Annotated in this window: 56 protein-coding genes (2 of these 56 cut by a window edge); 34 read left to right on the forward strand and 22 right to left on the reverse strand. The window is 64.7% G+C overall.

The genetic code is table 11. From position 1 onward, the window contains the following. The 4 genes in view from XI03_RS14110 to XI03_RS14125 are tightly spaced (at most 58 nt apart) and all read left to right on the forward strand, a layout consistent with a single transcriptional unit that may run on beyond the window. Window positions 1-1399 carry the 3' portion of an ABC transporter ATP-binding protein gene (locus XI03_RS14110; protein ID WP_028143096.1) on the forward strand. Its footprint begins 365 nt before the window's first position, so 1399 of the gene's 1764 nt are visible here — the last part of the coding sequence; its start codon lies beyond the left edge, outside the window; it ends in the stop codon at window positions 1397-1399. A gap of 58 nt (window positions 1400-1457) precedes the next feature. Further along, window positions 1458-3662 (forward strand): amylo-alpha-1,6-glucosidase, encoded by a 2205-nt coding sequence (locus XI03_RS14115; protein ID WP_271592464.1) that lies wholly within the window; start codon window positions 1458-1460, stop codon window positions 3660-3662. 20 nt (window positions 3663-3682) lie between these two features. Beyond that, window positions 3683-4201 carry a PRC-barrel domain-containing protein gene (locus XI03_RS14120; protein ID WP_165637756.1) on the forward strand — a complete coding sequence of 173 codons (519 nt, stop codon included), beginning with the start codon at window positions 3683-3685 and terminating at the stop codon, window positions 4199-4201. Between the two features lie 23 nt (window positions 4202-4224). Next, entirely contained in the window at window positions 4225-5511 is a 1287-nt protein-coding gene (locus XI03_RS14125; protein ID WP_028143093.1) for an MFS transporter, read from the forward strand. Window positions 5512-5590: 79 nt separating this feature from the next. Here XI03_RS14125 and XI03_RS14130 read toward each other — a convergent pair whose 3' ends face one another. The 4 genes from XI03_RS14130 to fixL form a co-directional block, all read right to left on the reverse strand. Then, on the reverse strand, window positions 5591-6289 hold the full coding sequence (locus tag XI03_RS14130) for a helix-turn-helix domain-containing protein (protein WP_026202804.1): 699 nt from the start codon (window positions 6287-6289) through the stop codon (window positions 5591-5593). Window positions 6290-6392: 103 nt separating this feature from the next. Continuing rightward, the gene (locus tag XI03_RS14135) at window positions 6393-6809 is read right to left on the reverse strand and encodes a response regulator transcription factor (protein WP_028143091.1); all 417 of its coding nucleotides are present in this window, start codon (window positions 6807-6809) and stop codon (window positions 6393-6395) included. 73 nt (window positions 6810-6882) lie between these two features. Beyond that, window positions 6883-7500 carry a response regulator FixJ gene (gene fixJ / locus XI03_RS14140; RefSeq protein ID WP_271592465.1) on the reverse strand — a complete coding sequence of 206 codons (618 nt, stop codon included), beginning with the start codon at window positions 7498-7500 and terminating at the stop codon, window positions 6883-6885. 17 nt (window positions 7501-7517) lie between these two features. Further along, window positions 7518-9035, reverse strand: coding sequence for a sensor protein FixL (gene fixL, locus XI03_RS14145; protein WP_271592466.1), 1518 nt, complete (start codon window positions 9033-9035; stop codon window positions 7518-7520). Between the two features lie 200 nt (window positions 9036-9235). On the opposite strand from fixL, the gene XI03_RS14150 reads away from it, so the two are divergent. The 10 genes from XI03_RS14150 to ccoS all read left to right on the forward strand — a co-directional run bounded on the left by XI03_RS14150 (window position 9236) and on the right by ccoS (window position 18655). Then, window positions 9236-10069 (forward strand): universal stress protein, encoded by an 834-nt coding sequence (locus XI03_RS14150; RefSeq protein WP_028143088.1) that lies wholly within the window; start codon window positions 9236-9238, stop codon window positions 10067-10069. 34 nt (window positions 10070-10103) lie between these two features. Next, window positions 10104-10529 (forward strand): CBS domain-containing protein, encoded by a 426-nt coding sequence (locus XI03_RS14155; protein ID WP_028143087.1) that lies wholly within the window; start codon window positions 10104-10106, stop codon window positions 10527-10529. Window positions 10530-10751: 222 nt separating this feature from the next. Then, window positions 10752-12401 carry a cytochrome-c oxidase, cbb3-type subunit I gene (ccoN, locus tag XI03_RS14160; RefSeq protein WP_038946982.1) on the forward strand — a complete coding sequence of 550 codons (1650 nt, stop codon included), beginning with the start codon at window positions 10752-10754 and terminating at the stop codon, window positions 12399-12401. Between the two features lie 11 nt (window positions 12402-12412). Then, window positions 12413-13147, forward strand: coding sequence for a cytochrome-c oxidase, cbb3-type subunit II (gene ccoO / locus XI03_RS14165; protein ID WP_018322741.1), 735 nt, complete (start codon window positions 12413-12415; stop codon window positions 13145-13147). Between the two features lie 13 nt (window positions 13148-13160). Then, window positions 13161-13325, forward strand: coding sequence for a cbb3-type cytochrome oxidase subunit 3 (locus tag XI03_RS14170; RefSeq protein ID WP_018322742.1), 165 nt, complete (start codon window positions 13161-13163; stop codon window positions 13323-13325). A gap of 6 nt (window positions 13326-13331) precedes the next feature. Next, a complete protein-coding gene (ccoP, locus tag XI03_RS14175) occupies window positions 13332-14207 on the forward strand; it encodes a cytochrome-c oxidase, cbb3-type subunit III (protein ID WP_028143085.1) in 876 nt (291 codons plus the stop codon). Window positions 14208-14319: 112 nt separating this feature from the next. Then, window positions 14320-15786 carry a cytochrome c oxidase accessory protein CcoG gene (ccoG, locus tag XI03_RS14180; protein WP_028143084.1) on the forward strand — a complete coding sequence of 489 codons (1467 nt, stop codon included), beginning with the start codon at window positions 14320-14322 and terminating at the stop codon, window positions 15784-15786. A gap of 15 nt (window positions 15787-15801) precedes the next feature. Beyond that, a complete protein-coding gene (locus XI03_RS14185) occupies window positions 15802-16287 on the forward strand; it encodes a FixH family protein (protein ID WP_095426396.1) in 486 nt (161 codons plus the stop codon). Between the two features lie 11 nt (window positions 16288-16298). Next, the gene (locus tag XI03_RS14190) at window positions 16299-18488 is read left to right on the forward strand and encodes a cation-translocating P-type ATPase (protein WP_271592467.1); all 2190 of its coding nucleotides are present in this window, start codon (window positions 16299-16301) and stop codon (window positions 18486-18488) included. Further along, the gene (ccoS, locus tag XI03_RS14195; RefSeq protein WP_271592468.1) at window positions 18488-18655 is read left to right on the forward strand and encodes a cbb3-type cytochrome oxidase assembly protein CcoS; all 168 of its coding nucleotides are present in this window, start codon (window positions 18488-18490) and stop codon (window positions 18653-18655) included. Before XI03_RS14190 ends, ccoS begins: the two co-directional genes overlap by 1 nt. On the opposite strand, the gene XI03_RS14200 is transcribed toward ccoS, so the two are convergent. Both XI03_RS14200 and XI03_RS14205 read right to left on the reverse strand, forming a co-directional pair. After that, window positions 18652-19854 carry an MFS transporter gene (locus XI03_RS14200; protein WP_271592469.1) on the reverse strand — a complete coding sequence of 401 codons (1203 nt, stop codon included), beginning with the start codon at window positions 19852-19854 and terminating at the stop codon, window positions 18652-18654. The genes ccoS and XI03_RS14200 overlap by 4 nt on opposite strands. 89 nt (window positions 19855-19943) lie before the next feature. Beyond that, window positions 19944-20426 (reverse strand): cupin domain-containing protein, encoded by a 483-nt coding sequence (locus tag XI03_RS14205; protein WP_271592470.1) that lies wholly within the window; start codon window positions 20424-20426, stop codon window positions 19944-19946. A 237-nt stretch (window positions 20427-20663) separates the two neighbouring features. Between XI03_RS14205 and XI03_RS14210 the strand changes: the two genes are divergently transcribed. Continuing rightward, complete coding sequence (locus XI03_RS14210; protein WP_038946988.1) at window positions 20664-20948, forward strand: hypothetical protein; 285 nt, start codon at window positions 20664-20666, stop codon at window positions 20946-20948. Between the two features lie 82 nt (window positions 20949-21030). After that, the gene (locus XI03_RS14215; protein ID WP_152103318.1) at window positions 21031-21747 is read left to right on the forward strand and encodes a peroxiredoxin-like family protein; all 717 of its coding nucleotides are present in this window, start codon (window positions 21031-21033) and stop codon (window positions 21745-21747) included. Window positions 21748-21775: 28 nt separating this feature from the next. Here the strand turns inward: XI03_RS14215 and XI03_RS14220 are convergent, their stop codons facing one another. Next, a complete protein-coding gene (locus XI03_RS14220) occupies window positions 21776-22657 on the reverse strand; it encodes a LysR family transcriptional regulator (RefSeq protein WP_028143078.1) in 882 nt (293 codons plus the stop codon). Between the two features lie 201 nt (window positions 22658-22858). Here XI03_RS14220 and XI03_RS14225 point away from each other — a divergent pair, with 201 nt between their 5' ends. Both XI03_RS14225 and XI03_RS14230 read left to right on the forward strand, forming a co-directional pair. Next, window positions 22859-23995 carry a patatin-like phospholipase family protein gene (locus XI03_RS14225; protein ID WP_271592471.1) on the forward strand — a complete coding sequence of 379 codons (1137 nt, stop codon included), beginning with the start codon at window positions 22859-22861 and terminating at the stop codon, window positions 23993-23995. A 91-nt stretch (window positions 23996-24086) separates the two neighbouring features. Further along, entirely contained in the window at window positions 24087-25031 is a 945-nt protein-coding gene (locus tag XI03_RS14230) for an oxygenase MpaB family protein (protein ID WP_271592472.1), read from the forward strand. Window positions 25032-25266: 235 nt separating this feature from the next. On the opposite strand, the gene glgA is transcribed toward XI03_RS14230, so the two are convergent. Continuing rightward, window positions 25267-26682 (reverse strand): glycogen synthase GlgA, encoded by a 1416-nt coding sequence (glgA, locus tag XI03_RS14235; protein WP_038946992.1) that lies wholly within the window; start codon window positions 26680-26682, stop codon window positions 25267-25269. A 192-nt stretch (window positions 26683-26874) separates the two neighbouring features. Between glgA and XI03_RS14240 the strand changes: the two genes are divergently transcribed. The 8 genes from XI03_RS14240 (at window position 26875) to XI03_RS14275 (ending at window position 35880) form a co-directional block, all read left to right on the forward strand. Then, entirely contained in the window at window positions 26875-28071 is a 1197-nt protein-coding gene (locus XI03_RS14240) for a CaiB/BaiF CoA transferase family protein (RefSeq protein WP_271592473.1), read from the forward strand. 131 nt (window positions 28072-28202) lie between these two features. Beyond that, window positions 28203-29747, forward strand: a complete 1545-nt coding sequence (locus tag XI03_RS14245; RefSeq protein WP_271592474.1) for an ABC transporter substrate-binding protein — start codon at window positions 28203-28205, stop codon at window positions 29745-29747. Between the two features lie 7 nt (window positions 29748-29754). Further along, window positions 29755-30705, forward strand: coding sequence for an ABC transporter permease (locus tag XI03_RS14250; RefSeq protein ID WP_271592475.1), 951 nt, complete (start codon window positions 29755-29757; stop codon window positions 30703-30705). After that, complete coding sequence (locus XI03_RS14255) at window positions 30692-31564, forward strand: ABC transporter permease (RefSeq protein ID WP_271592476.1); 873 nt, start codon at window positions 30692-30694, stop codon at window positions 31562-31564. The genes XI03_RS14250 and XI03_RS14255 overlap by 14 nt, the downstream gene beginning before the upstream one ends. After that, window positions 31561-32553 (forward strand): ABC transporter ATP-binding protein, encoded by a 993-nt coding sequence (locus XI03_RS14260; protein WP_028143070.1) that lies wholly within the window; start codon window positions 31561-31563, stop codon window positions 32551-32553. The genes XI03_RS14255 and XI03_RS14260 overlap by 4 nt, the downstream gene beginning before the upstream one ends. After that, on the forward strand, window positions 32550-33521 hold the full coding sequence (locus XI03_RS14265; protein WP_271592477.1) for an ABC transporter ATP-binding protein: 972 nt from the start codon (window positions 32550-32552) through the stop codon (window positions 33519-33521). The genes XI03_RS14260 and XI03_RS14265 overlap by 4 nt, the downstream gene beginning before the upstream one ends. A gap of 76 nt (window positions 33522-33597) precedes the next feature. Next, complete coding sequence (locus XI03_RS14270; protein ID WP_271592478.1) at window positions 33598-34665, forward strand: alcohol dehydrogenase; 1068 nt, start codon at window positions 33598-33600, stop codon at window positions 34663-34665. Between the two features lie 135 nt (window positions 34666-34800). Continuing rightward, the gene (locus tag XI03_RS14275) at window positions 34801-35880 is read left to right on the forward strand and encodes an isocitrate/isopropylmalate dehydrogenase family protein (protein WP_028143067.1); all 1080 of its coding nucleotides are present in this window, start codon (window positions 34801-34803) and stop codon (window positions 35878-35880) included. A 65-nt stretch (window positions 35881-35945) separates the two neighbouring features. Here XI03_RS14275 and XI03_RS14280 read toward each other — a convergent pair whose 3' ends face one another. The 4 genes from XI03_RS14280 to XI03_RS14295 form a co-directional block, all read right to left on the reverse strand. Next, a complete protein-coding gene (locus XI03_RS14280) occupies window positions 35946-36233 on the reverse strand; it encodes a hypothetical protein (protein WP_028143066.1) in 288 nt (95 codons plus the stop codon). Between the two features lie 103 nt (window positions 36234-36336). Next, entirely contained in the window at window positions 36337-37158 is an 822-nt protein-coding gene (locus XI03_RS14285; RefSeq protein WP_271592479.1) for an enoyl-CoA hydratase, read from the reverse strand. A 272-nt stretch (window positions 37159-37430) separates the two neighbouring features. Further along, a complete protein-coding gene (locus XI03_RS14290; RefSeq protein ID WP_020608151.1) occupies window positions 37431-37802 on the reverse strand; it encodes a helix-turn-helix domain-containing protein in 372 nt (123 codons plus the stop codon). Window positions 37803-37831: 29 nt separating this feature from the next. Next, the gene (locus tag XI03_RS14295) at window positions 37832-38881 is read right to left on the reverse strand and encodes a LysR family transcriptional regulator (protein ID WP_194406905.1); all 1050 of its coding nucleotides are present in this window, start codon (window positions 38879-38881) and stop codon (window positions 37832-37834) included. A gap of 482 nt (window positions 38882-39363) precedes the next feature. Here XI03_RS14295 and XI03_RS14300 point away from each other — a divergent pair, with 482 nt between their 5' ends. Beyond that, window positions 39364-39630 carry a hypothetical protein gene (locus XI03_RS14300; RefSeq protein ID WP_028143063.1) on the forward strand — a complete coding sequence of 89 codons (267 nt, stop codon included), beginning with the start codon at window positions 39364-39366 and terminating at the stop codon, window positions 39628-39630. 206 nt (window positions 39631-39836) lie between these two features. Beyond that, entirely contained in the window at window positions 39837-40568 is a 732-nt protein-coding gene (locus XI03_RS14305; protein ID WP_038947000.1) for a cytochrome c biogenesis CcdA family protein, read from the forward strand. Between the two features lie 58 nt (window positions 40569-40626). Here the strand turns inward: XI03_RS14305 and XI03_RS14310 are convergent, their stop codons facing one another. The 7 genes from XI03_RS14310 to XI03_RS14340 all read right to left on the reverse strand — a co-directional run bounded on the left by XI03_RS14310 (window position 40627) and on the right by XI03_RS14340 (window position 46987). Then, entirely contained in the window at window positions 40627-41682 is a 1056-nt protein-coding gene (locus tag XI03_RS14310; protein ID WP_028143061.1) for an ABC transporter substrate-binding protein, read from the reverse strand. A gap of 4 nt (window positions 41683-41686) precedes the next feature. Continuing rightward, window positions 41687-42019, reverse strand: coding sequence for a hypothetical protein (locus XI03_RS14315; protein ID WP_271592480.1), 333 nt, complete (start codon window positions 42017-42019; stop codon window positions 41687-41689). Continuing rightward, complete coding sequence (locus XI03_RS14320; RefSeq protein WP_271592481.1) at window positions 42016-42774, reverse strand: ABC transporter ATP-binding protein; 759 nt, start codon at window positions 42772-42774, stop codon at window positions 42016-42018. The genes XI03_RS14315 and XI03_RS14320 overlap by 4 nt, the downstream gene beginning before the upstream one ends. Next, window positions 42771-43577: an ABC transporter permease gene (locus XI03_RS14325; protein WP_095426387.1), complete on the reverse strand. Its 807-nt coding sequence runs from the start codon at window positions 43575-43577 to the stop codon at window positions 42771-42773. The genes XI03_RS14320 and XI03_RS14325 overlap by 4 nt, the downstream gene beginning before the upstream one ends. Continuing rightward, on the reverse strand, window positions 43574-44395 hold the full coding sequence (locus XI03_RS14330) for an ABC transporter permease (protein WP_038947001.1): 822 nt from the start codon (window positions 44393-44395) through the stop codon (window positions 43574-43576). Before XI03_RS14330 ends, XI03_RS14325 begins: the two co-directional genes overlap by 4 nt. Before the next feature lie 151 nt (window positions 44396-44546). Then, the gene (locus XI03_RS14335; protein WP_271592482.1) at window positions 44547-45362 is read right to left on the reverse strand and encodes a FadR/GntR family transcriptional regulator; all 816 of its coding nucleotides are present in this window, start codon (window positions 45360-45362) and stop codon (window positions 44547-44549) included. A 167-nt stretch (window positions 45363-45529) separates the two neighbouring features. After that, window positions 45530-46987: a sensor histidine kinase gene (locus tag XI03_RS14340; protein ID WP_271592492.1), complete on the reverse strand. Its 1458-nt coding sequence runs from the start codon at window positions 46985-46987 to the stop codon at window positions 45530-45532. Between the two features lie 187 nt (window positions 46988-47174). On the opposite strand from XI03_RS14340, the gene XI03_RS14345 reads away from it, so the two are divergent. The 4 genes from XI03_RS14345 to XI03_RS14360 all read left to right on the forward strand — a co-directional run bounded on the left by XI03_RS14345 (window position 47175) and on the right by XI03_RS14360 (window position 50699). Continuing rightward, window positions 47175-47390 (forward strand): hypothetical protein, encoded by a 216-nt coding sequence (locus XI03_RS14345; RefSeq protein ID WP_038971847.1) that lies wholly within the window; start codon window positions 47175-47177, stop codon window positions 47388-47390. A gap of 394 nt (window positions 47391-47784) precedes the next feature. After that, complete coding sequence (locus tag XI03_RS14350) at window positions 47785-48783, forward strand: TRAP transporter substrate-binding protein (protein WP_271592483.1); 999 nt, start codon at window positions 47785-47787, stop codon at window positions 48781-48783. 84 nt (window positions 48784-48867) lie between these two features. After that, a complete protein-coding gene (locus tag XI03_RS14355) occupies window positions 48868-49383 on the forward strand; it encodes a TRAP transporter small permease (RefSeq protein WP_212476142.1) in 516 nt (171 codons plus the stop codon). Further along, the gene (locus tag XI03_RS14360) at window positions 49380-50699 is read left to right on the forward strand and encodes a TRAP transporter large permease (RefSeq protein WP_038947006.1); all 1320 of its coding nucleotides are present in this window, start codon (window positions 49380-49382) and stop codon (window positions 50697-50699) included. The genes XI03_RS14355 and XI03_RS14360 overlap by 4 nt, the downstream gene beginning before the upstream one ends. 52 nt (window positions 50700-50751) lie before the next feature. Here XI03_RS14360 and XI03_RS14365 read toward each other — a convergent pair whose 3' ends face one another. Continuing rightward, window positions 50752-52026 carry a serine hydrolase domain-containing protein gene (locus tag XI03_RS14365; RefSeq protein ID WP_152103315.1) on the reverse strand — a complete coding sequence of 425 codons (1275 nt, stop codon included), beginning with the start codon at window positions 52024-52026 and terminating at the stop codon, window positions 50752-50754. A gap of 158 nt (window positions 52027-52184) precedes the next feature. Here XI03_RS14365 and XI03_RS14370 point away from each other — a divergent pair, with 158 nt between their 5' ends. Further along, window positions 52185-53102 carry a dioxygenase family protein gene (locus XI03_RS14370; protein WP_028143051.1) on the forward strand — a complete coding sequence of 306 codons (918 nt, stop codon included), beginning with the start codon at window positions 52185-52187 and terminating at the stop codon, window positions 53100-53102. A 341-nt stretch (window positions 53103-53443) separates the two neighbouring features. Continuing rightward, window positions 53444-53593, forward strand: a complete 150-nt coding sequence (locus XI03_RS14375) for a hypothetical protein (RefSeq protein WP_168772738.1) — start codon at window positions 53444-53446, stop codon at window positions 53591-53593. A gap of 764 nt (window positions 53594-54357) precedes the next feature. Here the strand turns inward: XI03_RS14375 and XI03_RS14380 are convergent. Both XI03_RS14380 and XI03_RS14385 read right to left on the reverse strand, forming a co-directional pair. Then, a complete protein-coding gene (locus XI03_RS14380; protein WP_271592493.1) occupies window positions 54358-56094 on the reverse strand; it encodes a bifunctional protein-serine/threonine kinase/phosphatase in 1737 nt (578 codons plus the stop codon). A 60-nt stretch (window positions 56095-56154) separates the two neighbouring features. Continuing rightward, window positions 56155-56415, reverse strand: partial view of a formate/nitrite transporter family protein gene (locus XI03_RS14385; RefSeq protein WP_028144315.1) — the 3' portion only. The gene runs 579 nt beyond the window's last position; the window shows 261 of its 840 coding nt (coding positions 580-840); its start codon lies off the right edge, out of view — the gene reads right to left on this strand; its stop codon occupies window positions 56155-56157.

Raw genomic sequence — 56415 nt, forward strand, 5'->3', positions numbered from 1 at the left:
CATGTTGACGAGCCGTATCACCGCGACGTCGAACGCGGTGTTCACGGTTGAGAACATGTTCGTCTGGAACGTTTTGCCGCCCTGCATTGCCACAATTGCGGCAATCGCCCTGATTGGAACCGTCAGTCCTTACATGGCGCTTGGCCTGATCGTGATTGCCGGCGGCATGGTGGTTGCGATGTTCCGCCTCGCCGCCGCGGGCAAGCCGCTGCATGACGATTTCGCCGACAAGGCCGCCGTCGTCGACGGCGAGATGATCGACGTCATCAGCAACATGCCCCTGGTGCGGGCCTTCTGCGGTATCGGCCACGAGCACGAGCGGTTCGACGCGACCGTGAGCCGGGAACTGACCGCGCGAAGCCGCAGCCTGCGTTATCTGGAAAAGCTGCGGCTGCTGCATGCCGCTGTGACCGTGCTTCTGACGATCGCGCTGATGGCCTGGGCAGTCACGCTCTGGCAGCAGGGCGAGGCGACCACCGGCGACGTGGTGCTGGTCTGTACGCTCGGTATCTCCATCCTGAGCGCGACGCGCGACCTTGCGGTGGCGCTGGTCGACGTAACCCAGCACGTTGCGCGGCTGACCGAGGCGATCGCCACGCTGCTGGTGCCGCACGAATTGCGTGATCATCCCGAGGCGGAGCCCCTGGTCAAGAGCGGCGCCGCGATCGCGTACAATAACGTCACCTTCGGCTATCCCGGCGGCGAGAAGATCTTCGAGCGCTTCAGCCTGCGGCTCCAGCCCGGCCAGCGCGTCGGCCTGGTCGGCCAATCCGGCGGCGGCAAGTCCACACTGTTCACGCTGCTGCAGCGCTTCTACGATACCGACGAGGGCAGCATCACGATCGACGGCCAGGACATTTCGAAGGTCACGCAGCAGAGCCTGCGCGAGGCGATCTCGGTGGTGCCCCAGGACATTTCCCTGTTCCACCGTTCCATCCGCGAGAATATCCGCTATGGTCGGCCGAATGCGACCGATGACGAAGTGCTGCGCGCGGCGATCGCAGCACGCTGCGATTTCGTCGAGAGCCTGCCCGATGGCCTCGACACCATGGTCGGCGACCGCGGCGTCAAGATGTCCGGCGGCCAGCGCCAGCGCATCGCGATCGCGCGCGCCTTCCTGAAGGATGCGCCGATCCTGCTGCTGGACGAGGCGACCGCCGCGCTCGACAGCGAGTCCGAGGAAGCGATCCGCGAGGCACTGTCGCGCCTCATGCGCGGCCGGACCGTCATCGCGATCGCGCACCGTTTGGCGACGCTGCGCAATTTCGACCGCGTGGTGGTGCTGAAGCATGGTAAGATCATCGAGGACGGCTCGCCGGAGCGTCTGATGCAGGGCCACGGGCCATATCGTGAGCTGGTCACGCGGGAAATGAGCCGGCTCGCGCAAGCCGCCGCGTAAACCCACAGTCGCGTTCTCGAGTCGGTTGCGTTTCGAAACAAGCGCAGGGGAGCAGCTCATGTCGGCCGAAGCCGTAGCCCAATTCGTCTCCGTGACGCGCACCTCCGAACAGGTTGCGGAACAGCCTTTCTACATTCCCATGACCGGGCCGTCGGCCCGGCCGCGGCGATCCCTAAAGCACGACGACACCTTCATCGTGCTCGACAGCCATGGCGACATCGGCGCCTCCGCCGGCGGGCCGGACGGTCTGTTTCACTACGACACCCGCTATCTGGCGCGGCTGGAGCTCGTGCTCGACGACCTCCAGCCGCTGCTGCTCGGCTCCAATCTGCGCGACGATAATTCGTCGCTCACCGTCGATCTCACCAATCCCGACATCTACCGTCAGGGCCGCCTCGTCTTCCAGAAGGACCTGCTGCACATCGTGCGCACGATCTTCCTGTGGCGCGGCACGGCCTATCAGCGCATCGGCGTGCAGAACCACGGCGACGGGCGGGCCAGTTTCGAGCTGACGTTGCTGTTCGACAACGATTTTGCCGATCTGTTCGAGGTCCGCGGCGAGCGCCGCCCGCGCCGCGGGACCGGCACGAGCAAATTGCTCGGGCCGACCGACGTCCTGTTCGAATATCGCGGCCTCGACGACACCGAGCGCACCACCGGCCTGCATTTCGACCCGCGTCCGACGCGGCTGTCGGTGAATGCCGCGACCTGGCAGATCGAGCTGGACCCGCATGAATCCAAATCGCTGTTCGTCGCCGTATCCTGCAACCGGCCGGTCGCGGAGAAGCCCGCACGCTTCTTCAGGGGCCTGCTCGCCCATCGCCGCGAGATGCGCCGGTCCACGATGGGCGCCGCCAGCATCGAGACCTCGAACAACATCTTCAACGAGGTGCTGTGCCAGGCCATGGCCGACCTCAACATGCTGATGACGGAGACGCCGCAGGGGCGTTATCCCTATGCCGGCATTCCCTGGTACTCGACGACGTTCGGCCGAGATGGCCTGATCACCGCGCTCCAGATGCTGTGGGTCGATCCGCGCGTCGCCAAGGGCGTGTTGCGCCGGCTCGCGCATTTCCAGGCCAAGGCGACAGATCCGCTCGCCGATGCCGCGCCCGGCAAGATCCTGCATGAGATGCGCGGCGGCGAGATGGCGGCGCTGCGCGAGGTGCCGTTCGCGCAATATTATGGCAGCGTCGATTCGACCGCGCTGTTCGTGCTGCTCGCCGGGAGCTATTTCGAGCGGACCGGGGACGAGAAGACCTTGATCGAGCTATGGCCGGCGATCGAGGCGGGGCTGGCCTGGATCGACGGTCCCGGCGATCCGGACCAGGACGGCTTCGTCGAATACCAGCGCGCGACCGAGAAGGGGCTCGCCAACCAGGGCTGGAAGGACTCGTACGATGCGATCTTCCATGCCGACGGCCAGCTTGCGGAAGGCAATATCGCGCTCGCCGAAGTCCAGGGCTACGTCTACGCAGCCAAGCTGCTCGCTGCGCGTTGCGCGCTGAGGCTCGGCAAGCCGGACCGTGCGCGTAAGCTCGAGGCCGAAGCCAGGACGCTGGCTGAGCGCTTCGAGAAGGCGTTCTGGTGCGAGGAGCTCGGCAGCTACGCTCCCGCCCTCGACGGCAAGAAGCGGCCCTGCAAGGTGCGGACCTCGAACGCCGGCCAGGTGCTGTTCAGCGGCATGATCCGCGAGGACCGTGCCCGCCTCGTCGCCGCCGATTTGATGCGGCCGCATTTCTTCTCGGGTTGGGGTATCCGTACGGTCGCTGTCGGTGAAGTGCGCTACAACCCGATGTCCTATCATGACGGGTCGATCTGGCCGCACGACAACGCGCTGATCGCGCTCGGGCTCGCGCGCTACGGCCTCAAGCATTCGGTCGCGCATGTCTTCAAGGGGCTGTTCGACGCCGCCACCTATATGGACCTGCGCCGGTTGCCCGAATTGTTCTGCGGCTTCCGGCGCGAGAAGCGCCGCGGCCCGACGCTCTATCCGGTCGCCTGCGCGCCGCAGGCCTGGGCCAGCGCGACGCCGTTCACGCTCCTGGAGGCGGCGCTCGGCATCGAGTTCGACGTGGCGCGCAGCGAGATTCGCCTGCGCAACCCGCATCTGCCGGCGTTCCTCAACGAGGTGATCCTGCGCGATCTCAGGCTCGGCGAATCCAGTGTCGATCTTCGTGTCAGCCGACACGCCGACGACGTGGCGCTGGAAGTCTTGCGCACGCGCGGCCAGATCCAGGTGTCGATCGTGCTGGCGCGCTAGCGGCGCGCAGGGAGAGTGTCATGCGTGCGATCGGAGCGTTGATCCTAGGCATAGCCATCGTCGCGGGCCTGGCGGTGGCCACGTCGCGCGCCGCAGAGGAGCCGCCTGCAGGACAGAGCGAGGCGAAAGCGCCGACGGCACCGTCGCCGACCTCGGCCGTCCCGGTCACGCCGAAGGACGCCGCGCCCCCGCCGTCGGTGACCATCATCGGCGCGAGCGAGGCCCATGGCGTGCTCGGCCGCGACGTGCGTAGCGCCGCGGATGAGGACATGGGTCGCATCGTCGACGTCATCGTCGACCGCGGCGGCCATGTCCGCGCCGCGGCCATCGATTTCGGCGGATTTCTCGGGGTCGGCAGCCGCAAGATCGTGGTGGATTGGAACGCATTGCGCTTCGGCAAGATTGCCAACAAGAAGGACAGCATCACGCTGGAACTGACCAAGGCGCAGGTCGCGGCCGCGCCGGAATACAAGGAAGACACGCCGATCGTCGTGCTCGGCGCGTCCGGCAGCCTTCAACCGCTGCAAGCGATCCAGTGAGGTGCCGGGAGGGCTGACCGCCTGTGCTGTTGTCGAGGAAGCCGAACCATGCGGATCGTGACGGCCGCGCCGAGCAGGACAACGTCACCGCGCCATCGGCCGCGGGCATTCCTGCGCCGTCGCGCCAGAGCCTGCGTGGCCTCGACTGGTTCATCTTCTTCCTCGCCGACGTGCAGACCGGATTCGGTCCCTTCATCGCAGTCTATCTGACGACCCAGAAATGGACCCAGGTCGAGATCGGCCTCGTGCTGTCGATCGGCGGTATCGTCGCGTTGATCGGGCAGATGCCGGGCGGGGCGATCATCGATGCCGCCAAATCGGAGCGACTGGTCGCCGCCCTTGCGATCGCCACCATCGGCGCTTGCGCGCTGGCCTATGCCGCGATGCCGATCTTTCCGGTGGTGGTGGCCGCGGCCACCCTGCATGCGGCGGCGAGCTGCGTGCTGGGGCCGGCGATTGCGGCGATCAGCCTTGGCCTCGTCGGCCCGCTCGCGATCGGCGAGCGGCTCGGCCGCAACGCGCGCTTTGCCTCGCTCGGCAACGGCGTAGCGGCGGCGGTGATGGGCACCGCGGGCTATCTGCTGTCGAGCCGCTCGGTCTTCCTGGTCACATTCCTGCTCGCGATTCCGACCCTGATCGCCCTCTCGCGCATCCGCGAGCACGAGGTCGACATTGCGCGCTGCCACGGCGAGATGCCGCGCGAAGCGGCGGACCGTGGCGACACCAATATCTGGCACCTGATCCGGCAGCGGCCGCTCATCGTCTTCGCCCTCAGCGTGCTGTTGTTGCAGCTGGCGAATGCCGCGATGATGCCGCTGATGGCGAGCGCTGTGACGGCGCGGTCCGCCCAATGGGCGACGGTGCTCGTCGCCTTTTGCATCGTCGTTCCGCAAGCGATCGTGGCGCTGCTGTCGCCGACGGTCGGGCGCAAGGCGCAAGCGTGGGGCCGGCGGCCGTTGCTCCTGATCGGATTCGGCGCGCTGACGATTCGCGGCCTGCTGTTTGCGACCGTGCGTGATCCGTATCTGCTGGTCGCAGTGCAGGTGTTCGACGGCCTCACTGCGGCGGTGTTCGCGGTGATGATTCCGCTGATCGTGGCCGATGTCGCCTTCGGCAGCGGCCATTTCAACCTGGCGCAGGGCATCGTCGGCACTGCGATCGGCATCGGCGCGTCCTTAAGCACTGCGCTCGGAGGCTATGTCAGCGACAAGTTCGGCAATGCGACCGCCTTCATCGGGCTGTCCGGCGTTGCCGCGACCGGGCTCTTGCTGATTCTTTTCGTGATGCCGGAGACGCGGCGCACGGCTTGATTCGCGGCCCAAAGAAAATGGCCGGCCGAAACGCGTTCGGCCGGCCAAGTGGGTAGGGAGGAGGAAGATCAGGCGGAGATCAGGCGTCGAGATGTTGCAGGCGCTGGCGGTTGCGCAGCACGATCTGGCGGGCGCCGGAGAAGCCCAGAATCCCCTGGGCGTGAAGCTGCGACAGCGCGCGCGACACGGTTTCGAGGGTGAGGCCGAGATAGTCGCCGATGTCGCGGCGGCACATCGGCAGCGCCATCATGCCGGCAACGGCGAGGCGGCGGTCCATTTCGAGCAGGAAGGTCGCAACGCGCTCCATCGCGGTCTTGCGGCCCAGCAGCAGCATGTGATCCTCGGCATGGCGCAGCTCAGAGGCGGTCATGGCCCAGAGCTTGCGGGCGACCTGGACGTCGGTGCCGGCGGCCTTCTCGAGGCTGGCGCGCTTCACGAGGCGCACGGTGGTGTCGATGATGGCTTCGGCAGCAAGGCGGTGAGCGGGACCGGATTCGAGGCCGAACACGTCGCCGGGAAGATGGAAGGCGCCGATCTGGCGGCGGCCGTCGGACAGGAGCTTGTAGCTGCTCACTGCGCCGGACACGACCTGGTAGACATATTCGGCCGGCTCGTCCTCGCCATAGATCTCCTCGTCCTTGCGGTAGGAGAACTCGGTGGCGACGAGACCGACATGGCCGGTGATGGCGCCGAACTGGTCGGTAACGGGATGGCCTGGGGCGATCTTGCCAACAATCTGGGTGTTGATCGCCTGGGTGTTGAGGGTCTGGGTGAGCATCTGCGCCATCTCCGTTGTGATGACGCTTTGGTACGCGGTATCGGGGGCTTCGAAAATTTCGAGCGATATCTTAAGGGGGTCTACCTACGTAGAATCCCGTAGGTCACGCGCGGGGGCGGTCCTGAATGGCCCGGCGGATGCGCTTGATCAGGTTTTCGTCGAGAAGCGGCTTCAAAACCACGTCTTTGACGCCCGCCGCGGCCGCCCGGGTCGAGATGTTCTCGTCCGGATAGCCGGTGATCAGGATCACGGGGGCGCCGCGGTCGGCCTCGCGCAGGCGGCCCGCCAGCTCGATGCCGTTGATGTCGGGCATCTTGTAGTCGATCACGTAGCAGTCCGCCCCGCGCGCGCCGCCGGCGTTGAGCAGCGCGGTGCCGCTCCTGAAGGTCCGCACGGCAAAGCCGTCGGTTTCCAGCAGGAACCGCAGAGAGCCCAGGACGGCGGCATCATCATCGACCACGTAGACGGTGGGGAGCGCTGAGGACGACGGCCGCTCATGATGTGAACCGACCTCGATCATGCTGCTTGGCTAGCACGGCGCCGGGAAGGGGCCTTGACTTGCCTCAATCCCGTTTGCCCCTATCCGACTTGCCTCAATCGTTGAGCATGCCGGCGCGCATTGCGAGGCGGACCAGCTCCGACAGGCTGTTGGCCTGCATCTTGGTCATGACGTTGGCGCGGTAGACCTCGATGGTGCGCGGGCTGATGTCGTATTCGCGGGCGATCAGCTTGTTGGACAGGCCCGCGATCAGCCCCTCCATGACCTGGCGCTCCCGGGGACTCAAGGAGGCGACGCGGGCGGCGATGTCCTGCGTGAGGGCCTCGCTCCTGGCGGCGGGCTCGGCCTGGCGGATCGCCGATTCGATCATCGTGGTGAGGCGGTCGTCCTCGAACGGCTTTTCCAGGAAGTCGACCGCCCCCAGCTTCATCGCCTCGACTGCGAGCGGCACGTCGCCATGACCGGTCATGATCAGGATCGGAAACGGGCTTTGCTGCGCCTTCATCCGCTTGAGCAGCTCGATCCCGTCGAGTCCCGGCATGCGCACGTCGGAGACGACGCAGCCGAAGGCGAGGCCGGGCAGGGCGTCGATGAAGCTCTGCGCATTGTCGAACAGCGTGACGCCGAAGCCGGCGGAATCCAGCAGGAAGTTCAGCGAATCCCGCATCGCCGCATCGTCGTCGATGACGTAGACATGTCCCTTGGTCGTCATGAATCGGTTCTCGTCAGTCAGTTCTCGGCGGTCGCCGGCAAGGTGAAGCGGAATGTCGCGCCGCCCGATTCATTGCTCTCGGCCCACATGCGGCCGCCGTGAGCCTCGATGATCGAGCGGCTGATGGACAGTCCCACGCCCATGCCGGTTTCCTTGGTGGTGAAGAAGGTCTGAAACAGGTTTGGAATGACGTCGCCCTGGAAGCCGGAGCCGGTGTCGGAGACCTCCACCTCGATCATGTCGTCGGCGACGCGGGTGTTGGCGACGACGAGCTCGCGGCGCGGCGACTGCGCCATCGCCTCCAGCGCGTTGCGGAACAGATTGACCAGCACCTGCTGGATCTGCACCCGGTCGGCGAGGACGAGATCGGCGTCGGGATCGAGGCTGAAGCGGAGCTGTACGTTCTGCTCGCGCGCGCCGGCAAGCCCGAGCGCGCCGGCCTCCTCGATCAGCTTGGACAGGCTCTCGACCCGCTTCTCCGACTCGCCGCGCGAGACGAAGTCGCGCAGGCGCCGGATGATCTGGCCGGCGCGCAAGGCCTGCTCCGCCGCGCGATCCAGCGCGCTTTCGATCTTCGGCGTGTTCGCGTCGGTGCTGCCGGCGAGCAGCCGCCGCGATCCCTTCATGTAGTTGCTGATCGCGGCCAGTGGCTGATTGAGCTCGTGGGCGAGCGCGGAGGCCATTTCGCCCATCGCAGTCAGTCGCGAGACGTGGACGAGCTCGGATTGCAATTCCTGGAGCCGGGCCTGGGTCTGCTGGTGCTCGGTGAGGTCGCGGACGAATCCGGTGAAATAGGGCTCGCCGGCGGATTCCATCTCTCCGATCGACAGGTGCATCGGAAATGTCGTGCCGTCGCGGCGCTTGCCGGTCACGATGCGGCCGATGCCGATGATGTGCGGATCGTTCGTGGAGCGGTAGCGGGCGATGTAGCCGTCGTGGCGGGTGCGATCAGGCTCCGGCATCAGAATGCTGACGTTCTGACCGATCGCCTCGTGCTCGGACCAGCCGAACAGGCGCTCCGCAGCCGTGCTGAACAGCTGCATGATGCCGTGGCCGTCGATGACGATCATGGCGTCGGGAATAGTATGAAGAATCGAGCGGAGGTGGGTCTCGCGCGTGCGCAGCGCCTCCTCCACCTGCTTTTCCTCGTCGATGTCGAGAAAGATGCCGCTGAGATGACGCGCCGTGCCGGCTTCGTCCCGAATGAGTCCGGCTCGGGCGCGAATCCATTGCCCGTTGCCTGAGGGGTTCGCGACCTTGAAAGACACGTCAAAGCTGCCGCCACGCTCGGAAACGCGCTTGATTGCGCTCTCGACCCGCTCCCTATCGGTCGGTTGAAGCCGCGACAGGAAGAGATCGTAGCTCGCCGGCTGACCCGGTTCGGCGCCGAGCAGAGCCCTGGCGGTATCGGACCAGTCCAATTCCCGTGTCGCGAGGTCGAGGTCCCAGGTGCCGACGCCGAACCCCTCGATCCGAACGCGAAATCGTTCGCCCCGACCGTCGTCCTGCGAGTGCGTTACGCGGGTCGGCGACAAATGATGCTCCTCATCCTGATGCGGCGGCTCCGGACACGGTTACCGCTCCCCTAATGTCGCCTAAGGCCGGGCCGGAGGCAAGTTCTGTCGGTTTGCCGATTGACGGCAAGTCGAGCGCCGGCGCCCTCCTTGATCTATCTCATCCCGATGTGCGGAGGCAGGCGTAAATTTCACCAAAGTCTTGGCACTGGAGAATTACGATGACATACGCGACGGTGATGGTCAGCCTGGCGCTCGACCAGTCCAACGAAGCGCGTCTTCAGGTCGCGGGCGAGCTCGCCGAGCGATTCGAGGCTGATATCGTCGGGGTCGCCGCGGCCCAGTTCGCGCCGCCGCTCTATTTCACCGACGGCGCCGAGGCGCAAGCGCTGATCGACGAGGGCGAAGCTTCGGTCAAGCGGCGGCTGGCTGGCCTCGAGGCGCAATTCCGCGCCGCCACCAGGAATCGCGGCGGATATGCGGAGTGGCGCAGCGCCATGGACTTTCCGGCGCGATTCGTCCTGGCGCAGGCGCGCTGCGCCGACATCGTCGTCAGCGGCGGGCAGAGCCCGGCCTTCTCCGATGCGTTCGCGCTCGCGAGCCCCAAGGACCTGGTGATGCAGGCCGGCCGTCCGCTTCTCGTCGTCCCCGATCGGGTCAATTGGCTCGATCTGCGGAATGTGCTGGTGGCGTGGAAGGACACGCCGGAGGCCCGGCGGGCCGTGTCCGACGCGCTGCCGATGCTGCGCAAGGCGAGGGACGTCACCATCACCACAATTCCGGAGCGCGACGACGACCGTTCGGTCGTGATGGCCGGCGTCACCGACGTTGCCGCCTGGCTCGCCCGCCACGGCGTCACCGCGACCGCGCGCATCTACGAAGGCGCCCGGAACGAAACCGCCGCCGCGCAATTGGAGAAAGTCGCCGGCGACGTCGATGCCGGCCTGATCGTTGCGGGCGCCTATGGTCATTCGAGGTTTCGTGAACTGATCCTGGGAGGCGTCACCCAATATCTGGTCACGCAGACCGCCCGCAGCGTGCTGCTGTCGCACTGACGGCCGGCCAGAATCGAATCGAGGAGGACGCGCCGTGTACAGATTTCTTGAACAGACCGTCGACGGCTACATGACGCGCAACGTCAAGGCGGTGCAGCGCGACCGTGACCTGCTCGAGCTCAGCGAGATGTTCGAGACCGATGATTTCAACTCCTATCCGGTCGAGGACGACGGGCAGGTGGTCGGCATCGTCACCAAATTCGACATCCTGAAGTGCTTCGCCTTCACGCCGAGCCAGATGCTGCCCCGCTATCACGACCTGATGAGCCGCAAGATCGGCGACGTCATGACGCCCGAGTTCATCTATGTCAGCCCCGACACGCGGCTGACGCGCGTGCTCCAGATCATGGTGGAGCACCGCATCAGGAGCATCATCGTGCTCGACGGTGCGCAGAAGCTGGTCGGAATCATCGCCCGCGAGGATGTCATCGCGGCGCTGAAGGCGACCGCGCGCGACTGACGGACTATCCCTGATCGATTTCATTGTCGCCTCCGTGATTATACGGAGGCTATTCCCGTTTGCGCGTCACGCCCGGCCGGCCTGCTCGCGTGTCGAGATTTCAAGGGAACCAAAGGGATCATCGCCGGCTACGGAGAACTTAAATGCCTGTCTTGATTTCAATCAATTCCGAGTGAGGGTGAATGTGGTTTCTGGCGCTGTGTTCTTTCAGAGAGAATCCGCATGAGCCAGCCCTCCATTTCCAAATCCATGACCATCGGTGAAAGCGGCTTGGCTGTCGTGTTCGCAGTCACCGCCTTCCTCTGCGTGATCGCCTCGGCCAAGGCGCTGGATGCGCCGTTCGCCTTCCATGCCGCGCTCAGTGCGGCAGCGAGCCTTGCCGCAGTGTTCGTCATCGTCAACCGCTATCTCGATCGGCCGGCTACGCTGCCGCCGGCGGAGATCAACGGCCGCCCCAACTACAACATGGGGCCGATCAAGTTCACCGCCTTCATGGCGATGTTCTGGGGCATCGCGGGCTTTCTCGTCGGCCTCATCATCGCCTCTCAGCTGGCCTGGCCCGCGCTGAATTTCGATCTGCCCTGGACCAGCTTCGGCCGGCTGCGGCCGCTGCACACCTCCGCCGTGATCTTCGCCTTCGGCGGCAATGTGCTGATCGGCACGTCGTTCTACGTGGTGCAGAAGTCCTGCCGCGCGCGCCTCGCCGGCGACCTCGCGCCCTGGTTCGTCGTGGTGGGCTACAATTTCTTCATTCTCGTCGCCGGCACCGGCTATCTGCTCGGCGTCACCCAGTCGAAGGAATATGCCGAGCCGGAATGGTATGCCGATTTGTGGCTGACGATCGTCTGGGTGACCTATCTGCTCGTCTTCCTCGGCACGGTCATCAAGCGCAAGGAACCGCACATCTTCGTCGCGAACTGGTTCTATCTCGCCTTCATCGTGACGATCGCGGTGCTGCATCTCGGCAACAACCCGGCGCTTCCCGTCTCGGTGTTCGGCTCGAAGTCCTACGTCGCCTGGGGCGGCATCCAGGACGCCATGTTCCAGTGGTGGTACGGCCACAACGCGGTCGGCTTCTTCCTGACCGCCGGCTTCCTCGCCATCATGTACTACTTCATTCCGAAGCGCGCCGAGCGGCCGATCTATTCCTACCGGCTGTCGATCATCCACTTCTGGGCGCTGATCTTCCTCTACATCTGGGCAGGTCCCCACCATCTGCACTACACGGCGCTGCCCGACTGGACGCAGACGCTCGGCATGACCTTCTCGATCATGCTGTGGATGCCCTCCTGGGGTGGCATGATCAACGGCCTGATGACGCTGTCGGGTGCCTGGGACAAGCTGCGCACCGATCCCGTGCTGCGCATGCTCGTCGTCTCCGTCGCCTTCTACGGCATGTCGACCTTCGAAGGTCCGATGATGTCGATCAAGGTGGTCAACTCGCTCAGCCACTACACCGACTGGACCATCGGCCACGTGCACTCCGGCGCGCTCGGCTGGGTCGGCTTCGTGTCCTTCGGCGCGCTCTACTGCCTGGTGCCGTGGGCCTGGAATCGCAAGGGGCTCTACAGCCTGAAGCTCGTCAACTGGCACTTCTGGGTCGCGACCCTCGGCATCGTCCTCTACATCTCGGCGATGTGGGTGTCCGGCATCCTCCAGGGTCTGATGTGGCGCGCCTACACTTCGCTCGGCTTCCTCGAATATTCCTTCATCGAGACCGTCGAGGCGATGCATCCCTTCTACATCATCCGCGCCGCCGGCGGCGGGCTGTTCCTGATCGGCTCGTTGATCATGGCCTATAACCTCTGGATGACCGTTCGCGTCGGCGAGGCGGAAGTCCAGATGCCCGTCGCTCTTCAGCCGGCGGAATGAGGAGCTCCACCATGTCGTTCTGGACACGCCACCAAATCTTCGAAAAGAACTCGATCATCCTGATCGTCGGCATCCTGCTGGTGATCGCGATCGGCGGTCTCGTCGAGATCACCCCGCTGTTCTACCTCAAGAGCACGATCGAGAAGGTCGACGGGGTCAGGCCCTACACGCCGCTGGAGCTGGCGGGCCGCAACGTCTACGTTCGCGAGGGCTGCTATCTCTGTCACTCGCAGATGGTCCGCCCGCTGCGCGACGAGGTCGAGCGCTACGGCCACTTCTCGCTCGCCGCCGAGAGCATGTACGACCATCCGTTCCAGTGGGGCTCGAAGCGCACCGGTCCAGACCTTGCCCGAGTTGGCGCAAAGTATTCCGACGACTGGCACGTCACCCATCTGACCAACCCGCGCGCGATCGTGCCGCAGTCGGTGATGCCGGGCTATCCGTTCCTCAGCCAGACCGAGGTCGACCCGGACACGATCGCCGACCACATGCGCACGCTGAAGGCCGTCGGCACGCCGTACACGGACGACCAGATCGCCAACGCGGGCGCCGACATGAAGGCCCAGGCCGACCCGGACAATTCCGGCGGCGACGCCTTCAACAAGCGCTACGCCAAAGCCGTCGTACGCAATTTCGACGGCAAGGCCGGCACGCCGACCGAGATGGACGCGCTGGTTGCGTACCTGCAGATGCTCGGCACGCTGGTCGACTTCAAGATCTACAACGAGAAAGCCAATCTTCGCTGAGAAGGCATGAACGATGAAAGCTATCCTGTCAGTCCATAATCTAGCGTCCGAGCTCGTGACGACGATCTGGACCCCGGTGTTCGTCGCGATCTTTCTCGCGATCATCGCCTACGCATTTTGGCCCCGTAACAAGGCTGTCTTCGACGAAGCAGCGCACCTGCCGTTGCGGGAGGAGTGAGAGACCATGACCGATCATCATAGCGACATCGATTCCGTCTCCGGCAAGTCCACGACCGGACACGAGTGGGACGGTATCAAGGAGCTCAACACACCGCTGCCGCGCTGGTGGGTGATCTCGTTCTACCTCACCATCATCTGGTCGATCGGCTACTGGATCGTCTATCCGGCCTGGCCGCTGATCCAAAGCAATACTACGGGCATGTTCGGCTACTCCTCGCGCGCCGACGTCGCGGTCGAGCTCGCCAACCTCGAGAAGATCCGCGGTGACAAGATGGCGGCGCTGGGCGCAGCCTCGCTCGCCGACATCGAGAAGGATCCGGCCTTGCTGGCGCTCGCCCGCGCCAAGGGCAAGACCGTGTTCGGCGACAATTGCGCGCCCTGCCACGGCTCCGGCGCCGCCGGCGCGAAGGGCTATCCGAACCTGAACGACGACGACTGGCTGTGGGGCGGCACGCTCGACCAGATCATGCAGACCATCCAGTTCGGCGCGCGCTCCGGTCATGCCAAGACCCATGAGGGCCAGATGCTCGCCTTCGGCAAGGACGGCGTGCTGAAGTCCGACGAGATCGTCACGGTCGCCAACTACGTGCGGTCGCTGGCGGGCCTTTCGACCCGTAACGGCTTCGATGCCGCCAAGGGCGAGAAGATCTTTGCGGAGAATTGCGTCGCCTGCCACGGCGACGGCGGCAAGGGCAACCAGGAGATGGGGGCCCCGAACCTGACCGACAAGATCTGGCTCTACGGCTCCGACGAGGCGGCTCTGATCGAGACCATCAGCCAGGGCCGTGCCGGCGTCATGCCGGCCTGGGAAGGGCGGCTCGATCCCGCCACCATCAAGGCAATGGCGGTCTACGTTCATTCGCTGGGCGGTGGAAAATAGCAGATCTCGCTGCAGACGGGGGTGAACAAAAGTGCCCCCGTTTGAGCTGGATCAACTGACGCGGCGGTGTCGGGTCTAGGTTCAATCGCACCTTTTCGAGAAGCTCCAGGCGATGAACAAGACCGTGAACCCCAAAGACCTCACATTGGATGATGACAACGGGCCGCTCTACGCAGCCCACAAGAAGGTCTATCCCCAGAGCGTCTCCGGCACGTTCCGCCGGATCAAATGGAGCCTGATGGCGATCTGCCTCGGCGTCTATTATTTCCTGCCGTTCGTGCGCTGGAACCGCGGCCTCGGCGCCCCCAGCCAGGCGGTGCTGATCGATCTTCCCAATAGCCGCTTCTACTTCTTCTTCATCGAGCTGTGGCCGCAGGAGGTCTACTACTTCACCGGCCTGTTGATCGTGGCCGCGGTGGCGCTATTCTTGATGAACTCGGTCGGCGGCCGCATCTGGTGCGGCTATCTCTGTCCGCAGACGGTGTGGACCGACCTGTTCTATGCCGTCGAGCGTCTGATCGAAGGTGACCGGCGCGAGCGGATGAAGAAGGACAAATCGTCCGACCCGCTGAAGCTCGAGCGGATCTCCGAGATCGTGCTCAAGCATTCGATCTGGCTCATGATCGCCTGGTGGACCGGTGGCGCCTGGGTGCTCTACTTCAACGACGCACCGACCCTGGTGAAGGAGCTCGTCACCTTCCAGGGGCCGATGATCGCCTATATCTGGATCGGCATTCTCACGGCCTCGACCTATCTGCTCGCCGGCTACATGCGCGAGCAGGTCTGCACCTATATGTGCCCGTGGCCGCGCATCCAGGCCGCGCTCACCGACGAATGGGCGCTGAACGTCACCTACCGCTACGACCGCGGCGAGAAGCGTACCTCGGTCAAGAAGGCCGCCGAGCTGCGCGCGCTCGGCGAGCAGGTTGGCGATTGCGTCGATTGCTACCAGTGCGTCGCGGTTTGCCCGACCGGCATCGACATCCGCAATGGACCGCAGATGGAATGCATTCAGTGCGGCCTCTGCATCGACGCCTGCGACAACGTGATGACGAAGATCGGCCGGCCGAAGCGCTTGATCGGCTACGACAACGACATCAACATCCATCGACGCCAGGAGGGCAAGGCGCCGATCTACCGGATCGTCCGGGCACGCACCATCGTCTACAGCGCGATCATCGCGGCGATCGGCGGCTTCATGGTCTATACGCTCGCGACCCGCAGCCTGCTCGACGTCAACGTGCTGCATGACCGCAATCCGGTCGCGGTCAAGCTCAGCGACGGCTCGATCCGCAACGCCTATACGGTGCGGCTGCTGAACAAGAGCGGCTACGACCGCGCCATCGCCATCGACGTGGAGGGGCCAGCCAATCCCACGATGCACGTCGTCGGCGTCGATTCGGTGACGCCGGATCGGCCGATCATCGTGATCCCGCGCGACTCCACCAGCGAGCTGCGGTTGCTCGTCACCGCGCCGGCCGAAAACAATCCGGAGAAGTCGATTCCGGTCCGCTTCCACGTCATGGATATCGGACTGGGCGTCGCCGCGAGCGCCACCGACAATTTCGTCGCGCCGTAAATCCAGGAGACCGTCATGTCATCCAAGCCGCTGACCGGAACCAAGGTCTTCCTGATGCTGGTCGCCTTCTTCGGCCTCGTGATCGGCGTCAACGTCACGATGATGAAGCTCGCGATCGCGACGCTGCCTGGCACCGAGGTCGACAGCCCCTATGCCGCAGGCCTGACCTACGACCGCGAGATCTCGGCGGCGCAGGACCAGGCCGCGCGCAAATGGAAGGTCAACGCCCATATCGAACGCCGCAACGATGGCGGCGCGGTGGTTCAGGTCGAGGCGCGCGATGCCGGCGGCCAGCCGATCGCCGGACTGAAATTCGGCGGCCGGCTGGAGCGGCCGACTGACAAGCGCGCCGATCTCGCCGTCGAGCTCACCGAAGCCGGCATCGGCCTCTATCGCGGCGATGCCGCGTCCGTCGCGCCGGGCCAGTGGGACCTGGTGATCGAGGGCGAGGCGCGGGGAACGCGCGTGTTCCTGTCGCGCAACCGCGTGATCCTGAACTGAAGGACTTCGATATGCACGTCACGCGGGATTTCTCGCACTACGTCCGGGCCGCTGGCGAGGGCGTCCAGCATATCGATCTCGCGGTCGAAGGCGTTCACTGCGCCGGCTGCATGGCCAAGATCGAACGCGGCCTGTCCGCCATCCCCGATGTCACGCTGGCGCGCGTCAACCTCACCGACCGCCGCGTCGCGCTGGAATGGAAGGCGGGTACGCTCGATCCCGGCCGTTTCATCGATCGCCTCGAGGAGCTCGGCTACAAGGCCTATCCGTTCGAGACCGAGAGCGCGGAGGTGGCGGAGGTCGCCGAATCGCGCTTCCTGCTGCGCTGCCTCGGTGTCGCGGCGTTCGCCACGATGAACGTGATGATGCTGTCGATCCCGGTGTGGTCGGGCAACGTTTCGGACATGCTGCCCGAGCAGCGCGACTTCTTCCACTGGCTGTCGGCGCTGATCGCATTGCCGGCGGCGGCTTATGCCGGCCAGCCGTTCTTCCGCTCGGCCTGGCGTGCGCTGTCGGCGAAGACGACCAACATGGACGTGCCGATCTCGATCGGCGTGATCCTGGCGCTCGGCATGTCCGTGGTCGAGACCTTCCACCACGCCGAACACGCCTATTTCGACGCGGCGATCATGCTGCTGACCTTCCTGCTCGTCGGCCGCTTCCTCGACCAGAACATGCGGCGGCGCACCCGCGCAGTCGCCGGCAATCTCGCCGCGCTGAAGGCGGAGACGGCGGCCAAGTTCATCGGTCCCGACGAGATATCGCAGGTGCCGGTGGCCGCGATTAATCCCGGCGACATCGTGCTGCTCCGGCCCGGCGAGCGTTGCGCGGTCGACGGCACCGTGATCGAGGGCCGTTCCGAGATCGACCAGAGCCTGATCACCGGCGAGACGCTCTACGTCACGGCCGAGCAGGGCACGCCGGTCTATGCGGGCTCCATGAACATCTCCGGCACGCTGCGGGTGCGGGTTTCGGCCGCGTCCGAGGCGACGCTGCTCGCCGAGATCACACGGCTGCTCGACAACGCGCTCCAGGCGCGCTCGCGCTATATGCGCCTCGCCGACCGCGCCTCGCGGCTGTATGCGCCGGTGGTGCATGCGACCGCGTTCATCACCATCCTCGGTTGGGTCATTGCCGGCACGTCCTGGCATGATGCGATCGTGACGGGCGTCGCCGTGCTGATCATCACCTGTCCCTGCGCGCTGGGGCTTGCCATTCCGACCGTGCAGACCATCGCCTCCGGCGCAATGCTCAAGTCCGGCGTGCTGCTGAATTCCGGCGACGCGATCGAGCGGCTGGCCGAAGCCGACCATGTCATCTTCGACAAGACCGGCACGCTGACGCTGCCCGATCTCGAAGTGATGAATGCCGCCAACATCCCCGCCGACATCTTCGAGCTCGCCGGCCGGCTCGCGCTGTCGAGCCATCATCCGGTGGCCGCCGCCGTGGCGCAGGCCGCCGCCGCCAAATCGCCTGTTGTCGGTGCGGTCGAAGAGGCCGGGCAGGGCGTCCGTGCGACCGTGGACGGCGTCGAGCTTCGCCTTGGCCGACCCTCCTTCTGCGGCGCGGAGGCGCTGGTTGGCAGCACCGTCGTCGATCCCGAAGCCTCCATCGTCGCGTTCAGCAAGGGCAGCGAGAGGTTCGTGCTCTCGGTCCGCCAGGGCCTCCGTCCGGACGCGCAGGCTGTGATCGCGGCGCTGAAGGCGCGCAATATCGGCATCGAGATTCTCTCCGGCGACCGCGAGCCGGCGGTGAAGGCCGCGGCTCACGCGCTCGAAATCCCCGAATGGCGCGCCGGCGTCACGCCGGCCGACAAGATCGCGCGGATCGAGGAACTGAAGCAGCGCGGCGCCAAGGTGCTGATGGTGGGCGACGGCATGAACGACGCGCCTTCGCTCGCGGCAGCCCATGTCTCGATGTCGCCGATCTCGGCCGCGCATCTGAGCCAGGCCACCGCCGATCTCGTCTTCCTCGGCCGGCCGCTGGCTCCGGTGGTTGCGGCCATCGACGCCTCGCGCAAGGCGCTGCATTTGATGCGGCAGAACCTCTGGCTTGCGATCGGCTACAATGTGCTCGCGGTGCCGGTTGCGATCAGTGGCGTCGTGACGCCCCTGATCGCGGCTGCGGCCATGAGCGGATCCTCGATCCTGGTCATGCTGAATTCGCTGCGGGCGCGCAGCACCTCACGGGAGATCGCGTAATGGAGATTCTGGTCATCCTGGTCCCGCTGGCCTTGATGCTCGGCGGCGCCGGTCTCGTCGCCTTTCTCTGGTCGCTCCGGAGCGGCCAGTACGACGATCTCGACGGCGCCGCCTGGCGCGCCATCGCCGACGACGAGCCGCCGCAGGAAGCCCCAGTCAACCGCTAGTGCTTCAAGTTCAGCGCGAGCAGGCCAGCGGCCGCAAGGGCTATGCCCACGCCGGTCACGCAAGCGTGCCAGCCGAAGGCATCGAACAGTCGGCCGAGAACGGCTGTGCCGACGAGCCCTCCACAGAAATAGCACGCAAGATAGGTGCCGCTGGCGACCCCACGGTTCTCGGTCGCCGTCTGTCCGACGAAGCCGGTGGCCGCCGCCTGTGCAAAGAAGGTTCCGACCGCGACGAGCACCATTCCGGTGAGCACTTCAGGCAGCCGCGCAGTCAGCATCAGCGGCAGGCCGATGCCGGCAACGGCGAGCGAGCCCCAGATCGTCGGGCGCGCTCCGATGCGTGAGGCGACCCGTCCCGCCAGCAAGGTCGTGACGACCGAGGGCAGGAACACCAGATAGACAAGGCCAAGATCCATCATGCCGAGCGACAGCGGCGGTCGGGCCAGGACGAAATTGACGAAGGTGAAGGTACCGATGAAGGCGAACAGGATGCAGAAGCCGATGCCGTAGGCTGCGCGCAATCGCGGATTGCGCCAATGCGCGAAGGTGGCTTTGAGCGGCGAAGCAGTCGGCATCATCGCATGCATCGGCTGCACGCGTCGAATCGTGAAGTAGACCAGCACCGCGCCGGCCAGATTGAGAGCAGCGAACAGATAGAAATTCCAGGCAAGGCCCAGGCCGTCTGCAACGGCGGCCGAGATCACCCGGCCGACGAGATTGCTCGCGACATTGCCGGTGATGTAGGCGGCAAAGGCGCCGCCGGCGTCCATCGCGCTGCATTGCTCGCCGAGATAGGCGAGGGTGAGCGCGAAGGCCGAGGCCATGCACAGGCCCTGTGCGACGCGCAGGACGGTGAACACGGCGAGATTTGGCGCGATCGCCAGCAGGCTGGTCGGGAGTGCGAGCAGCATCAAGCTGAGCGGGATGCCGGTCCGGCGGTCGATATGCGGGCTGAGAAAGCCAACCACGAGGCTGGCTGTGGCCATGCCGAACGTGCTGGCGTTGACGGCAAAGCCCATCGCTGCGGGCGTGACGCCGTAATGGCGCGTCAGCGAGGGCAGGATCGCCTGTGTTGCGAAGAGATCCACGACGGTCAGGAACGCGGTGAGGCCGATCACGAGCGAGCGTAGCGCCAGACCCGGCGAGTGCGCCTCCATCGTCATCGCGGCCGGTTTGATCGGTGCGGAAAGATCGGTCACGGCGTGATTGTCCTGTGAGGATTTGGCGCCCGGCATGGGGATCGCGGGCGCCTCATCCATAACGGTGCGCTGGGGCTGGAATGCGCTCGTTACATGTGGTGGTCGTTGGGATCCTTGCGGACGTCGCCGACGTAGAGAACGACGATCTCCTTGCCGAGATTCTTCCACCAATGCGAGGTGCCGTAGACCTCCGGGCGGATGTCGCCGGCCTTGTGCACGATCGGATCGACGCAATTGGAGGCGTATTCGACGATCTCGCCCTGCTGCACGAAGATCAATGCGGGACGATCGTCGTGGCTGTGCCAGGGCACGATGCCCCCAGGCTCGATGGTCAGCTTGCGGAAGCGCAGCTCGCGCCCCTCGAGATGTGCCGGCTGCTTGCCGAGGTCTATCGCCCCAAGGGTGACGTCGGTAACGCCGACGGGTTTGTAGTCGACCATCTGCTGGGCGTTCGGTTTGATCTTGCCGGCCGGACATTCGCCGGCGATGACCGGCTGCGCCGAGAGCGTGAGCGCGCCGGCAATGGCAAGGCCTGGCCAGATCGGACGCGACAGGGCGTGGCTCCTAGACATGGAAGGGTCTCCTGCGTTGGCCGCGACCCCGCTGGTCGGCGGCTATGACCGGAGCTTCATCGAGATCGCGTCGATCCTGAAATGCCGGCTTGCTCTCGATGCGATAGCGCGGTGCTATGTTGATGCGCGGCGGCTATCGATCCGATTGGGCAACGGCATTTCCGCTTCCGGCGTATCCGGCGTCCGATGGCACGGCGCCCGATTGGCGGGCGTTCACGTCAATCCGCAGGAGCCCCAATGCCGAAATTGTCCAAGACCCTGATCGCCACCGCCGCGTTTGCGGTCATCGCCACCTCGGCCTTCTCGGAGGCGGCCTGGGACTTCAAGGCCGGCATGGCCTATGTCTATGGCGGCCCCGGCAAGATGTCGGCGATGGCCATGGCTCCGGCCGAGAAGAACCACGAGGCGATGATGAAGAACGCCAAGAAGGTGCCCGACAACACCGTCTTCTTCATGAGCAACGGATCGCTGTACTCCACCTCGGGACGGCTCGATCCGACCGGCAATTTCTACGTGAACTGAGCCGGCCTGGCATCGCGGCCGCCCCTTGCGGGCGGCCGAACCGGGAAACTAATATTCGCTGAAGGGAATGCCGGAGCAGAAGATGACATCTCTCTCGCCAGCCGATGCCGAGCAGCTCAGGCTTGCTTTCCAGCGCTGCCGCGACATGGACGGCACGCTGAACGAACAGCTCTGCGCCTATGCCGACGCCAGCCGTGCGGTGTTTCCGGCCTATGGCGAGGCCGTCGATCGCCTGGTGGCGAGATTGGGCGGGAACGGCGGTGGCGAGACCGCGCCTCACCCGGGCGATGCGATGCCGGCGTTCATGCTGCCGGACGAGGCCGGGCGTCTCGTCACGCTGCCTTCGCTGCTGCAGCGCGGCCCGCTCGCCGTGATGTTCCTCCGCGGCCATTGGTGTCCCTATTGCCGGCTCAATGTCCGTGCCGTGGTCCAGGCGTTCGATCGCATCGAGGCCATGGGTGCGCAGATCGTTGCGGTCATGCCGGAGACGCAGGAATTTACCCGCCAGCTCAAGGCTGAATCCGGCGCGCCGTTTCCGGTCCTGACCGATCTCGACAACGGCTATGCGCTGTCGCTCAATCTCGCGATCTGGCTCGGTGCCGAGATCCAGCGCCTGTTGTCCTATCAGGACATGGCGAAATTCCACGGCAATGATGGCTGGATGCTGCCGATCCCGGCCGTGTTCGTGGTCGGCCGCGACGGCATCGTGAAGGCCCGCTTCGTCGATCCCGATTTCCGCAAACGCATGGAGATCGACGATCTGCTCGCCGCGCTGGAGAGCGCGGGCAGGGAGAACTAAGTTCTCCCCTTATCGAAGACCGTTCTCGCTACCCCGCGATCTCGCGCCAGTCGGCGCCGCGCAGCATGCGCATCACGGCGCTGGCGACCGCCGTGCGCTGCCGGCCGGCCACGCCGTAAAGGCTGACGGTGCGGCGGGCGTCCAGGCCGGCGACGGCGGCACGCGTCAGTGTCTGCGGCAGGGGCGAGGTGTGCGGCATCATGGCGACGCCGATGTCGGCCTCGACCAGCTCGATCAGGTCGCGCTCGCTCGAAATCTCGTGGCCATGCTCGATGCCGTGCTCGCGCAGGCTCGCGGAGATGCGGCGCGAATGCTCGCAGAACGTCCGGCTCAACAGTTGCTCCGAGCGCAGATCGTCCAGTTCGATGCTGCTGCGGCCGGCCAGCCGATGTCCGTCGCCAAAGACGAGCTCGAAGCTCTCGGTGAACAGCGGCCAGGCGTCGAGCCGTTCCCAGGCCTCATCGATCTCGGCGGCGATGCCGAGCTCGGCTTCACCTTTCTTCAAGAACTCGCCGACCTCGCGGCTCGTCCCGCGCAGGAAGCGGAATTCGAGCTGGTTGAATTGCCGCCTGATCTCGTTGAGATGCGGAATGAGCAGCGCTAGGTCGATCGAATGCGTCAAGGCAACGCGCAACGCGCCGACCTCTCCGCTTTTGAACGAGGAGGCGAGCGAGCGCGCGCCGGCGGCAGCGTCAAAACACTGCTTCAGGAGCGGATGCATGCGCTGGCCGAGCTCGGTCAATTGCGCCGCCGGCCGCTCGCGGCGGAACAGGTCGCCGCCAAGCTCGGCCTCGAGTTGCTTGATCGCGCGTGTCAGCGAGGGCTGTGTAACGTTGCACTCCTCGGCCGCGCGCGTGAAATTGAGCAGCTGCGCCACCGCGAGGAAATAGCGGACCTGGTGCATTTCCATGGATCGGCTCCCAGCGAAATCGACCTCAAATCTAGCCGATCGGAACCAGAAATGACATCCCACGCGCGATAGCACGGACGTATGGACTTGGAAGCCAACTGGCATTTCAAAAGATCCCGCCATCTCTTAAAATGATCGCGGGTAACAATGCCGCCGCGTGCGACGAAAATTCGGCCGGTGCAGGCTCACCAGGAGCGAACCATGAACGGCATGAAGGGCAAAGGTGCGGATATCCCGGGTCAGGTCGTGCTGGTGCTTCAGGGCGGCGGTGCGCTTGGCTCCTATCAGGCGGGTGTCTACCAGGCGCTGCACGAGGCCGGCATCGAGCCGGACTGGGTCATCGGCACCTCGATCGGCGCCATCAATGCGAGCCTGATTGCCGGCAACGTGCCGGAGCAACGGCTTGCGCGCCTGAAGGAATTCTGGAAGCGGATGGAGCAGGCCCCGGTCTGGACCCTGGGCGGCGCCTTTCCCGACTTCAACGAGAGGCTCGCTTATTGGTCGACGGTCACCGGCGGCATTCGCGGCTTCTTCCGGCCCAATCCACTGGCGCATGCGGGCGATTCCTATCCGCTCGGTGCCGACAACGCGGGCTATTATTCGACCGCGCCGCTGGAGAAGACGCTGAGCGAGCTCGTCGATTTCGATCTCGCCAATCGCTGCGCGCCGCGCCTGACGGTCGGTGCGGCTCATGTCGGCACCAGTGAAATGCGCTATTTCGACAGCCGCGACAGTGAACTGACGGTGAAGCACATAATGGCGTCGGGCGCGCTGCCGCCGGCTTTCCCGGCGGTGCGCATCGACGGCGAGCTCTATTGGGACGGCGGCATCCTGTCGAACACGCCGACGGAAGCGGTGTTCGACGATAATCCGCGCAGGGATTCGCTGATTTTCTCCGTGCATTTGTGGAATCCCGTCGGACCCGAGCCGAACACGATCGCGGAGGTGCTGAACCGGCACAAGGACGTGCAATATTCCAGCCGCATTTCGAGTCAGATTGCGCGCCAGCAGCAGGCCCATCGCCTGCGCCATGTCATCAACCAGCTCGCGGCATGGCTTCCGGAGAGCGAGCGCAGCGATCCCGCGGTGAGAGAGTTGACGAGCTATGGCTGTCCGACCCGCATGCATGTGGTACGGCTGCTGGCGCCGCAGCTTGAGCGCGAGACCCATACCAAGGATATCGACTTCAGTCCGTCGGGGATCACACGGCGTTGGCACGCTGGTTACGCTCACACGCGATCGGTCCTGGCAAGCAAGCCCTGGATCGGCGAATTCGATCCGCTCGCCGGGGTGGTGCTGCACGAGCATATGGAGGAGATGCCGATTGCGGCGGAGTGAGGGCTTGACGCGTGATTGTCTTGCGCAGTGGCGATTTCCCGAGGGCTAGGTCTGGGCTATTGTTGCCCCGTGTTCGTCGCGAGGCTTGCAATTGGTCGCTGAGAAAGATCTGGAGGCAACGCTCGATCTGGTCCGCGCCAACGCGGCGGGGCCGGTAGCGGGCGTGTTCGGTCCTGATACGCTGACCTGGCGGATCGACCGGGAGGCGGTCATCTTTCTCGGTGCCGGCCGCGCGTTGTTGCTGCAACTGGCGCATCCCTGGGTCGCCGCCGCCATCGCCGAGCATTCGAAAACCCTGGCCGATCCGATTGGCCGCTTCCATCGCACCTTTGACATCGTCTTTGCCATGGTGTTCGGCTCGCTCGACCGTGCCTTGCTGTCCTCCCGGCAGCTGCACCGACGACACAGCATGATCGTCGGAGAGATGCCGGAGACGGTCGGTCCCTTTGCGGCAGGCTCGCGCTACTGCGCCAACGATATCCCCTCGCTGCGTTGGGTCCATGCGACGCTGGTCGAGACGGCGCTGATGGCGCACGAGCTGGTTCTGCCGCCATTCTCGGTGGAGGAGCGCGAGCGCTACTGGAGCGAGAGTCGGACGTTCGGTGCATTGTTCGGATTGACGGCGGATGATCTGCCCGCGGACTGGTCGGGCTTTACGTCCTACACCGCGGCGATGGTGCAGACGGACACGCTGACCGTGAGCCCGGCGGCGCGCGAGATCGCGGCGCAGATTTTTAGCGGCGCGCGTCCGTGGTTGCGGCCGCCACGATGGTATCGCTCGCTCACGGCGAGCCTGCTGCCGGAACGATTGCGCGCCGGCTTCGGGTTTGAGCTCGGCGAGCGGGAGCTCAGATCGGCCGACAACGCGCTGCGATGGATCCGGCGCATCTATCCGACATTGCCGGATCGGCTGCGCTATGTCGGGCCCTACCAGGAAGCGCAGGCGCGCTTGCGGGGCGAGCCGCAGCCCGACTGGATGACGCGCTGCCTCAACAGGGCGTGGATCGGGCGGCCGCAGATGGATGTGCGCCGCTGAGAATTATTCAGGGTGTCCCGGACACAGCGCACCGCAAGAGCACTGCGCTGCGTCCGGGGAACGAGAGCGGAAAGTGAGGCGCAAAACTGTCTCCACACCGTCATTGCGAGCGCAGCGACTTGTCCGCCGAAGCTGGCGAAGGCGGAAGCAATCCAGACTGTAACCGCGGAGGGTTTTTGGATTGTTTCGTCGCAAGGGCTTCTCGCAATGACGAAGAATGAGGAAGCGGCTTGCCTCACACCGAAGCCAGCTTCCGGTAGAGCGCGCTGTAGGTCCCCGCCGAGATGCTCCAGGAGAAGGACCGTCCCATGGCGCTGCGGCGCATGGTGTCGAGCTGGTCCTGCGCCATGAAGGCCGAGAACGCGCGGCGCACGCCGCCAAGGAAGGACTCGCGCGAGGGCCTCGAGAAGAGGAAGCCGGTCTCGCCGTCGGTGATGGTTTCGGCAAGGCCGCCGGTCTGGTGACCGATTGGCAGCGAGCCGAAGCGCTGGGCGTACATCTGGCTGAGCCCGCACGGCTCGAAGCGCGACGGCATCAGGGTGAAATCGCTGCCGGCAAAGATGCGGCGGGCCTGGGCATCGTTGAAGCCGATCACAACTCCGATCGCGTCGGGGCGGCGGCGATGCGCGTCGATCAAGGCCTGCTCCAGCGCCGGCTCGCCGGAGCCGGTGACCACGATCTGTCCGCCGGCATCGACGATCTCGTCGGCCGCCGACAGCACGAGATCGATGCCCTTCTGGTGCACGAGACGCGCGACGATGCCGAACATCGGGCCGCGCGAGACCGCTAAGCCAAACTGCTTGCGGACGTAGTCCGCATTGGCCCTCTTGCCGACCCAGTCGCCGGCGCCGAACTGCTGGGCGAGCTGGGCGCAGGAGCGCGGGTCCCAGCTCTCGTCGATGCCGTTGAGGATGCCGGTGAGCTCGGACGCGTCCGAGCGCAGGCGGAGCAGGCCCTCCAGGCCGCAGCCGAATTCGGCGGTGGTGATCTCGCGCGCATACGTGCCGCTGACGGTGGTGAGGTGCGAGGCGTAGACGAGGCCCGCCTTGAGGAAGGACAGCTGGTCGTAGAACTCGACACCGTCGATGTGGAAAGAGCTCTCCGGTGCGCCGATCCGCCGCAGCGAGTCCTTCGGGAAGAGGCCCTGATAGGCAAGGTTGTGAATGGTCAGGATCGACGGTAGCTTGGAGCCGCGCCAGGCGAGATAGGCCGGCACGAGCGAGGCCTGCCAGTCATTGGCATGGATCAGGTCAGCTGCCCAATTCTTGTCCAGCTTGCCCATGGCCAGCTCAGCGGCGGCAGAGGCAAAGCGCGCGAAGCGGATGTCATTGTCGGGCCAGTCGCGCCCGGACTCGTCGCCATAGGGGTTACCGGGCCGGTCGTAAAGTTGCGAGCACAACAGCACGTAGACCGGCATTCCGTCCTTGGTTGCGGCCCGTCCGAGCGAGCAGGCCGGCATCTCCGCGAGCGCCGGGCAGCGTCCAACGATCTGAATATGCGTGAGTTGCTCGATGATGTCGCGATAGCCGGGCAACATGATCCGGATATCGGCAAAGGAGCGAAGGGCGCGGGGCAGTGCAGCGGACACGGCTCCAAGGCCGCCGACGCGGACGAAGTCGTCCAACTCCGTGGTGACGAACAAGACCCTCAAGAACAGCTGCCCTCTGTCGATCCCGTTCGCTACTATGCAAGAACGGGTCCAGTTGTCCGGGAATTCTTAAAGCCCACCCACGCGGCGTGTCGGTTCGGTAAACACTTTCCTACTCGGCCGCCGCCCTCTAGGGTCGCCGCATCAACAACAGAGAACTTCGAGAGTTCCTAAGACCCAAGGACGTGAGCAGGCATGCAGCTAGCAGATAAGCATGAGGGGACGACGACAAAAGCTTTCGCCGGGCTGAGGGTCCTGGATTTTTCCACCACCATCGCCGGTCCTCACTGCGCGCGGATGCTTGCCGACATGGGCGCTGAGGTCATCAAGATCGAGACCGACGGCGGGGAGACCATGCGGACCCGGCCGCCGCTGCGCAAGGGGTGCAGCACCGCGTTCGGCCAGCTCAATGTCGGCAAGAAGAGCGTCGTGCTCGACCTCAAGTCCGAGGACGGCAAGGAGGCGGTGCGCCGGCTGGCCGCGACATCAGACATCCTGGTCGAGAACTTTCGCCCCGGCGTGATGCATCGGCTGCGGCTCGACTACGACAGGCTGCGCACCGTCAACCCGAAGCTGATCTATTGCTCGATCTCGGGCTACGGCCAGACCGGCCCCTCGGCCGAGCTGCCGGCCTATGCGCCGGTGATCCATGCCGCCTCCGGCTATGATATGGCGCATCTGGCCTACCAGCCCGGCCGCAATCGCCCTGATTATTGCGGCATCTATCACGCCGACGTCGTCACCGGCACCTACGGCTTCGGCGCGATCGCGTCCGCACTCTATCAGCGGGCCGTGACCGGCCTTGGCCAGCACATCGACGTGTCGATGCTGGAATCGATGCTGTCACTGACGCTGACCGAATTGCAGAGCGCACAATTCGCCGTGAAGCCACCGCCGCGCCCGATGTTCGGCCCGACCGAGACGGCAAGCGGCTATGTCATGATCACGGTCGCCAGCGAGAAGACGTTCCAGGGATTGATGGGCGTGATCGGTCACCCCGAATGGATCTCCGATCCGCGCTTTGCGACCTATGCCGCGCGCCGCGAGAATTGGGCCGAGGTGATGGACGGCGTCGAGGCCTGGTCGCGGCAGCTCGCGACCGATGCGTGTCTCGCAGCGCTAGGGGCTGCCGGCGTGCCGGCTTCGGCCTATCGCACCGTGTCCGAGGCGCTGGCCGATCCGCAGCTTGCGCACCGGCAGGCGCTCTCCGAGGTGCGGGACGAGGGCGGCTCCTTTCAGGTGCTCAACCTGCCATTCCGGATGTCGGGTGCCGATACCACGCCGGCCAAGACGATGGCCGTGCTCGGCGAGCATACGGATGCCCTGCGCGAAGAGATCAGCCTCGCCGATGATGCATCAATTCCGACAGGCAAAACTGCCGCGACAGGCTGAGCACCATTACGCCGCACGTGCGGCGTGTGACCTGTCGCGCGTTCCTCTTGCCGTGGCGAGCTTTTGTCGCCAATCTCGTCCCCAGTCATTCAACGATCCGAAACATCGGACGAGGGATCCCGGGAGGAACCATGACGAACATTGCTGCCGCGGCGCGCAAGCACGCGCCGATTTTCCTTGTTGCGGCATTTGCCCTCCTTCCGCTGGCCGGGCCGGTGCAAGCGCAGAAGCCGGGCGGCAGCATCACCGTCGGCCAGGAGCTGGAGATTGCGGGCTTCGATCCGCTCAAGGTCGGCGTCTACGACACCTCGACCTTCACCGCGGCCGCGGCGATCTTTGATACGCTGACCACGCTCGACGACAAGGGCGAAGCCGCGCCAAAGCTCGCGATGTCATGGACCCATTCCGACGATTACAAGAGCTGGACCTTCAGGCTCCGCGAGGGTGTGAAATTCCACGACGGCACGCCGTTCAATGCGCAGGCCTTCAAGGAGAATTTTGACCGGCAGAAAGACCCCGCCAACAAGTGCCGCTGTGCCTTCTACATCACCAACGTCAAGGAGGTGCTGGCGCCGGACGAAACCACCGTTGTCTTCAATCTGACCGATCCCTCGGTGAACTGGCCGGCGGTGATCACAATCCAGAGCTCCAACAACGTCATTCATTCGCCGACCGCGTGGAAGACCAAGGGTGACGACTACAATCGCAATCCCGTCGGCACTGGTCCCTACATCCTGAAATCATGGACCGCAGGTGACCGGATGGTGCTGGAGAAAAACCCCAACTACTGGGACAAGGGCCGTCCCTATCTCGACCGCATCATCTTAAAGCCGCTGCCCGATGCGCAGTCGCGCTTCGCCTCGCTGCAATCGGGCGAGGCCGACATCATCTGGGACGACGAGAACGACGCCGACAACATCATGAAGGCGCAGAAGGACTCCAAGCTCACGGTGCACACCTACAAGGGCTCGGGCGCGCAGGTCTACGCCTTCAACACCAAGGTCGCGCCGTTCGACGATGTCCGCGTGCGTCAGGCGCTGGTGATGGCGCTCGACCGCCCGAAAATGTCGCAGGCGATCAGCAACGGCCTGAGCCGACCCGCGACCAATCCCTATGGCGATGGCTCCTGGGTCAAATGCAAGGATGACGGCGCGCTGCCGTTCGATGTCGAGAAGGCCAAGGCGCTGATCAAGGATTACGGCAAGCCGGTCGAGTTCAAGATGCTGGTGACCGCAACCCCGCGCGGCCGCATGATCGGCCAGGTGCTTCAGCAATTCTGGAAGCGCGCCGGCGCCAACATGGAGATCGAGCAGGTCGATCAGGCGACCATTCCGTCACGCGCCTTCACCCGCCAGTTCCAGATGACGCCGTGGCGCATCGTCGATCTCGCCGATCCCGACCCGCAGATGTACGCGAATTTCCGCAGCGGCAGCCCGCTGGCATTGGCCGGATACTCAAACCCGGAGCTCGACAAGCTGCTGGACCACGCGCGCGTCACCGCCGACCTTGGGCAACGCACCGAGGATTACTGCGCCATCAGCCGCCTGATCAACAAGGAGGCAATCTGGTTCTGGACCTTCCAGAACACTTATTACGCGCTGTCGAGCGCCAAGCTGAAAGGCTTCCCCAAGATCTACAACGGCGTGATCGACGTTTCGACGACCTGGCTGGAATGATGGCGCGATGCTGACCTTCGTCGTTCGGCGGCTGCTTGGCATGCTGCCGGTGTTGCTCGCCGTGTCGCTGTTGACCTTCCTGATCGCCTCGCTGCTGCCGGGCGATCTCGCTCTCGTCATCCTCGGCGATCAGGCAACGCCGGAGAATGTTGCGGCGCTGCGCCGTGACATGGGGCTCGATCAGCCGCTGTGGTGGCGTTACCTGAGCTGGCTCGGTCACGTCCTGCAGGGCGATCTCGGCCGCTCGTTCCGCACCGGGCAGACGGTGTTGCAGGCGGTCGCCGAGCGCATTCCGGTCTCGCTCCAACTGATGCTGATGGCCGAGTTCATCGGACTGTTGATCGGCGTCCCGGTTGCGATCACCTGTGCCGCGCGTGCCGGCGGCGCGTTCGACCGTTTCATGACCGGCAGCGCGTTCGCGATGCTGTCGATGCCGTCGTTCCTGGTGGCGATCCTGCTGATCTATCTGTTCGCGGTCGAGCTGCACTGGCTGCCGGCGACGGGCTATGTGCCGTTCACCGAGGCGCCGCTGGCGAATTTACGCTTCTTCGTGCTGCCGGCACTGACGCTGGCGCTGGCGGAATGGCCGGGAATCATGCGCGTGCTGCGCTCCGACATGATCGCGACCTTGCAGGAGGATTATATCGCGCTCGCCAAGGCCAAGGGTCTCAAGCCCGCGCGTATCCTGTTCGTGCATGCGCTCAAACCCTCGTCGCTGACGCTGGTGACGGTCACAGGCATCAATATCGGCCGCCTGCTCGGCGGCACCCTGATCGTGGAATCGATCTTCGCGCTGCCCGGCATCGGCCGGCTGCTGGTCGGGGCGATCTACACCCGCGACCTCGTCATCCTCCAGGGCGTCGTGCTGCTGGTTGCCTGCGGCTTCGTCATCGTGAATTTCATCGTCGACATGCTCTACGCCGTGCTCGACCCCAGGATCCGCCATGGCCACGCTTGAGCTCTCGATGCAGGACGAGGCGGCGCCCGTGCCGGTCGGCCGCAAGCGCAGGCTCGGCCTGCTGTTCTGGATCGCGAGCGCCTGGCTCGCGATCATCCTTGCGCTCGCGATCCTTGCGCCGGTGCTGCCGCTGCAGAACCCCGTAGACATGGACATGCTGGAGCGCCGCGCGACATTCTCCACCGAGCACTGGCTCGGCACCGACGGGCTCGGCCGCGACGAGCTCGCCCGCCTGATTTTTGGCGCGCGCGTGTCGTTGACCGTCGGGCTGATCGCGCCGATGATCGGCCTTACGCTCGGCGGCGCGCTCGGCCTGCTCGCCGGTTATTTCCGCGGCCGGTTCGAGACGCTGGTGGTCGGCAGCATGGACGTGCTGCTCGCCTTTCCGCCGCTGATCTTCGCGCTCGCGGTGACGGCTTATCTCGGTCAGTCCGTCCCCAACCTCACCCTGATCCTCGGCGTGCTCGGCATTCCCGCCTTCATGCGTGTGGCGCGGGCCGCGACGCTGACGCTGGCGCGGCGGGAATTCGTGATCGCGGCCGAGGCGTTAGGTGCCAGCCATGCGCGCATCCTGCTGCGCGAGCTATTGCCGAACGTGATCCTGCCGCTGCTGGCCTTCTTCCTGCTCGGCGTTGCCGTCACCATCGTGGTCGAGGGGGCGCTGTCCTTCCTCGGTCTCGGCGTGCCGCCGCCGATGGCGAGCTGGGGCAGCATGATCGGCGAAGGGCGCGACAGCCTCGACGTCGCGCCGCGGCTGGCGTTCCTGCCGGCGACCGGATTGTTCCTCACCGTGCTGGCCTTCAATCTGGTCGGCGATACCTTGCGGGCGCTGACCGACCCGCGTCAGGGGGCGCTGTGAGCGCTCCGCTCTTGATCATCGAGGACGTTGCAGTCGAGCTACCGACGCCGCGCGGTAATCTGCGCGCCGTGGATCATGTCGACCTGTCGCTGGAGGCGGGCTGCACGCTCGGCATCGTCGGCGAGTCCGGCTGCGGCAAGACCATGCTCTCGCGCGCGGTGCTTCAGCTGCTACCGAAAAAAGCAAAGCTCACGGGCCGCGTGATGTTCGACGGCCAGGATCTGGTGCGGCTCGATGCGGAACCCTTGCGTCGCTTGCGCGGGCGCGATCTCGCAGTCGTGTTTCAGGACCCCATGACCTCGCTAAACCCGGTGCTGACCATCGGCACGCAGCTGATGGAGACGATCCAGGAGCATCTCGAGCTCGATGCCCCCGCAGCACGGAAGCGCAGCATCGAGCTGCTGGCGGCTGTCGGAATCCCGGCGCCTGAGCAGCGGCTCGCGCAATATCCGCATCAATGTTCCGGCGGCATGCGCCAGCGCATCGCGATTGCGATCGCGTTGTCCTGCGAACCGAAGCTGCTGATCGCGGACGAGCCGACCACCGCGCTCGACGTCACCATCCAGGCACAGATCCTCGATCTGCTCGCGCGCGAGCAGCGCCGCCGCCACATGGCGATGATCATCATCACCCACGATCTCGGCGTGGTCGCGGGCCGTGCCGACGAGGTCGCCGTGATGTATGCGGGCAGGGTGGTGGAGCGCGCCCCGACCCAGGCGCTGTTCAAGCGCATGCACATGCCCTACACCGAAGCGTTGCTGGCGGCGATCCCGAAGCTGGAGACCGCGCCCCATACCCCGCTGCCCGCGATCTCCGGCCGTCCGCCCGATCCGACACGACCGCTAAAGGGCTGCTCCTTCGCGCCTCGCTGCCGCTATGCCGCTAGCCGTTGTCATGAGGCCAAGCCCGACCTGAAGAGCGCCGAGATGCCCGATCATCTCTATGCCTGCTTCCACCCGATCCAGATGGCGGAGGGAGTTGGCGCATGATGCAGCTTGCCGCGCGCGCCGAGCCGCTGCTGAACGTCGACAATCTCGTCGTCGAATATGGTCTCGGCAACAAGACGGTGCATGCGGTGTCCGGTGTCAGCCTTGCGGTCGCGCGCGGGGAGACGTTGGGGCTGGTCGGAGAATCCGGCTGCGGCAAGTCGACGCTGGGGCGCGCGGTGCTGCAATTGCGACGTGCCAAATCCGGCCGGGTGTTGTTCGACGGCGAAGATCTCACCGCGATGGAGGGCGAGGCGTTGCGCAAGATGCGCCGCCGCGTGCAGTTGATCTTCCAGGATCCGATCGCCTCGCTCAATCCGCGCCGTCGCATCGGCGACATCGTGGCCGAGCCGCTCATCATAGCCGGCGTCAAGGATGCCGCCGAGCGCAAGCGCAGGGTTCACGAGGTGCTCAGCGCGGTCGGGCTCGATCCTGATCTCGTCGCGGGCCGCCTGCCGCATGAATTCTCCGGCGGGCAGTGCCAGCGCATCTGTATCGCGCGGTCGCTCGTCCTCAATCCGGAATTCATCGTCTGCGACGAGCCGGTCTCGGCGCTGGACGTCTCGATCCGCGCACAGATCCTCAATTTGCTGGAGGAGATGAAAGCACGCTTCGGCCTGACGCTGTTGTTCATCGCGCATGATCTCGCAGTGGTCAAAGCGGTCAGCGACCGCGTCGCGGTGATGTATCTCGGCCGGCTCTGCGAGGTCGGTCCGTCGGAGCAATTGTTCGCAAATCCTGGGCATCCCTATACCGGGCTCTTGTTGCAGGCGATCCCGGTGCCTGATCCGGATGTGCGTCCCGCCGAGAGTGTGGCGGCGGGTGAGCCACCATCGCCGATTGCGCCGCCGTCCGGCTGCCGCTTCCGCACCCGCTGCCCACGCGCCGATCAGCGATGCAGCGCGGAGATACCGGAGTTGCGCGAAATCGGGCCTCGCCAGTTCGCGGCTTGCCATCATCCGCTGACCTGAACTAAGACCGGTTTGTCTCGCCTCGCCGGCCATGGCATGGTGGCGCGACAACGAGAAGCATGCCGGGAGAACGCCGATGAAGAGTTTCAAGGTCGCCGATTTCAAGGCGCCGCTGCAGGAGTTCGACGAGGCGACGCCGCAGCCCTCGGGCACGCAGGTCCTGATCAAGGTGAAGGCCGCCGGCGTCTGCCACAGCGACCTCCACATCTGGGAGGGCGGCTACGATCTCGGCCATGGCCGCAAGCCGCTCTCGCTGAAGGACCGCGGCATCAATCTGCCGCTGACCATGGGTCACGAGACGGTCGGCGAAATCCTGGCCTTCGGCCCTGACGTGAAACCGACCGACCAGGGCGACCTCAAGCTCGGCGATGTCGGGCTGGTCTATCCCTGGATTGGCTGCGGCAAGTGCGCGACGTGCCTCGCCGGTGACGAGAACATGTGCCTGACGCCGCGCTCGCTCGGCGTCTATTGCGACGGCGGCTATTCCGATCACATGCTGGTGCCGCATCCGCGCTATCTGCTCAATCTCAGGGGACTCGATCCCGCAACGACCGCGCCCTATGCCTGCTCGGGCGTCACCACCTACAGCGCGCTGAAAAAGGTTGAGCAGCATTTCGACACGCCGATCGTGATGTTCGGCGCCGGCGGGCTCGGCCTGATGGCGCTGTCGCTCTTGAAAGCCATGGGCGGCAAGGGCGCGATCATGGTCGATATCGATGCCAGGAAGCGCGAAGCGGCGGAGAAGGCCGGCGCGCTCGCCACCGTCGACCCGAAGGCGCCGGATGCGCTGGAGCAACTCGCCAAGAAGGTGGGCGGGCCGATCCGTGCCGTGATCGACCTCGTCGGGAATGCCGCGACGACGCAGCTTGGATTCGACTGCCTGACCAAGGGCGGCAAACTCGTGATCGTCGGCCTGTTCGGCGGCGGCGCAACCTGGGCGCTGCCGCTGATTCCGATCAAGGCGGTGACGATCCAGGGCAGCTACGTCGGAAACCTGCGCGAGACGCAGGAGTTGCTCGACCTCGTCCGCACCAAGAAGGTGCCGCCGATCCCGGTGACCACGGCGCCGCTCGCCAAGGCCAACGATGCGCTGGTGCAATTGCAGCAGGGCGCGGTGGTCGGGCGCACGGTGCTGACGCCGTAGCGAACACTCTCTCCTCCGTCATTGCGAGCGCAGCGAAGCAATCCAGAAATCCCTCCGCGGACACAGTCTGGATTGCTTCGTCGCAAGAGTTCTTCGCAATGACGACTTGGCTAGCTCCTTTCCTTGAGGCCTTAAATGTCCGCAAACAACGCCTTCCACATTGCCGTGCTCGCCGGTGACGGCATCGGTCCCGAAGTCATGGCGCCGGCCGTCGAGGTGCTGCGCAAGATCGAGCAGAAATCGGATTTGCGCTTCCGTTTCACTGAAGCACCCGCCGGCGCCAACAATTATCTTGCCACCGGCAAGTCGATGCCTGACTCGACCATCAAGCTGTGCGAGGAGGCGGACGCAATCCTGCTCGGCGCCTGCGGCCTGCCGTCGGTGCGCTACCCCGACAATACCGAGATCGCGCCGCAGATCGAGCTGCGTTTCATCTTCGATCTCTATGCCGGCGTGCGACCGGCGCGCCTTATTCCGGGCGTGCCGAGCCCGATCGTCGGCGCTGATGAGCGCGGCATCGATCTCGTCGTGATCCGGGAATCGACCGAAGGCCTGTTCGCCTCGATGGGCAAGGGCGTCGTCACCCATGAGGACGCGCGCGAGACCATGGTGATCACACGCAGGACATCCGAGCGCCTGTTCGATTTCTCGTTTCGCCTCGCCGAGCGGCGCAAGGCGCGCGGCAAGCCCGGCGCGCTTGCCTGCGTCGACAAGGCGAACGTGTTCAAGGCGTTCGCGTTCTTTCGCGGCATTTTCGATGAGATCGCCAAGAAGCATCCCGACGTGAAGACCGATCGGCTCTATGTCGATGCCTGCTCGGCCATGCTGGTGAAGCGTCCCTGGGATTTCGACGTGATGGTGATGGAGAACATGTTCGGCGACATCGTCTCCGACATCACTGCGAGCCTGATCGGCGGCCTCGGAATGGCGCCGTCGGCGGACATCGGCGACAAATATGCCGTGTTCCAGCCCTGCCACGGCACCGCGCCAGACATCATGGGGCAGGGCAAGGCCAATCCCACTGGCATGATCCTGTCGGCGGCGATGATGCTGGACTGGCTCGCCGACAAGCACGGCGTCGAGAGCGCGGCGGAGGCCGGCGAGACGATCGAGCGTGCGGTGGATCAGGTCTATGCCGGCGGCATCAAGCCGATGGAATTCGGCGGCAGCAACGGGACTGCCGACATCACCAAAGCGGTGCTGGCGGCGCTCTGAGAAGCAGCCGAGCCGCGGCGCCGGTTCATCTCAAAAGAAAAGGGGCCTCGCGGCCCCTTTGTCGTTCACCAGCGGCGCCAATGGTGGTGGCGATGGCCCCAGCCCCACGGGCGCGGGCCGTAGAAGCGTCGCGGGCCGCCGTAATAGCCGTAGGCGCCGTAATAGTTCGGACGCCAGAAGCAGCGGCCCCAGGGGTTGCACACCCAGCGCACCTGATCCACGTCAGCGGCCGGACCGCTTGCAATCTTGTCCGCCTGCGGGATGCCATTCGGCATGGCTGCGAGCGCCTCGCCCGACGCGAGCGCTACACCGCCGATGGCAGCCAGAGCAAGAACAGCAGATTTCAGTGTCATCGCGATCTCCCTCGTTGTGGCGGGAGAACTTTCGTCAGATCAACTAGTTGCTACCGCGCGGAGCTGCACGAGGAATTTAATCTTCCTGAACGTCGGTTCAGCTTCAACGCCCCTGGAACTGTGGCTTGCGCTTTTCCATGAAGGCTTGCCGGCCCTCGCGAAAGTCTGCGCTGTCCATACAGGCATTGCCGATCGCCTTGATCGCGTCCATGTCGCGCTGACTCTCATCCTTCAGCACCTGCGCGATGGTGATCTTGGCGGCCTTGATCGCGAGCGGGGCGTTCTGCGAGATCGTCTCGGCAATCGTCATGGTCTCGCCCCAGAGCTCGTCGACCGGGAACACGCGCTCGATAAGGCGAATGCGCAGCGCTTCGGCGGAATCGATGCGCATGCCCGTGTACATCAGAAGCCGCGCCCAGGACGGGCCGACCAGCGAAACCAGGCGCCGCAGGCCGTCAAAGCCATAGGCGATGCCGAGCTTGGCCGCGGGAATGCCGAACTGGCTGTCGTGCGCGGCGATGCGGATATCGGCGAGCATCGCGACCTGCATGCCGCCGCCGAGGCAAAAACCGTCGATGCAGGCAATCGTCGGCTTGGGATAGTCTGCGAGCAGTGCGCGCTGGGCGGCGCTGCGCCTGGCATATTCCTCGGACGCTGCCGCGTTGTGGCGGGTCTTCTCGAATTGGCTGATGTCGGCGCCGGAGACGAAGGCCTTACCGCCGGCTCCGCGCAGGACCACGACGCGCACCGTCTCGTCGTCGCGCAGGCTCGTCAAGGCCTCGCCAAATCCCTCCCACATCTCCAGCGACATCGCGTTGCGCTTGTCGGGATTGTTGAAGGTGATCACGCCGACGCCGTCGGTGGTGTGCTGGAGAATCTTGCCGTCCGCGTAGGGGGTACCGGTCGTGCTGAATATGTCGGACATCGCTTGCTCGCTCGTCATGTGCGAGGGGCAATGTGCTGCGCTGGCGCTTCCGGGGTCAACCGCGGCAGGGTGGGCGAGTCTGCATCCGCCTGTAGCGGGATTGCATGGCGGGTCGTCCCGAGTGTCGCGCGCGCAAAGAAAAGGGGCGGTCGTGCCGCCCCGCAAAGGCCGCGCGCAAGCGCGCGAGCCGGAATATGATCGTTCAATCCGGCCGCGTCCCCGCGACGCGGCGGATTGAAGATCGGCCGCAAAGGCCAGACCGTCGACCGGTCTCAGCTCTCGTTCGCCGCGATCGATTCCATCAGCGAGACCAACTGACGCTGCACGGTCTGGTCCTTGATCTTGCTGTAGGCGCGCAGCAGGCGGAGGCTGAAGGCCGAATCGAGGAACAGCAGGCTCTCGACTTCGCGCGCCTTGTTGTCACCGTCGTAGAAGAAGGTCACGGGCACGTCGAGGGCGGAAGCGATCTGCTGCAGACGAGCCGCGCCGACGCGATTGACGCCCTTCTCGTATTTCTGAACCTGCTGGAAGCTGACGCCAAGCTTCTCGCCGAGCTCGGCCTGCGAGATCTTCATCTCGACGCGCCGCAGACGAATCCGCTTGCCAAGCTCGATGTCCGGCTTGCCAGCACTGCGCTGCTTCATTCTTTTCGCCGCTGCTTTCATCTTCGTTTTCACCTTTGTTCTTCGGTTGAAAATCCCCCGAAGAGCTGGGTCAGGGGTTCGCCCATATACGAGTCCTTGAATTCATGCGGATGCACGAACTCTTCCTTAAACCACGGGAAGCGAGCCGGACTGAAAGCTTCGATCAGCCAATCAATCATGTGCCGCACACGCGGAATACGGCCGCTACCGGGATGGTAGGACAACCAGATATCCAGCGGTCGGTTCAACTCGACCTCCAGTGGAATCAACTTCCCGCCAAGCGCAATGGCGTAGCTCGGGAAGACGCCGATGCCGGCGCCATTCGCGACCGCCCAGTAGTTGGCGCTTGAGACGTTGGTCTTCATGACCAGAAGGTCACGTTCCGATACGCCCGGGAAGAAGCTCTCGAAGGATTCCTTGGCGGCAAGCTGGTCGGCGAATTGCAGCACCAGACGATGCTTGATCAATTCCGCCGCCGAGCGCGGCGCGCCATGCTTCTCGATGTATTTCTCGGAGGCCCAGAACATCAGATGCATGCGACCGAGCCGCACTAGCTTGATGTCGAGCGCCGAGGGACGCGACAGATGGATGGCGACGTCGGCTTCGTGGCGCGAGACGTCGGCCGAGCGCATCGCGCAATGCAGGTCGACCAGGATCTTCGGATAGGCCTGCTGGAATTCAACCAGGCGCGGGGCGAGCCAGAACGTGCCGAGCCCCTCAGTAACGGCGACTCGCACCTCGCCGGACAGGGCGTTGGCCATCGAATCGCTGGCGCGCAGCACGTCGAAGGTGGCGGCCTCCATGCGCTCGACGGCGGAGACCACCAGCGCGCCCTCATCGGTGAGATGGGTGCCATGGACGTCGCGGGTGAAGAGCGTGGTGCCGGTCTGGCGTTCGAAATCGTCGATTCGCCGGCGCACGGCGTTGATCGACAACGACAGGCGCTCGGCCGCCGATCGGAAACTCCCGCATCGGACGACTTCAAGGAATATGCGGGCGGCATCCCAATCAGAGAGGCCGCTGAGATTTGTCTTTGGGCGTTCCGCCACAGGAACGCCCCTTTCCGCCAAGGAGTGCATACAAGTCCCTTCGGTTAGCTAAACTGGCAGAATCTGGCGCAAACCACAACCACTGCGGGTTGGGGGATGATGAGTTTTGAACGTCATCCTTACTACCTCGTGGGTGGTATCTGAATGCTGCCAAGGGTTGGGAATCGGGCAGGCCATTGCCCGGATGAGGGGTGTGGCGTGAGTGCCGTTGCGAGCCGTGAAATGGCTGCGGGATTGCAGGCGCTGTCGGCAATGAGTGTGCTTGCGCGAAAGCCGGCGCCATCTCTCTCAATGGATCAATCACAGCGCGCGGGGCGTTTGCTCTCGGACCGCTTCGACCATGGCCAACGGCGCAGCGCGGCGATGTTAGCCGGAACCGCAGTTCCGCGGCAGAAACCCACTGAAATCAGGTTCAGAGGCGCTGTGGCCTCGTGCTATCCTCCGTATTCCATGGGGGCCGAAGGGGTCGTCACCAACACGTCTCGCAGGCCGAATTAACGGAAAGAACGCCGGTGTCGCATTCAGACGAACAGTTGCAGTCGGTGCTGGAAACGCTCGAGGGGTGCCGCAGGGTTCTCAACGCGTGCGACAGCCGTGAGTCGGCCGAGCTGCTGTCCATTGTCATCCTCGACGTCAGGATGAAACTCAAAGGAATTGACAGTGCCGATCTCAAGGCACTGTGCGACGAAATGCTGCGGAGCGCTGCGAGCGAGCCGCCATCCCCTTCCAAGCAGACGCAGGACCAGCCCCGGCGTCCGCTGCTCCGCGTGGTGAAGTAGCCGCGCCGCCGAATCTCGCTTTTTGGCGAGGTTTGTGCGCGTCCCGATGCCGCACCTGTGATCGCAGGCGGCATCGGGAGGAGCCCTGGTTTGATGCGCCTCTGTTGCGCATTCTCCGGCATCGGCTACACCAGAGCCGGTTCGGCTCCGGGCCGCGCGCATTCCCGGCGCGCCGCACCGGGGCCTGAGATGGCTCAGACGGCATCATGCAAAATGTTTCGATCCCGGCGGCGCTGATTGCAGGCCTCGTCAGCTTCCTTTCGCCTTGCGTCCTGCCCCTGGTCCCGCCCTATCTGATCTATCTTACGGGCGCCACGATCGAGCATGTCGAGAGCGACGAGCCGGGCTCGGCCTCCAAGCGCGCGATCATGATGTCGGCGCTCCTGTTCGTGCTCGGCTTCTCCACGGTGTTCGTCGCGCTCGGCGCCAGCGCCTCGCTGGTCGGTGGGCTGATCCGCGCCTGGTCGGCGGAGTTGTCGATCCTCGCCGGCATCGTCATCATCATCATGGGCCTGCACTTTCTCGGATTGACGCGCATCGGCCTGTTGATGCGCGAGGGACGGCTGCCGATCCCCAAACCGGTCGGCCTCTGGGGCGCCTACATCATGGGGCTCGCCTTCGCCTTCGGCTGGACGCCCTGTATCGGCCCGATCCTCGCCGCGATCCTTTCGATCGCCGCCGCTGAGGCTACGGTGACGAAGGGCGCGGGGCTGCTCGCGGTCTATTCGGCCGGTCTCGGCATTCCCTTCCTGATCGCCGCGCTGATGATCGAGCAGTTCTCGGCACTGTTCGCGCGGATGAAGGGACATCTCGTCAATGTCGAGCGCGCCATGGGCGTCCTGATGGTGATCACCGGCATCGGCTTTCTCACCGGCGCGGTCTCGAATGTGAGCATCTGGCTGCTGGAGACGTTCCCGGCGCTGCAGACCATCGGGTAGGGCTTGATCCGGAAAATGCCGGCGCGCTGATCGCGCCGGCGTCCCCGTGTGCAGTTGCTCAGGGTTTGAACACGTAGCCCGGCGAGATCGCCGCCGTCTCCGGGATCGGCGGCAGGTCGGTGAACAGTTCGGGACGATCCTTCATGACCTTGAGAATGTGCTTCGGCTCGATATGCGCATTGACGTCAAAGGTCGATTTGAGGATGCCGAGGCGGGAGAGCCGATCCTCGGCGCTCCACAGCGCACGGTAATTGTTCGCCGACAGCCGACGGTCCGCCTGCTGGATGTTGAACTGCATCGCAGCCTCGGCGACGTCCTGCTTGAGGCCCGGAATCCAGCGTGTGGCGACTTGCGCCGCCTGCTTCGGATTCTTGCGCATCCATTGATCGGCCTCGGAGACCGCGGCGAGGAATTTCTCGATGGTCTCGCCGTTGGCCTGCACCCAGGGACGAAGCGCGACGTTGAAGCCGATATAGGAGATCACGTCGCCGCCTCTGATGATCTCGACCGCGCCGGGCACATCCTTGCCTGCAACGATCGGCCAGGGATCCCAGCCCGAGAACGCGTCGATACCCTTGGCGAGCAGGGCGACGGTCATGTCCGGCGGCGGCGTGTTGACCAGCGTCACGTCATCGGGCTTCAGCCCGGCCTTCTCCAGCGTCGCCAGGATGTAGAGGTGATTGATCGTGCCGAAGGAGGCCGCGATCTTCTTGCCCTTGAGCGTCGACAGGTCACCCTTGACGATGCCTGAACCTTCACGCGCGATGATCGCCATGGTGGCATCGGAGCCGGCCTTGGTGGCGTTGCCGCTGTAATTGCCGAGTGCGACAAGATCCATGCCGCGCAGCACGGCGCCGATCATGGGCACGCCGACCTGCACGATCTCGCTCTCGCCGGCTTGCAGTGCGTTCAGCGCGTCGACGCCGGTCGCGTAGGGGCGTGCGATCGTGACATCGAGCCCGTACTTCTCGAAGAAGCCGCGCTCGAGTGCGATCGGCAGGCCGATCTGGTCGATGCCGGTGACCATGCCGGCCTTCAATTTCGTCGGGGTCTGGGCGCTCGCCGGCACCATGCCGGCCAAGAGCGCGATTCCGAGCAGCAAGAGTCGTTTCATATTCTCAGCCTCCCTCTTTTATCGGCCCCACCGCCGTCACCCAATAGGGGCGGGCGACGGCATTGAGGTCCGTTCGTTTGACGCCGCGTAGTTCGATCGAATGCTCGTCCGTTCCCGAGACGCGTCCATATTGCTGGAATGCGAGCACGTGGAAGCGCTCCGGCGTGAACGGCAGCTCGATCTGCACGTTCACTTTTTCCGATGTGCCCGTGAGCTCCGGCGAGATCTTTCCCGGCGCGGCAACCGTCAACCAGAGTTGAAACAGCGCCCATGCGGCAATGGCGCCGAGCACGATGCGGCTCTTGGGCGAGCGCAGGACGTCGGAGGCGATGCTCATGCCGCGCGCACCATCTGGAGCACCCGCGCCGAGAGCTGCTTGAAGTGGTCGTCCTTGACGAGGTCGTCCCAGACGCGAGGCCGCGGCAGGTCCACCGCGATCTCGTCGAGCACGCGTCCCTTCGACAGCACGACCACGCGGTTGGCGAGAAACACCGCTTCGGGCACGTCATGGGTGATGAAGATCACCGTCGGCTTGCGCTCCTGCCAGATCCGGGTCAGCTCCTCCTGGAGCGTCATGCGCGTCTGCGCGTCGACGCTGGCGAACGGCTCGTCCATCAGCAGGACGTCGGGATTGTTGGCGAGTGCGCGCACCACGCCGACGCGCTGCTGCATGCCGCCGGAGAGCTCGTTTGGATAGCGGAGCGCCGCGTGCGACAGCCCTGCGAGCGCGAGATATTCGCGCGCGATGCGGTCGCGCTCGGCCTTCGGCACGCCGCGCATCTTCGGGCCGAAGCCGACATTGTCGAGCACCGTCTTCCAGGGAAACAGCGCGAACGACTGGAACACGACGCCACGCTCGGGGCCGGGCCCGTGCACCGGCTTTCCGTCGAGCAGGATGTCCCCCTTCGAATAGGGGATGAAGCCGGCGATCATGTTGAGGATTGTCGTCTTGCCGCAGCCGGACGGGCCGACCACGGAGATGAACTCGCCGGGCTCGACGTCCAGCGAGACGTCGTGAACGGCGGTGACATGCGCGCCTGCGTAAGGATCGAAATAGGTCTTGCCGAGATTGCGCAGCGAAAGCGTCTTCATGATGTCACCAATCCCCAGCGTTGGCCGGTCACGCGCTCGAGCGGCGCGAGGACCCAGGCGTCCACGATGTACCAGAGCAATCCGAGAATGATCATGCCGAGCAGAATCTCCACGGTAGAGCCGGCGCGGCGGGCATCGAACATCATGAAGCCGATGCCCGATGTGCCGACGATCATCTCGACCGCGATCAGCGCGCGCCAGCCATAACCGAGGCCGTTGCGCAGGCCCGTGATGATGTTGGGCAGCGCCCCCGGCAGCGTCACCTCCCAGAGCACCCGCGCGCGCGAGGCACCGAGGCTGAGGGCGGCGCGCGCGAGGTCGCGCGGCACGGATTCAACCCCGAGCACGGTGTTGAGCACGACCGGGAACAGCACGGTGTAGACGATGACGAAAGTCATCGTCGTCAGTCCGAAGCCGAACCAGATCAAGAGGATCGGCAGCCAGGCAATGTCGCCGATGGCCTGGAAGAACAGCAGCACCGGCCAGCAGATCCGGTGTGCCCAGCGGCTCGTGCCGATCAGGATGCCCAAGGGAATGCCGAGCGCCATGCCGACGGCGGCGCCGGTTGCGAGCCGGATCAGGCTGTCCTGAAGATAGTCGGGCAGGATCCCCTTGTAGGTGAGCGTGAAGAACGCGCGCAGCACATCGGCGGGGCCGGGGAAGAACGCTCGCGGAAACACCCCGGCCTCGCTGACGGCGGTCCACAGCGCGAGCACCGGGATGAAGGGAATGATGGCCGCGATCCCCGGCCAGCGCCGGGTCAGGCGGGTATAGCCGCCCCAGATTTGCAGCAGCAGGTTCATGCGCGCCTCACCAAGCCCCAGCGTTCGATGGTCGCGCGTTCCAGCGGGACCAGCAGCAGACGGTCGATCAATAGCCAGAGCACGCCGATCACGATCATGCCGAACACGATCACTTCGGTGCGGTAGAAATCGCGTGCGACGAACAGCATGTAGCCGAGCCCGACATTGGTCGCGATCATCTCGGCGGCGATCAGCCCGCGCCAGGCAAAGCCCAGGCCGGTGCGGATGCCAGTGACGATGTTGGGCAGCGCGCCCGGCAGCAATACTTCGGTCAGCAGCGCCCAGCGGCCGGCGCCGAGCGAGGCGGCAGCATTGCGCAGCGTGTGCGGAATGGTCCTGACGCCGAGCAGGGTGTTGTAGGCGACGACGAAGAACACGGCGTTGAAGATCACGAAGACGATCGCGCCGAAGCCGTAGCCGAACCATAAGGTCGCGATCGGGATCCAGGCGATGCCGGCGAGCACCGAGAAGAAGCGGAACAGCGGCGTGAGAAAGGCCGCCACCGTCGGGCTCACGCCCATGGCGATACCGAGCGGCACGGCGGTGGCGATGCCGATCAGCGTGCCGAGGCCGACGCGCAAAAGGCTGGCGCCGACATGGGCGAACAGCGTGCCGTCGCGGATCGACTCCATGGCGGCCGCGCCGACCGCACCGACCGATGGAAACACGCGCGGATTGACGTTGAACAGCGGGACGACGATCGCCCAGATCGCCACCAGCGCAAGCAGCGGCGCGACGAACATCGCAGCGCCCGCCAGCGAATTGACGCTGCGGATCAATCGCGACGATCGACCTTTCAGACTGCCCGTCACCTGCATTTGACCTCCCTGACGCTCAGCTATGCCTGTGCCGGCATTTCACGCTGATCATTCCTGACATCGTCACCGTGTCTCGCGCGATCGCGGCCGCCCGTCGGTTGCCACGACCGCGATCCCGGGCGGAGCGTGGATGTGGGGCGAGCCCTTCCTGTCACGGTCCACGACGTTTCCTCCTGCTCTTGACGCTCGACGTCCTGGCCGCGCGCACGGCTGACCCGTTGCGAGTTGCCGCGGCGATGACCGTCTTCCGGTTCGAGAGCTTCAATCGGGTATAGCCGAGCAGGAGTTCCATCGCGGCGCGCGCCTTCTCGGGGTTGGCGCTCTCGATAGCCCGCGCTGCCGCCACGTGGTTCGGCAAATTATCCTTGAACCAGCCCCCGGGGCTTCCGACGGCGACGGTGAAGACGGTGCTCAGGATGGTGTCGATCGCGCTGCGAAAGCCCTGCAACACCGGGTTATGGGTCGCATCCAGGATGGCAAGATGAAAGGCCTTGTCGGCTGCGAGGGCGCTGGCCTGGTCCTTTGCGGTCTGCATCGCGGCCAAGGCCGTATCGATCCGCCAGCGATCGTTCCTCGTCGCGCGTTCGGCCGCAAGCGCTGCGGCTGCAGGCTCGATGATCGAGCGCACCTCCTGGATTGCCAGCAGGAGGTCGCGATCCGGTTCGTCCTGGCCGACGAGCCAGCTCAGCACGTCGCGATCGAGCAGGCTCCATTCGTGGCGCGGCAGCACTTGCGTGCCGTGTCGCGGTCGCACGCTGACGAGGCCCTTCGCGGCGAGCGTCTTGATCGCCTCGCGCACCACGCCGCGCCCGACGCCGAAACGGGCTTCGAGTTCCGGCTCCGGCGGCAGGGTCGTGCCGACGGGGATGAGATCCTGGGCGATCTCGCGGCCGAGCGTCGTCAGCACGGCGCGGATGCGGCCGGGCTTGATCAGTTTTTCGGCTGGGCTCGGCCGCGCTCTTGCCACCGGTTTGTTTCTCCCCGCCGGCCTGTCGCGGCCGGTTCATTTGTATTGGCCGCCCGCCGGCAGCTTCACAATCATCCGATGTTTAACATCGGATGATTGCTTGGGGCGAGCGCAATTGTCGCAGGAAGGCTGTATTGCGCTGCGATATGGCGTCAGGCCCGGAGCGGCTACCGCGCCTCGTCCAGCGTACAGACCACCGTGCAGACCACGCCGCGCGGCAGGAAGTCGACGGTGGCCTCGCCGCCGAGCTGGTCGCGTGCGCTGCGCTCGATCAGGCGCGAGCCGAAGCCGCGCTGTACCGGCGCGGTCACCGGCGGTCCGCCGATCTCGGTCCAGATCAGGCGCAGCCGCGGTTTCGGAGCATCGGCGATGATCTCCCAGTCCAGCGTCACCCGGCCGGTCTCGTTGCACAGCGCGCCATATTTCGCGGCGTTGGTGGCGATCTCGTGCACGATCATCGACAGCACCACGGCGAGCCGCGGCGACAGCGGCACCGCGGGTCCGGCCATGCGGATGCGGTCAGGACTGTTCATCAGGAACGGCTGAAGCGCACGGGCGATCACCTCCCGCAGCTCGGAGCCCGCCCATTTCTCCTGGCTCAGCAGATTATGCGCTTCGGCCAGTGCGCCGAGCCGTCCCTCGAATTTCGTCCGCTCGTCCCGGCTGGCGCTGCGGAAGGTCTGCACCGCGATCGCCTGCATCAAGGCCAGCGTGTTCTTGACGCGATGGTTGAGCTCGTCGATCAGGAGATTGTGCAGCATCTCGCCGCGCGCGATCGTGGTTGCCATCCTGACCGCGAAGGTCAGGCCGGTCAGCAGCAGGATGCCGCCGATCAGGCTGGTGATCGCGATGTTGCGCCAGAGCGGCGCGATCAGGGAGCTTTCGTCGACGCCGGCGGCGATCGTCCAGCCCGTCAGCCGCGATCGTGTGTAGGCCGCGGCCAGAGCGATGCCGTCGAGCGACACCGTCGGGAGCGATGCCTCGCTGCGGCGGAACATCTCGGCATAGAGCGAGGGCGAGGCGCGTTTGCCGAAGGTCTCGCTGGGGTTCGGCGCGCGTGCAAACACGATGCCCTTGGTGTCGAGCAGAGTCACCGTCCAGAGCCGGTCGGGCCGCTGCTTCTCCACCAGTTCCTGAAAGATGCTGATCGGTGGGCTGAAGCAGAGGTCGTAGATCACCTCGCCGTCGCGGAACACCGGAACCTCGACGGTGAGCACCTGCCGCCCGTTGATCGCGCCGGTGAACAGGTCGGAATATTGCGGCGACCTGGTCGCAAAGACCTTTTCGATGATCTCGAGATGGCCGCGTGGCGGCAGGCTTGCGGTGTCTTCCGTTGCGGAGGAAAACAGCAGCCGGCCCTTGCGATCGGAGATCAGCACCAGCCCGCCCTTGCCATATTGGTCGAGGAAGCCGAGCGCGATGCGGCGGAAGTTCTGGAAGTCGTCGTTACGAAGCGAATTCGTCAGTGCAAGCACTTGCAAGCCGCCGGTCATCCGCTGCACCTCGGAGTCGAGCACGAGGCGCATGCTGCGCACGTTCTCCAGCACTCGGCGGGTCGCGTCGCTTCGATCCTGCTTGTAATTGTAGAACACAATGCCAACCGCAAAGACGATCAGCGGCAACATCGTTCCCGTCACCAGAAGAGCGAGCCGGACCGGCAGGGTGAGCTTTGACAAACGCGGGCGTCCCGGTTCCGGCGCAGCAGCGCCGGATTATGATTTTGGGCAGACCATACGTGCGGGACTTGCGCGGCGCCATGTTTTTCGCAGATGGCGAGCGGTTCGGAAACGAGATGTTGCAGCGCAGTCCGGGATGTCCGCGCCTGCAGCGTTGATGCTTACTGCATTGTCCCTGCCGGCGTTCGCAGCCGACGAGTTCTACGTCGTGCAGGACGTCAAGACGAAGAAGTGCACCGTCGTCGACAAGAAGCCGACGGACACGACGATGACCGTCGTCAGCCCGTCGGGCACGATCTACAAATCGCGGACCGGCGGCATGAAGACCGTGAAGGTCTGCACGTCAAACTGAGGAGCAAACTGAGGAGGATGACAAATGCCGGTATTGATCTTGTGGGCCGTGCCGGCCGTGCTGGTGATCGGCGGTGGCATCTATCTGATCGGGCATATGCACTAAGCCAGCAGTAACGGGCGAGCTGGTCCATGCGTGCAGCGCACAGGTCCGCTCGTAGTCCGCCTCCTGCGAGAGTGCGACTGCGCCCATACGGACTGGCCGCGCCGGCAGGAGCGCGAGTTGCAGTGCAGCAGGTGCGCCGGGCGTAACCCTGCGACGAAGAGTACCTCCAGCGCACGCGAAATGACTTCCGTCCGGCCGACGTTTTTCATACGCTTGCATTTCGCAAGCCGCATACCGGCTGCGCTCACGGCCCGGCTACAGGGCCGGAGCATCAAAGGGAGGGGAGACGATGAAGCGAAGGTCATTTCTCGCTGGTATCGGTGCGACCACTGCGGCGGCCACGATTGGGATGCCGTCGATCCTCAGGGCGCAAGCGTCGATCTCGCTGAACGGCGCGGTCCAGTTCAACGACGACCACGCCTTCAACCGGGCACTGCTCCGGTTCGAGGAGCTGGTGAAGAAGTACTACGGCAAGCCCGTCAACTTCACCCTGCACAGGAACTCCTCGCTCGGCCTCGAGAAGCAGTATTTCGAGTACATGTCGCAGGGCAAGGCGGTCGATTACGGCATCGTCTCGCCGGCTCACATGTCGACCTTCGCCAAGGCCGCCCCCTTCATCGACGCGCCCTTCGTGTTCAAGGGCATCGAGCACATGAACAAGGTCGTCGAAGCCAATATCCTGGCGCCGATCGCCGACGAGGTCGCGGCGAAGGCCGAGGTCGTCCTGATCGGCTATTCCGGCGGCGGCATCCGCAACATCTTCGCCAACAAGCCACTCAAGAATCTCGCCGATCTCAAGGGACTCAAGGTTCGCGTGCAGGGCGCGCCGATCTGGTCGAAGACCTTTGCGGCGGTCGGCATGAGCCCGACGGTGATCGCCTATAACGAGATCTACAACGCGATCCAGAACGGCGTGATATCGGCCGGCGAAAACGAGGCGGCCGGCGTCGAGGCGATGAAGTTCTACGAAGTCGCTCCGCATCTCAACCTGACCCAGCACGCCGTGTCGATCCGGCCGATCTGCTTCTCGGTGAAGACGCTGAAGACCCTGCCGAAGGAGCTGCAGGACGCGATCATGAAGGCCGGCAAGGAGGCCGGCGACTACGGCCGTCAGCTCGAGTCGAGCGAAGAGGTCGTCAAGCTCGACACGCTCGAGAAGGCCGGCAAGCTCAAGCGCGTTCCCTTTGAGGAGCGGGACGCCATGAAGAAGCTTGCCGACCCCGTGATGGCCACCTACGCCAAGGAAATCGGTGCGGAGGGCATTTTCGAGAAGATCAACGTCGTCTGAGGTCTTTGCGTCCGCCGACAGCACGTCCGGGCAAGCCCCGCTTCTTGCCCGGAGCTGGCGGATGAGCTGCTGCACGGAGCCCCAATGTCTGAAATGCCCGTCCCGTCCACACCGTCGCTGTGGCGCCGCGTATCGGCGGCCTATGCGAAGCTGCTGGAATTCCTGCTGGCCGCCTGTGTCGGCGTCCTGGTTGTTCCGGTCACGCTGCAAATCATCTCACGCTACACGCCCTTCATTCCATCCTACATCTGGACGGAGGAGATGGCGCGCTTCCTGTTCGTCTGGACGATCATGATCGGCGCCATGGTCGGCGTGCGCGAAGCGCAGCATTTCGAGGTCGATGTGTGGCCTGACCTGTCGCGGCGGTCGGAGGCCGCGGTGCGAATCCTCGCGCGGCTCGGCATACTGGCGCTGGCGCTGGTGTTCGTATCGGCCGGCCTCGAGTTCACCCGCTTTGCCTGGAACAGGACTTCAGAGCTGGCCGATCTGCCGCTTTGGCTGATTCACGTCGCCTGGCCTGTGACCGGCGTGACGTGGATCGTCTTTGCGGGTGAACAGATCATCGATGAAATGCGCATTCTGGTTGGGGCAGGGCGATGAGCGGCAATGTACTCTCCGCCGGACAGGCCGCGATGGTGCTGTTCGGGGTTTTCATCGGCCTGCTCATCGTGCGCGTGCCGGTCGCCTTCGCGCTCGGCCTTGCCTGCGTGCCGATTCTGCTGATCGAGCCTCATCTCTCGATGATGATGCTCGCGCAGGAAACCTTCAACGCCTACAATTCATTCATCCTGCTCGCGGTGCCGTTCTTCCTGCTGACGGCCAACCTGATGAGCATCGGCGGCATCACCGATCGCCTGGTGGCGCTGTCGCGCTCGATGGTCGGGCACTGGCCCGGATCGCTGGCGCAGATCAATGTCGTGCTGTCGGTATTCTTTGCCGGCATCTCGGGCTCCTCCACCGCTGATGCAGCGAGCCAGTCAAAGATATTCATCGATGCACAGACCAAGGAGGGCTACGATCTCTCGTTCTCGATTGCAATAACTGCGGTGTCGGCGGTCCTGGCCGTCATCATCCCGCCGTCGATCCTCATGATCGTGTGGGGCGGGCTGATCTCGACCTCGATTGCGGCGATGTATCTGGCCGGCATCGTGCCGGGTTTGCTGATCGCGGGCGCGCAGATGGCGACGGTGCACGTCTATGCAGTGCGCCGCGGCTACCCGACCTATCCGAAGGCAAGCTGGGTCGAGATGCGATGCGCCATCTGGAAGTCAATTCCGGCGCTGATGACGCCCTTCATCATCGTTGGGGGCATTCTGCTCGGCTGGTTCACCGCAACCGAGTCCGCCTGCGTCGCGGTGCTATATTCCGTCGCGCTGTCGGCGTTCTTCTATCGAGAGACAGGCATACGGGAATTGTACAAGGCCCTGCTCGACACCGGGCGCCTTGCCGGCGTGGCTCTGTTCTGCGTCGGCACCGCAAGTGCGTTCGGCTGGCTGCTCGCCTACTACAAGATCCCTCAGGAGCTGCTGGCCAACGTCTCGACATGGGGCATGGGCACTGTCTCAGCCGGCTTCTTCATCGCCTTCTGCTTTCTGGTGGTGGGCTGCTTCCTCGACGCCATCCCGGCGATAGTCATCGTCGGCACCGTGCTGGAACCACTGGCCAGGTCCGTCGATCTCCATCCGGTCCAGTTCGCGATCATTTCCATCGTGTCGCTGGCGTTCGGACTGGTGACGCCGCCCTACGGCCTGTGTCTGATGATCGCCTGTTCGATCGCCGGCGTGCGGCTGCGCTATGCTCTGAAGGACACGGTGATCATGCTGATCCCGATGCTGCTCGTGCTCGCGGCCGTCATCGTCTGGCCAAGCGTGTCGCTGTTCCTGCCGCGCCTGATCGTGCCGGAGATGCTCAAATGAGCGTCTGATGGCGCGATCCCGCGGCGGTGGGCTGCGGGATCGGCTGGATTGGTTACAGATTGCTCTCGGTGATCGCGGCGTAGACCATGCTGCGCAGCTCGCGCCGGATCGGGTAGGCGCTCGACGGCAGCACCTGCGTCATGAAGATCGCGATCAGCTCTTCGGCCGGATCGATCCAGAACGAGGTCGTGGCCGCGCCGCCCCAATTGTATTCGCCGGGGCTGCCGGCGATCAGCGTCTCTGCGGGGCGCATGGTCACCGCGAAGCCGAGACCGAAGCCGATGCCGTTATAGGCGGCCTCGGAGAACAGCGAGCGCGACACTTCGGGCAGGGCGCGGCCGCCCGGAATGTGGTTGCTGGTCATCAGGGCCAGCGTTTTCGGTCCGATCAGCCTGATACCGCCGAGCTCGCCGCCGTTGAGCAGTGCGCGGCAGAAGGTGAGATAGTCTGCGACCGTCGAGCAGAGGCCGCCGCCGCCGGAGATGAAGGAGGGCGGGGTGAGGAACGAGCTCGTTGTCGGATCGTCCTGAAGTGTCAGGCCTTCGCGGCGCTGGCCGGCATGGAAGGTCATGCCGCCACCGGGATCTGCGGAATAGCAGGCCGCGAACCGATGCGCCTTGGAGGCCGGCACGTGGAAGTCGGTGTCGGTCATGCCGAGCGGGTCGAGGATGCGTTGCTTCAGGAATTGCTCGAAGGGGATTCCCGAGATCTTGCCGACGAGATAGCCGAGCACGTCGGTTGCGACCGAGTAGTTCCAGGCCTCGCCCGGCGAGAATTCCAGCGGGATCTTGGCCAGAGCCTCGATCATGGTCTGGAGCGTGCCCGACTTCTCGACCTCGCCGATCTTTTCAGTGCGGTAGGCGGCATCGACATTGGAGCGTTGCTGGAAGCCGTAGGTGAGGCCGGACGTGTGGCGCAGGAGGTCGACGATCAGCATCGGCCGGGACGGCGGCCGGGTCAGAAAGGCCGGCGAGTTGCCGGCGATGAACACGCCGAGATCCTTCCATTCCGGAATGTACTTGGCGACGGGCTCGTCGATCGCGACCAGGCCTTCCTCGACCAGCATCATGAAGGCGACGCTGGTGAGCGGCTTGGTCATGGAATAGATGCGGTAGATGGTGTCGTCCTTGACCGACAGCTTGCGTTCGACGTCGGCAAAGCCTTGAACCGAGCTGTGCGCGACCTTGCCGCGGCGGTAGACGAGAAGATGCGTGCCGGGGAAGCGGCCGGCATCGATGTACCGTTTCCTCAGATGCGCATCGATGCGGTCGAGCGCGGCCTTGGACATGCCGACGGATTCGGGCGAGGCGGGGGTGGGGGCGAGCATCAGTTCCTCCGGGCAGTTTTGTCGGTCCGTTGATAGCCAAATGACGGCCCCATTCCAAGCCGCTCGCGCTTAACGCGAGCGGGCCGACTGGTGTAGGCTGGCCCCTGGAACGCCTCCAAGCCCCCCGGGGCCAATGAGAAAACGCAGGGCAAACCATCATGACCCAGTTCAACGAGACTGATCTCACCCAGGCCGTCGTGAAGAGCTTCGACAGCACGCCCAATCCGCGCGCCAAATTCCTGCTCCAGGAACTGGTGAAGTCGCTGCACGATTACGTGAGCAAGACGGGTCTCACCTTCGAGGAATGGGACTACGCCATCGATTTCCTGACCCGCACCGGTCAGAAATGCACCGACACCCGCCAGGAGTTCATCCTGCTGTCCGACGTGCTCGGTGTCTCCATGCTGGTCGACGCGGTCAACCATCGCGACCGCGACGGCGCCACCCAGACCACGGTGCTCGGCCCGTTCTATGTCGGCGAGCACAAGGTGACCGCGCATGGCACCGACATCTCGCCGAACAATCAAACCGGCGAGCGGATGTTCGTGCAGAGCCGCGTCACCGACCTCCAGGGCAAGCCGCTGGCCAATGTCCCCGTCGACGTCTGGCATGCCGATGATGACGGCTTCTACGATTCCCAGAAGCCGAACTATGACGAGGTCGGCGCTTCGGCGCGGGCGCGCTTCATCACCGATAACGACGGCCGCTTCTTCTTCCGTACCATTTTGCCATGCAGCTATCCGATCCCGACCGACGGCCCGGTCGGCGAGATGATCGTGCAGACCAAGCGTCATCCGATGCGCCCGGCGCATGTGCACTTCCTGGTCAACGCGAGGGGATACGAGCCCCTGATCACGCACGTCTTCATGGACGGCGACAAATATCTGGATTCCGACGTGGTGTTCGGGGTCAAGGATGATCTCGTCGCCAAGGTCGAGCCGCGCAACGATCCCGCGATGCCTGACGGCTCCAAGGCGAACGGTCAGTGGCATCTGATGACCTACGAATTCCACCTCAAGCCCGGCGGCGGCATGGCGCCGACGCCGCTTGGGGTGAAGGCTGTGGAGCGGGCCTGATGGCCCGCCGGAATGCCGGGGCAGTCCGGGCGCGTACAAGTTGGGCCATCCACGCAAGTCGTCAACCTACCAGCGATTAAACCTACACTTGGTCGACTGATCCCGATTCACCAACCCAAGTCTACCTAGGTATGGTCACTTCATACCTGCGCGCGATGGCGCCGACCAAGTGCTTGGTGTTACCGATGCATCCAGAGTGGAAAGCAACGGAACCGGCCCTGTGAGCCGGCAGTTGCGGGACAAGGCCGGCGGCGTAGCGCCCGCCGGCCCTTCTCCCGAACTAGCGGGCGCTTTGCCGCTCAACTGATGCTTATTGCCATGGTTGGTGCAGAGAGTACGCCATGAGAAACATCGCCGATCTCTTGATGCGGTTCTGGCAGGGAAGCCGACCCGCGTCCAATACTCAGATTGCGGCTATGGCTGAAAGCCAAGATCGATCCAGCATGGCTGATTTTGTCAGGATCCTGCAGGCCTACGATCAAGCCCCGTAGGGCCGACTGCGTCAGTCCGTGATACGGATGTCAGAGCAAGTCAAGACGCCGCCTCACCGCTAGACGGGCCCGTCAGCAACGGGCAGCTTGAAGTCTCCGAATTCGGCCGGTGTGCGCACAATGCGTTGCGATCACCGGTCAGGGTTTGGGACCCATTCCTCCGCGGTTGCGTCCCAATGATGGGTGTCGTCGAAGTGTTTCCAGAGTGGCCGCCTCGACTTACTTTCACCGGTCTGTCGGTTTGCATTCGGTGCGCGGAGTTGGACGACGAGCGCCCCAGCCTTCATCACCCATTCGCGAGCGTTATATCGGGAGTTCCATCTGATTGCCGCGAGCATTGGATGCCTCCTTCAAAGTAAGAAGCCTTCGCCACTTTAGCCCGAGCCAAGACCCCAAGGATGTAAACCACTTCACAGTTGGTCAACATCTTCGGCATGGGTCACGTTGCCGCGCGATCAAAAGGCACGCGGCGAAACGCAGCATTGTGCTTGCGCGCGAAGGCGCGTCCTTTCTGAGAAAGTGTAGTCTATCGCTGATGGGCGGCGCTCGATAGAGGCCAGCGCATGCTTGAGCTTTGGAACAGCTGGTACGACACCCTTGCCTCGGTGGAGGCGCTCGCCACGGTCATCATCATTGTCCTAGTGGCTGCAGGCGCTATTACGCTGGCAGATAGTCGGCGCCGATGAACGCGTCCGACAAAAGATTGATCCAGGGGAGACCTCGATAGAATTTCCCCATGACCGCCAGAAGCTGACGCTTCGGCCCTAGCGGGCGTGCAGCAGCGCCAGCAGCACGACGACGGCGCAGGCGAGTGCCGCGGAGGTCAGCTTCCAGAACATCAGCGGGCTGCGCTCCAATAGCGGCGTGATCCGCGTGTCCAGATAGGCTGGATTGGGCGTGCGAAGCTCGAAGACGAATTCGGACAGGTCCTCGTGCCGCTTGTAGGGATCGGGATGCAGCGCGCGGCGGAGCGCGCCGTCGATCCAGGCCGGCACATTGCGGTCGTCGTCTGCGGAGCGATATTTGAGCCTCCGCACGTCCGCCTTGCGCCGGATCCTGGCAATCTGGGCGCCGTAGGGAAGCTTTCCGGTCAGCATCTGGTAGCAGATCACCGCAAGCGAAAACATGTCGGAGCGCGGTGAGCCGCCTTGCCCGAGAAAATACTCCGGCGCCGTATACTGGACCGTGCCCAGGATTTCGTCGGCCTCGTCCCGTGGCGCAGCCTCCGCGACGCCCGCAACCCTGACCGATCCGAAGTCGATGATCTTCGCGGTGCCGGTCCGGTCGATCAGGATGTTTTCGGGCCTGAGATCCTGATGCAGCATCTCCATGCGGTGGAAGGCGCGCAGGCCCGCGGCGATCTGCTCAACGATGCCACGCACGGTTTCGAGATCGGGGCGCGGATTGTCGGTCATCCACTGCTTCAGGGTCTGCCCCTCGACGAATTCGGTCGCGACATAGAGATAATTGCGGCGCCGCGACTGCGACAGCGGCTTCAGCACGTGAGGGCTGTCGATCCGGCGCGCGATCCACTCCTCCATCAGGAAGCGCTTGAGATAGGCGGCGTTGTCGCGCAAATCGACCGACGGCAGCTTGAGCGCGACCGGCTCCTCGGTCTCGGCATCGACGGCGAGATAGATGTGGCTGCGGCTGCTGCCGTGGATCTCGCGGACGATGCGGTAGCCGTCGAACATCGCGCGCGGCTCCGGCAGCGGAGGCAGCGGCAATTGTGACGTCTGATTGAAGATGCCGGCCGGCTCGCGCTGCGGCACCGCGTCGATGCGGATAATCTGGACGGTGATGTTGTCGTCGCTGCCGCGCCGGTAGGCTTCCTCGACGATCGCCCTTGCCGCACCGTCGAGTTCGCCTGCGTGCTCGTTCAGCGCGCTCGTGATGAAGCGCGCGTCGACGAATTCGTAGGCGCCGTCGGTCGCCAGCAGGAACGTGTCGCCGGCCTCGACCTCGAACGCCAGGTAGTCGATCTCGAGCTGCGGATTGATGCCGAGCGCGCGGCCGAGATAGGTCTGCTCCGATGACACGATGATGCGGTGATCGTCGGTCAGCTGCTCGAGCGCCTTGCCGGCGACGCGGTAGATGCGGCAGTCGCCGACATGGAAGATGTGCGCGGTGGTCGCCTTGATGACCATGGCGCTGAGGGTGCAGACATAGCCCTTGTCGCGGTCATAGGCATATTGGCTCTTGCGCGTCTGCGCATGCAGCCAGGAATTGGTGGCGTCCAGCACGCGGCGGGCGGAGGTCTTCACCGTCCAGGATTCCGACGTGCAGTAATAGTCCATCAGGAAGCTCTTGACCGCCGACTCGCTGGCGATCTGGCTCACGCTGCTAGAGGAGATGCCGTCGGCGAGGACCGCCGAGATGCCCTTCAGGCCGAGCAGCGGCTCCTCTGGAATGAGGACGCCGTGAAAGTCCTGGTTGACGGGCTTGCGGCCCTTGTCGGAGTGCTGGCCGACCGAAATCAGGAGTCCGCGGGTCATCGTCATCACCAGGAGAGGGGAGCCTCACCCTGCTCGGGCGAGGCTCCCCTGTCGAGACGTATTCGATCAGGCGGCGACGCGGGGCTTTGCAGCCTTGTCGACCTGGCGCTTCGGCAGGGTCATGACGTGCGTGGCGTAGAGGGTCATGCCGGTGAAGGCGAGGCCGCCGACGAGGTTGCCGAGCACGGTCGGGATCTCGTTCCAGATCAGATAGTCGAGGATCGAGAACTTCGCGCCGAGCAGCAGGCCGGACGGGAACAGGAACATGTTCACGACGGAATGCTCGAACACCATGTAGAAGAACACCAGGATCGGCATCCACATCGC

The sequence above is a fragment of the Bradyrhizobium sp. CCBAU 65884 genome (assembly GCF_028128835.1).
Lineage (GTDB): Bacteria > Pseudomonadota > Alphaproteobacteria > Rhizobiales > Xanthobacteraceae > Bradyrhizobium > Bradyrhizobium ottawaense.

Excerpts from the sequence above, each read along its gene's own strand:
- XI03_RS14275 (WP_028143067.1), top strand. The coding sequence starts at position 34,801 with ATGTCCGCAAACAACGCCTTCCACATTGCCGTGCTCGCCGGTGACGGC.
- XI03_RS14285 (WP_271592479.1), bottom strand. The coding sequence starts at position 37,158 with ATGTCCGACATATTCAGCACGACCGGTACCCCCTACGCGGACGGCAAG.
- XI03_RS14310 (WP_028143061.1), bottom strand. The coding sequence starts at position 41,682 with ATGAAACGACTCTTGCTGCTCGGAATCGCGCTCTTGGCCGGCATGGTG.
- XI03_RS14380 (WP_271592493.1), bottom strand. The coding sequence starts at position 56,094 with ATGACGATGACCCGCGGACTCCTGATTTCGGTCGGCCAGCACTCCGAC.
- XI03_RS14350 (WP_271592483.1), top strand. The coding sequence starts at position 47,785 with ATGAAGCGAAGGTCATTTCTCGCTGGTATCGGTGCGACCACTGCGGCG.
- XI03_RS14215 (WP_152103318.1), top strand. The coding sequence starts at position 21,031 with ATGACATCTCTCTCGCCAGCCGATGCCGAGCAGCTCAGGCTTGCTTTC.
- XI03_RS14315 (WP_271592480.1), bottom strand. The coding sequence starts at position 42,019 with ATGAGCATCGCCTCCGACGTCCTGCGCTCGCCCAAGAGCCGCATCGTG.
- XI03_RS14225 (WP_271592471.1), top strand. The coding sequence starts at position 22,859 with ATGAACGGCATGAAGGGCAAAGGTGCGGATATCCCGGGTCAGGTCGTG.
- XI03_RS14245 (WP_271592474.1), top strand. The coding sequence starts at position 28,203 with ATGACGAACATTGCTGCCGCGGCGCGCAAGCACGCGCCGATTTTCCTT.
- XI03_RS14170 (WP_018322742.1), top strand. The coding sequence starts at position 13,161 with ATGAAAGCTATCCTGTCAGTCCATAATCTAGCGTCCGAGCTCGTGACG.
- XI03_RS14280 (WP_028143066.1), bottom strand. The coding sequence starts at position 36,233 with ATGACACTGAAATCTGCTGTTCTTGCTCTGGCTGCCATCGGCGGTGTA.
- XI03_RS14295 (WP_194406905.1), bottom strand. The coding sequence starts at position 38,881 with ATGCACTCCTTGGCGGAAAGGGGCGTTCCTGTGGCGGAACGCCCAAAG.
- XI03_RS14120 (WP_165637756.1), top strand. The coding sequence starts at position 3,683 with ATGCGTGCGATCGGAGCGTTGATCCTAGGCATAGCCATCGTCGCGGGC.
- XI03_RS14210 (WP_038946988.1), top strand. The coding sequence starts at position 20,664 with ATGCCGAAATTGTCCAAGACCCTGATCGCCACCGCCGCGTTTGCGGTC.
- XI03_RS14130 (WP_026202804.1), bottom strand. The coding sequence starts at position 6,289 with ATGCTCACCCAGACCCTCAACACCCAGGCGATCAACACCCAGATTGTT.
- XI03_RS14325 (WP_095426387.1), bottom strand. The coding sequence starts at position 43,577 with ATGAACCTGCTGCTGCAAATCTGGGGCGGCTATACCCGCCTGACCCGG.
- fixJ (WP_271592465.1), bottom strand. The coding sequence starts at position 7,500 with ATGACGACCAAGGGACATGTCTACGTCATCGACGACGATGCGGCGATG.
- ccoP (WP_028143085.1), top strand. The coding sequence starts at position 13,332 with ATGACCGATCATCATAGCGACATCGATTCCGTCTCCGGCAAGTCCACG.
- XI03_RS14185 (WP_095426396.1), top strand. The coding sequence starts at position 15,802 with ATGTCATCCAAGCCGCTGACCGGAACCAAGGTCTTCCTGATGCTGGTC.
- ccoS (WP_271592468.1), top strand. The coding sequence starts at position 18,488 with ATGGAGATTCTGGTCATCCTGGTCCCGCTGGCCTTGATGCTCGGCGGC.
- ccoO (WP_018322741.1), top strand. The coding sequence starts at position 12,413 with ATGTCGTTCTGGACACGCCACCAAATCTTCGAAAAGAACTCGATCATC.
- XI03_RS14290 (WP_020608151.1), bottom strand. The coding sequence starts at position 37,802 with ATGAAGCAGCGCAGTGCTGGCAAGCCGGACATCGAGCTTGGCAAGCGG.
- XI03_RS14190 (WP_271592467.1), top strand. The coding sequence starts at position 16,299 with ATGCACGTCACGCGGGATTTCTCGCACTACGTCCGGGCCGCTGGCGAG.
- XI03_RS14370 (WP_028143051.1), top strand. The coding sequence starts at position 52,185 with ATGACCCAGTTCAACGAGACTGATCTCACCCAGGCCGTCGTGAAGAGC.
- XI03_RS14355 (WP_212476142.1), top strand. The coding sequence starts at position 48,868 with ATGTCTGAAATGCCCGTCCCGTCCACACCGTCGCTGTGGCGCCGCGTA.
- XI03_RS14375 (WP_168772738.1), top strand. The coding sequence starts at position 53,444 with ATGAGAAACATCGCCGATCTCTTGATGCGGTTCTGGCAGGGAAGCCGA.
- XI03_RS14345 (WP_038971847.1), top strand. The coding sequence starts at position 47,175 with ATGTCCGCGCCTGCAGCGTTGATGCTTACTGCATTGTCCCTGCCGGCG.
- XI03_RS14320 (WP_271592481.1), bottom strand. The coding sequence starts at position 42,774 with ATGAAGACGCTTTCGCTGCGCAATCTCGGCAAGACCTATTTCGATCCT.
- XI03_RS14205 (WP_271592470.1), bottom strand. The coding sequence starts at position 20,426 with ATGTCTAGGAGCCACGCCCTGTCGCGTCCGATCTGGCCAGGCCTTGCC.
- XI03_RS14305 (WP_038947000.1), top strand. The coding sequence starts at position 39,837 with ATGCAAAATGTTTCGATCCCGGCGGCGCTGATTGCAGGCCTCGTCAGC.
- XI03_RS14360 (WP_038947006.1), top strand. The coding sequence starts at position 49,380 with ATGAGCGGCAATGTACTCTCCGCCGGACAGGCCGCGATGGTGCTGTTC.
- XI03_RS14365 (WP_152103315.1), bottom strand. The coding sequence starts at position 52,026 with ATGCTCGCCCCCACCCCCGCCTCGCCCGAATCCGTCGGCATGTCCAAG.
- XI03_RS14240 (WP_271592473.1), top strand. The coding sequence starts at position 26,875 with ATGCAGCTAGCAGATAAGCATGAGGGGACGACGACAAAAGCTTTCGCC.
- ccoN (WP_038946982.1), top strand. The coding sequence starts at position 10,752 with ATGAGCCAGCCCTCCATTTCCAAATCCATGACCATCGGTGAAAGCGGC.
- ccoG (WP_028143084.1), top strand. The coding sequence starts at position 14,320 with ATGAACAAGACCGTGAACCCCAAAGACCTCACATTGGATGATGACAAC.
- XI03_RS14220 (WP_028143078.1), bottom strand. The coding sequence starts at position 22,657 with ATGGAAATGCACCAGGTCCGCTATTTCCTCGCGGTGGCGCAGCTGCTC.
- XI03_RS14150 (WP_028143088.1), top strand. The coding sequence starts at position 9,236 with ATGACATACGCGACGGTGATGGTCAGCCTGGCGCTCGACCAGTCCAAC.
- XI03_RS14265 (WP_271592477.1), top strand. The coding sequence starts at position 32,550 with ATGATGCAGCTTGCCGCGCGCGCCGAGCCGCTGCTGAACGTCGACAAT.
- XI03_RS14135 (WP_028143091.1), bottom strand. The coding sequence starts at position 6,809 with ATGATCGAGGTCGGTTCACATCATGAGCGGCCGTCGTCCTCAGCGCTC.
- XI03_RS14255 (WP_271592476.1), top strand. The coding sequence starts at position 30,692 with ATGGCCACGCTTGAGCTCTCGATGCAGGACGAGGCGGCGCCCGTGCCG.
- XI03_RS14330 (WP_038947001.1), bottom strand. The coding sequence starts at position 44,395 with ATGCAGGTGACGGGCAGTCTGAAAGGTCGATCGTCGCGATTGATCCGC.
- XI03_RS14340 (WP_271592492.1), bottom strand. The coding sequence starts at position 46,987 with ATGTTGCCGCTGATCGTCTTTGCGGTTGGCATTGTGTTCTACAATTAC.
- XI03_RS14115 (WP_271592464.1), top strand. The coding sequence starts at position 1,458 with ATGTCGGCCGAAGCCGTAGCCCAATTCGTCTCCGTGACGCGCACCTCC.
- XI03_RS14270 (WP_271592478.1), top strand. The coding sequence starts at position 33,598 with ATGAAGAGTTTCAAGGTCGCCGATTTCAAGGCGCCGCTGCAGGAGTTC.
- XI03_RS14250 (WP_271592475.1), top strand. The coding sequence starts at position 29,755 with ATGCTGACCTTCGTCGTTCGGCGGCTGCTTGGCATGCTGCCGGTGTTG.